The 54161-nt window shown below is 51.3% G+C and carries 70 protein-coding genes and 2 pseudogenes (1 of these 72 running past the window's edge); 11 read left to right on the top strand and 61 right to left on the bottom strand.

Annotated features, from left to right (window positions below; genetic code table 11):
• The 23 genes from traG to ACHHZ7_RS20285 form a co-directional block, all read right to left on the bottom strand.
• Positions 1–2629 carry the 5' portion of a conjugal transfer mating-pair stabilization protein TraG gene (gene traG, locus ACHHZ7_RS20395; protein WP_395149199.1) on the bottom strand. It extends 656 nt beyond the left edge of the window, so only the first 2629 of its 3285 coding nucleotides appear in the window; the start codon lies at positions 2627–2629; its stop codon lies off the left edge, out of view.
• Complete coding sequence (traH, locus tag ACHHZ7_RS20390) at positions 2629–3993, bottom strand: conjugal transfer pilus assembly protein TraH (RefSeq protein ID WP_079939572.1); 1365 nt, start codon at positions 3991–3993, stop codon at positions 2629–2631. The genes traG and traH overlap by 1 nt, the downstream gene beginning before the upstream one ends.
• A gap of 279 nt (positions 3994–4272) precedes the next feature.
• The gene (gene trbB, locus ACHHZ7_RS20385; protein ID WP_395149198.1) at positions 4273–4872 is read right to left on the bottom strand and encodes an F-type conjugal transfer protein TrbB; all 600 of its coding nucleotides are present in this window, start codon (positions 4870–4872) and stop codon (positions 4273–4275) included.
• Positions 4873–5076: 204 nt separating this feature from the next.
• Entirely contained in the window at positions 5077–5547 is a 471-nt protein-coding gene (locus tag ACHHZ7_RS20380) for a hypothetical protein (protein WP_395149197.1), read from the bottom strand.
• Positions 5548–5557: 10 nt separating this feature from the next.
• The gene (gene traF, locus ACHHZ7_RS20375; protein WP_061548431.1) at positions 5558–6340 is read right to left on the bottom strand and encodes a type-F conjugative transfer system pilin assembly protein TraF; all 783 of its coding nucleotides are present in this window, start codon (positions 6338–6340) and stop codon (positions 5558–5560) included.
• Positions 6337–8202 (bottom strand): type-F conjugative transfer system mating-pair stabilization protein TraN, encoded by a 1866-nt coding sequence (gene traN, locus ACHHZ7_RS20370; RefSeq protein WP_395149196.1) that lies wholly within the window; start codon positions 8200–8202, stop codon positions 6337–6339. Before traN ends, traF begins: the two co-directional genes overlap by 4 nt.
• Entirely contained in the window at positions 8199–8810 is a 612-nt protein-coding gene (trbC, locus tag ACHHZ7_RS20365) for a type-F conjugative transfer system pilin assembly protein TrbC (RefSeq protein WP_395149195.1), read from the bottom strand. Before trbC ends, traN begins: the two co-directional genes overlap by 4 nt.
• 10 nt (positions 8811–8820) lie before the next feature.
• A complete protein-coding gene (gene traU / locus ACHHZ7_RS20360; protein ID WP_395149194.1) occupies positions 8821–9816 on the bottom strand; it encodes a conjugal transfer pilus assembly protein TraU in 996 nt (331 codons plus the stop codon).
• Positions 9813–10136 carry a hypothetical protein gene (locus tag ACHHZ7_RS20355; RefSeq protein ID WP_395149193.1) on the bottom strand — a complete coding sequence of 108 codons (324 nt, stop codon included), beginning with the start codon at positions 10134–10136 and terminating at the stop codon, positions 9813–9815. Before ACHHZ7_RS20355 ends, traU begins: the two co-directional genes overlap by 4 nt.
• A 48-nt stretch (positions 10137–10184) precedes the next feature.
• On the bottom strand, positions 10185–10406 hold the full coding sequence (locus ACHHZ7_RS20350) for a hypothetical protein (RefSeq protein WP_395149192.1): 222 nt from the start codon (positions 10404–10406) through the stop codon (positions 10185–10187).
• Between the two features lie 97 nt (positions 10407–10503).
• Positions 10504–10950: a hypothetical protein gene (locus tag ACHHZ7_RS20345; protein ID WP_395149191.1), complete on the bottom strand. Its 447-nt coding sequence runs from the start codon at positions 10948–10950 to the stop codon at positions 10504–10506.
• A 191-nt stretch (positions 10951–11141) separates the two neighbouring features.
• Positions 11142–11462 (bottom strand): hypothetical protein, encoded by a 321-nt coding sequence (locus ACHHZ7_RS20340; protein ID WP_395149190.1) that lies wholly within the window; start codon positions 11460–11462, stop codon positions 11142–11144.
• Complete coding sequence (traW, locus tag ACHHZ7_RS20335) at positions 11459–12094, bottom strand: type-F conjugative transfer system protein TraW (RefSeq protein WP_395149189.1); 636 nt, start codon at positions 12092–12094, stop codon at positions 11459–11461. The genes ACHHZ7_RS20340 and traW overlap by 4 nt, the downstream gene beginning before the upstream one ends.
• A complete protein-coding gene (trbI, locus tag ACHHZ7_RS20330) occupies positions 12091–12507 on the bottom strand; it encodes a type-F conjugative transfer system protein TrbI (protein ID WP_395149188.1) in 417 nt (138 codons plus the stop codon). Before trbI ends, traW begins: the two co-directional genes overlap by 4 nt.
• On the bottom strand, positions 12504–15107 hold the full coding sequence (gene traC, locus ACHHZ7_RS20325; protein WP_061548353.1) for a type IV secretion system protein TraC: 2604 nt from the start codon (positions 15105–15107) through the stop codon (positions 12504–12506). Before traC ends, trbI begins: the two co-directional genes overlap by 4 nt.
• The gene (locus ACHHZ7_RS20320) at positions 15104–15289 is read right to left on the bottom strand and encodes a hypothetical protein (protein WP_061548352.1); all 186 of its coding nucleotides are present in this window, start codon (positions 15287–15289) and stop codon (positions 15104–15106) included. Before ACHHZ7_RS20320 ends, traC begins: the two co-directional genes overlap by 4 nt.
• Positions 15286–15843 (bottom strand): type IV conjugative transfer system lipoprotein TraV, encoded by a 558-nt coding sequence (gene traV / locus ACHHZ7_RS20315; RefSeq protein WP_395149187.1) that lies wholly within the window; start codon positions 15841–15843, stop codon positions 15286–15288. The genes ACHHZ7_RS20320 and traV overlap by 4 nt, the downstream gene beginning before the upstream one ends.
• An 81-nt stretch (positions 15844–15924) precedes the next feature.
• Positions 15925–16425: a hypothetical protein gene (locus ACHHZ7_RS20310; RefSeq protein WP_395149186.1), complete on the bottom strand. Its 501-nt coding sequence runs from the start codon at positions 16423–16425 to the stop codon at positions 15925–15927.
• A gap of 8 nt (positions 16426–16433) precedes the next feature.
• Positions 16434–17843 carry an F-type conjugal transfer pilus assembly protein TraB gene (traB, locus tag ACHHZ7_RS20305; protein ID WP_115285461.1) on the bottom strand — a complete coding sequence of 470 codons (1410 nt, stop codon included), beginning with the start codon at positions 17841–17843 and terminating at the stop codon, positions 16434–16436.
• Positions 17840–18580, bottom strand: coding sequence for a type-F conjugative transfer system secretin TraK (gene traK / locus ACHHZ7_RS20300; RefSeq protein ID WP_115285462.1), 741 nt, complete (start codon positions 18578–18580; stop codon positions 17840–17842). The genes traB and traK overlap by 4 nt, the downstream gene beginning before the upstream one ends.
• 11 nt (positions 18581–18591) lie before the next feature.
• A complete protein-coding gene (locus ACHHZ7_RS20295; protein ID WP_395149185.1) occupies positions 18592–19173 on the bottom strand; it encodes a TraE/TraK family type IV conjugative transfer system protein in 582 nt (193 codons plus the stop codon).
• Positions 19174–19178: 5 nt separating this feature from the next.
• On the bottom strand, positions 19179–19481 hold the full coding sequence (gene traL / locus ACHHZ7_RS20290; RefSeq protein ID WP_115285464.1) for a type IV conjugative transfer system protein TraL: 303 nt from the start codon (positions 19479–19481) through the stop codon (positions 19179–19181).
• A 2-nt stretch (positions 19482–19483) separates the two neighbouring features.
• Positions 19484–19837 carry a type IV conjugative transfer system pilin TraA gene (locus tag ACHHZ7_RS20285; RefSeq protein WP_395149184.1) on the bottom strand — a complete coding sequence of 118 codons (354 nt, stop codon included), beginning with the start codon at positions 19835–19837 and terminating at the stop codon, positions 19484–19486.
• Positions 19838–20035: 198 nt separating this feature from the next.
• On the opposite strand from ACHHZ7_RS20285, the gene ACHHZ7_RS20280 reads away from it, so the two are divergent.
• Positions 20036–20677, top strand: a complete 642-nt coding sequence (locus ACHHZ7_RS20280; protein ID WP_115285466.1) for an Arc family DNA-binding protein — start codon at positions 20036–20038, stop codon at positions 20675–20677.
• A 31-nt stretch (positions 20678–20708) separates the two neighbouring features.
• Here ACHHZ7_RS20280 and ACHHZ7_RS20275 read toward each other — a convergent pair whose 3' ends face one another.
• Positions 20709–21101, bottom strand: coding sequence for a relaxosome protein TraM (locus ACHHZ7_RS20275; protein ID WP_395149183.1), 393 nt, complete (start codon positions 21099–21101; stop codon positions 20709–20711).
• A gap of 654 nt (positions 21102–21755) precedes the next feature.
• On the opposite strand from ACHHZ7_RS20275, the gene ACHHZ7_RS20270 reads away from it, so the two are divergent.
• On the top strand, positions 21756–22286 hold the full coding sequence (locus ACHHZ7_RS20270; RefSeq protein WP_103771729.1) for a lytic transglycosylase domain-containing protein: 531 nt from the start codon (positions 21756–21758) through the stop codon (positions 22284–22286).
• Between the two features lie 33 nt (positions 22287–22319).
• Here the strand turns inward: ACHHZ7_RS20270 and ACHHZ7_RS20265 are convergent, their stop codons facing one another.
• From ACHHZ7_RS20265 to ssb, 12 genes are all read right to left on the bottom strand, one after another.
• A complete protein-coding gene (locus ACHHZ7_RS20265; protein ID WP_395149182.1) occupies positions 22320–23141 on the bottom strand; it encodes a DUF932 domain-containing protein in 822 nt (273 codons plus the stop codon).
• A gap of 11 nt (positions 23142–23152) precedes the next feature.
• Positions 23153–23446: a hypothetical protein gene (locus ACHHZ7_RS20260; RefSeq protein ID WP_395149181.1), complete on the bottom strand. Its 294-nt coding sequence runs from the start codon at positions 23444–23446 to the stop codon at positions 23153–23155.
• A gap of 699 nt (positions 23447–24145) precedes the next feature.
• On the bottom strand, positions 24146–24454 hold the full coding sequence (locus ACHHZ7_RS20255) for a hypothetical protein (RefSeq protein ID WP_103771727.1): 309 nt from the start codon (positions 24452–24454) through the stop codon (positions 24146–24148).
• Between the two features lie 74 nt (positions 24455–24528).
• Positions 24529–24852 (bottom strand): hypothetical protein, encoded by a 324-nt coding sequence (locus ACHHZ7_RS20250; RefSeq protein WP_395149180.1) that lies wholly within the window; start codon positions 24850–24852, stop codon positions 24529–24531.
• 18 nt (positions 24853–24870) lie between these two features.
• Positions 24871–25023 carry a hypothetical protein gene (locus tag ACHHZ7_RS20245; RefSeq protein WP_395149179.1) on the bottom strand — a complete coding sequence of 51 codons (153 nt, stop codon included), beginning with the start codon at positions 25021–25023 and terminating at the stop codon, positions 24871–24873.
• Between the two features lie 751 nt (positions 25024–25774).
• Complete coding sequence (locus ACHHZ7_RS20240; RefSeq protein ID WP_103771720.1) at positions 25775–26149, bottom strand: hypothetical protein; 375 nt, start codon at positions 26147–26149, stop codon at positions 25775–25777.
• A 41-nt stretch (positions 26150–26190) separates the two neighbouring features.
• A complete protein-coding gene (locus tag ACHHZ7_RS20235) occupies positions 26191–26544 on the bottom strand; it encodes a theronine dehydrogenase (RefSeq protein ID WP_395149178.1) in 354 nt (117 codons plus the stop codon).
• A complete protein-coding gene (locus ACHHZ7_RS20230; RefSeq protein WP_109170700.1) occupies positions 26541–27269 on the bottom strand; it encodes a plasmid SOS inhibition protein A in 729 nt (242 codons plus the stop codon). Before ACHHZ7_RS20230 ends, ACHHZ7_RS20235 begins: the two co-directional genes overlap by 4 nt.
• Positions 27266–27700: a conjugation system SOS inhibitor PsiB gene (gene psiB, locus ACHHZ7_RS20225; RefSeq protein WP_094134668.1), complete on the bottom strand. Its 435-nt coding sequence runs from the start codon at positions 27698–27700 to the stop codon at positions 27266–27268. The genes ACHHZ7_RS20230 and psiB overlap by 4 nt, the downstream gene beginning before the upstream one ends.
• A gap of 38 nt (positions 27701–27738) precedes the next feature.
• Positions 27739–29784 (bottom strand): ParB/RepB/Spo0J family partition protein, encoded by a 2046-nt coding sequence (locus ACHHZ7_RS20220; protein WP_395149177.1) that lies wholly within the window; start codon positions 29782–29784, stop codon positions 27739–27741.
• A 71-nt stretch (positions 29785–29855) separates the two neighbouring features.
• Positions 29856–30098, bottom strand: coding sequence for a DUF905 domain-containing protein (locus tag ACHHZ7_RS20215; protein ID WP_395149176.1), 243 nt, complete (start codon positions 30096–30098; stop codon positions 29856–29858).
• 54 nt (positions 30099–30152) lie between these two features.
• Complete coding sequence (gene ssb, locus ACHHZ7_RS20210) at positions 30153–30719, bottom strand: single-stranded DNA-binding protein (RefSeq protein ID WP_137349591.1); 567 nt, start codon at positions 30717–30719, stop codon at positions 30153–30155.
• Positions 30720–31055: 336 nt separating this feature from the next.
• Between ssb and ACHHZ7_RS20205 the strand changes: the two are divergent.
• Positions 31056–31197 (top strand): annotated as a pseudogene (locus ACHHZ7_RS20205) (hypothetical protein); the annotation flags it as partial.
• A gap of 391 nt (positions 31198–31588) precedes the next feature.
• On the opposite strand, the gene ACHHZ7_RS20200 reads toward ACHHZ7_RS20205, so the two are convergent.
• The 4 genes from ACHHZ7_RS20200 to ACHHZ7_RS20185 all read right to left on the bottom strand — a co-directional run bounded on the left by ACHHZ7_RS20200 (position 31589) and on the right by ACHHZ7_RS20185 (position 34182).
• Complete coding sequence (locus ACHHZ7_RS20200; protein WP_024153760.1) at positions 31589–32152, bottom strand: class I SAM-dependent methyltransferase; 564 nt, start codon at positions 32150–32152, stop codon at positions 31589–31591.
• Between the two features lie 46 nt (positions 32153–32198).
• A complete protein-coding gene (locus ACHHZ7_RS20195; RefSeq protein ID WP_395149205.1) occupies positions 32199–33545 on the bottom strand; it encodes a DUF3560 domain-containing protein in 1347 nt (448 codons plus the stop codon).
• Between the two features lie 87 nt (positions 33546–33632).
• On the bottom strand, positions 33633–33863 hold the full coding sequence (locus ACHHZ7_RS20190; RefSeq protein ID WP_024153758.1) for a hypothetical protein: 231 nt from the start codon (positions 33861–33863) through the stop codon (positions 33633–33635).
• 91 nt (positions 33864–33954) lie between these two features.
• On the bottom strand, positions 33955–34182 hold the full coding sequence (locus ACHHZ7_RS20185) for a hypothetical protein (protein WP_024153757.1): 228 nt from the start codon (positions 34180–34182) through the stop codon (positions 33955–33957).
• Positions 34183–34485: 303 nt separating this feature from the next.
• Here ACHHZ7_RS20185 and ACHHZ7_RS20180 point away from each other — a divergent pair, with 303 nt between their 5' ends.
• The gene (locus ACHHZ7_RS20180) at positions 34486–34758 is read left to right on the top strand and encodes a hypothetical protein (protein ID WP_395149175.1); all 273 of its coding nucleotides are present in this window, start codon (positions 34486–34488) and stop codon (positions 34756–34758) included.
• 164 nt (positions 34759–34922) lie between these two features.
• On the opposite strand, the pseudogene ACHHZ7_RS20175 reads toward ACHHZ7_RS20180, so the two are convergent.
• The 15 genes and pseudogenes from ACHHZ7_RS20175 to ACHHZ7_RS20105 form a co-directional block, all read right to left on the bottom strand.
• Positions 34923–35214 (bottom strand): annotated as a pseudogene (locus ACHHZ7_RS20175) (DNA polymerase III subunit theta).
• A gap of 171 nt (positions 35215–35385) precedes the next feature.
• The gene (locus ACHHZ7_RS20170; protein WP_001022400.1) at positions 35386–35577 is read right to left on the bottom strand and encodes a hypothetical protein; all 192 of its coding nucleotides are present in this window, start codon (positions 35575–35577) and stop codon (positions 35386–35388) included.
• 14 nt (positions 35578–35591) lie between these two features.
• Positions 35592–36002 (bottom strand): hypothetical protein, encoded by a 411-nt coding sequence (locus ACHHZ7_RS20165; RefSeq protein WP_109272587.1) that lies wholly within the window; start codon positions 36000–36002, stop codon positions 35592–35594.
• A 44-nt stretch (positions 36003–36046) separates the two neighbouring features.
• Complete coding sequence (locus ACHHZ7_RS20160) at positions 36047–36469, bottom strand: DUF1380 family protein (protein ID WP_001658277.1); 423 nt, start codon at positions 36467–36469, stop codon at positions 36047–36049.
• A 67-nt stretch (positions 36470–36536) separates the two neighbouring features.
• Positions 36537–36965, bottom strand: a complete 429-nt coding sequence (locus tag ACHHZ7_RS20155) for an antirestriction protein (protein ID WP_024153629.1) — start codon at positions 36963–36965, stop codon at positions 36537–36539.
• A gap of 420 nt (positions 36966–37385) precedes the next feature.
• Positions 37386–38153 carry a hypothetical protein gene (locus tag ACHHZ7_RS20150; RefSeq protein WP_395149174.1) on the bottom strand — a complete coding sequence of 256 codons (768 nt, stop codon included), beginning with the start codon at positions 38151–38153 and terminating at the stop codon, positions 37386–37388.
• Between the two features lie 67 nt (positions 38154–38220).
• Positions 38221–38625 carry a DUF1380 family protein gene (locus ACHHZ7_RS20145; protein WP_000990109.1) on the bottom strand — a complete coding sequence of 135 codons (405 nt, stop codon included), beginning with the start codon at positions 38623–38625 and terminating at the stop codon, positions 38221–38223.
• A gap of 56 nt (positions 38626–38681) precedes the next feature.
• Complete coding sequence (locus ACHHZ7_RS20140) at positions 38682–39101, bottom strand: DUF1380 family protein (protein ID WP_000274512.1); 420 nt, start codon at positions 39099–39101, stop codon at positions 38682–38684.
• An 11-nt stretch (positions 39102–39112) separates the two neighbouring features.
• Positions 39113–39334, bottom strand: coding sequence for a hypothetical protein (locus ACHHZ7_RS20135; protein ID WP_395149173.1), 222 nt, complete (start codon positions 39332–39334; stop codon positions 39113–39115).
• Positions 39334–40014, bottom strand: a complete 681-nt coding sequence (locus ACHHZ7_RS20130; RefSeq protein WP_001627847.1) for a DNA methylase — start codon at positions 40012–40014, stop codon at positions 39334–39336. Before ACHHZ7_RS20130 ends, ACHHZ7_RS20135 begins: the two co-directional genes overlap by 1 nt.
• A gap of 376 nt (positions 40015–40390) precedes the next feature.
• On the bottom strand, positions 40391–40738 hold the full coding sequence (locus tag ACHHZ7_RS20125; RefSeq protein WP_395149172.1) for a hypothetical protein: 348 nt from the start codon (positions 40736–40738) through the stop codon (positions 40391–40393).
• Between the two features lie 32 nt (positions 40739–40770).
• Positions 40771–41706, bottom strand: a complete 936-nt coding sequence (locus ACHHZ7_RS20120; protein WP_395149171.1) for a DUF1281 domain-containing protein — start codon at positions 41704–41706, stop codon at positions 40771–40773.
• 466 nt (positions 41707–42172) lie between these two features.
• The gene (locus ACHHZ7_RS20115; protein ID WP_049271119.1) at positions 42173–42502 is read right to left on the bottom strand and encodes a hypothetical protein; all 330 of its coding nucleotides are present in this window, start codon (positions 42500–42502) and stop codon (positions 42173–42175) included.
• Position 42503: 1 nt separating this feature from the next.
• Positions 42504–42878, bottom strand: a complete 375-nt coding sequence (locus tag ACHHZ7_RS20110; protein ID WP_049271121.1) for a plasmid partitioning/stability family protein — start codon at positions 42876–42878, stop codon at positions 42504–42506.
• A 5-nt stretch (positions 42879–42883) separates the two neighbouring features.
• Positions 42884–43837, bottom strand: coding sequence for a plasmid segregation protein ParM (locus ACHHZ7_RS20105; protein WP_049271123.1), 954 nt, complete (start codon positions 43835–43837; stop codon positions 42884–42886).
• Positions 43838–44129: 292 nt separating this feature from the next.
• On the opposite strand from ACHHZ7_RS20105, the gene umuD reads away from it, so the two are divergent.
• The 3 genes from umuD to repE all read left to right on the top strand — a co-directional run bounded on the left by umuD (position 44130) and on the right by repE (position 47024).
• On the top strand, positions 44130–44552 hold the full coding sequence (umuD, locus tag ACHHZ7_RS20100) for a translesion error-prone DNA polymerase V autoproteolytic subunit (protein WP_049271126.1): 423 nt from the start codon (positions 44130–44132) through the stop codon (positions 44550–44552).
• Positions 44552–45826 (top strand): Y-family DNA polymerase, encoded by a 1275-nt coding sequence (locus ACHHZ7_RS20095; protein ID WP_253076442.1) that lies wholly within the window; start codon positions 44552–44554, stop codon positions 45824–45826. Before umuD ends, ACHHZ7_RS20095 begins: the two co-directional genes overlap by 1 nt.
• Positions 45827–46271: 445 nt before the next feature.
• The gene (repE, locus tag ACHHZ7_RS20090) at positions 46272–47024 is read left to right on the top strand and encodes a replication initiation protein RepE (RefSeq protein WP_049271132.1); all 753 of its coding nucleotides are present in this window, start codon (positions 46272–46274) and stop codon (positions 47022–47024) included.
• A gap of 506 nt (positions 47025–47530) precedes the next feature.
• Here repE and ACHHZ7_RS20085 read toward each other — a convergent pair.
• Both ACHHZ7_RS20085 and ACHHZ7_RS20080 read right to left on the bottom strand, forming a co-directional pair.
• Positions 47531–47758 carry a hypothetical protein gene (locus ACHHZ7_RS20085; RefSeq protein ID WP_049271135.1) on the bottom strand — a complete coding sequence of 76 codons (228 nt, stop codon included), beginning with the start codon at positions 47756–47758 and terminating at the stop codon, positions 47531–47533.
• A gap of 41 nt (positions 47759–47799) precedes the next feature.
• Complete coding sequence (locus ACHHZ7_RS20080; RefSeq protein ID WP_395149170.1) at positions 47800–48426, bottom strand: ParA family protein; 627 nt, start codon at positions 48424–48426, stop codon at positions 47800–47802.
• Positions 48427–48630: 204 nt separating this feature from the next.
• Here ACHHZ7_RS20080 and ACHHZ7_RS20075 point away from each other — a divergent pair, with 204 nt between their 5' ends.
• Positions 48631–49917 carry a DUF1173 family protein gene (locus ACHHZ7_RS20075; protein ID WP_395149169.1) on the top strand — a complete coding sequence of 429 codons (1287 nt, stop codon included), beginning with the start codon at positions 48631–48633 and terminating at the stop codon, positions 49915–49917.
• A 414-nt stretch (positions 49918–50331) separates the two neighbouring features.
• Here the strand turns inward: ACHHZ7_RS20075 and ACHHZ7_RS20070 are convergent, their stop codons facing one another.
• Positions 50332–50670: a hypothetical protein gene (locus ACHHZ7_RS20070; protein ID WP_023197027.1), complete on the bottom strand. Its 339-nt coding sequence runs from the start codon at positions 50668–50670 to the stop codon at positions 50332–50334.
• Between the two features lie 430 nt (positions 50671–51100).
• Here ACHHZ7_RS20070 and ACHHZ7_RS20065 point away from each other — a divergent pair, with 430 nt between their 5' ends.
• The 3 genes from ACHHZ7_RS20065 (at position 51101) to ACHHZ7_RS20055 (ending at position 53072) form a co-directional block, all read left to right on the top strand.
• On the top strand, positions 51101–51733 hold the full coding sequence (locus ACHHZ7_RS20065) for a recombinase family protein (protein ID WP_395149168.1): 633 nt from the start codon (positions 51101–51103) through the stop codon (positions 51731–51733).
• 53 nt (positions 51734–51786) lie between these two features.
• Positions 51787–51987: a hypothetical protein gene (locus ACHHZ7_RS20060; protein WP_395149167.1), complete on the top strand. Its 201-nt coding sequence runs from the start codon at positions 51787–51789 to the stop codon at positions 51985–51987.
• 146 nt (positions 51988–52133) lie between these two features.
• The gene (locus tag ACHHZ7_RS20055) at positions 52134–53072 is read left to right on the top strand and encodes an Rpn family recombination-promoting nuclease/putative transposase (RefSeq protein ID WP_201483760.1); all 939 of its coding nucleotides are present in this window, start codon (positions 52134–52136) and stop codon (positions 53070–53072) included.
• On the opposite strand, the gene ACHHZ7_RS20050 is transcribed toward ACHHZ7_RS20055, so the two are convergent.
• The 3 genes from ACHHZ7_RS20050 to ACHHZ7_RS20040 form a co-directional block, all read right to left on the bottom strand.
• On the bottom strand, positions 53069–53680 hold the full coding sequence (locus tag ACHHZ7_RS20050; protein WP_395149166.1) for a DUF2913 family protein: 612 nt from the start codon (positions 53678–53680) through the stop codon (positions 53069–53071). The genes ACHHZ7_RS20055 and ACHHZ7_RS20050 overlap by 4 nt on opposite strands.
• On the bottom strand, positions 53677–54033 hold the full coding sequence (locus ACHHZ7_RS20045; protein ID WP_395149165.1) for a hypothetical protein: 357 nt from the start codon (positions 54031–54033) through the stop codon (positions 53677–53679). The genes ACHHZ7_RS20050 and ACHHZ7_RS20045 overlap by 4 nt, the downstream gene beginning before the upstream one ends.
• Before the next feature lie 57 nt (positions 54034–54090).
• Positions 54091–54161: hypothetical protein (locus ACHHZ7_RS20040; protein ID WP_223349232.1), on the bottom strand; the 71-nt coding region annotated here is incomplete at its 5' end.

The following is a 54161-nucleotide window of genomic DNA, read 5'->3' as shown; positions in this document are numbered from 1 at the left end:
CGCCTGAAGATACACCGATTGCCCCACCTGAACTTTCAGACGTCGTATTTACATTACTGTAACGTACTCCATCTTGTGCATCTGTAGTCCCCTCCATCTGCTGATTAGTCTGAGCAGGATGCACAATATGTTTACCACTGAACGGGGCATGCTCGGAACCGGTTATAAGGTCTGAGCGACCCTGCTGATAATCTCCGGTAATCTCAGGTTTCAGACGTTCATTCACAAACTCCATTGCAGCTTCGCGCGCACTTGGGGCACTTGTCAGCATACTCTGTGCTTTGTCGCCATACTTATTAGCCGCCCAATCCACAAACTCCTGAGTGTAGTTGGTATCCAGGCTTGCACTCTGATTCTGTGCAATAGTGGCCATACGGCTGAACTCATCGCTCTGTGTCGAACTGGTTGTGTACTGATGATACTTACTCTCCGCATCATTAAGCGTGGCTGCAAATTGTTGAACATTGCTGGTTGCCGCATTCTCCGTATGATTTGAGCCATCACTCACTCGGCTACTGGTAACCATATCCATACCCTGACGGAAGTCATTAACAGACTGACTATTTTTATCGTGGCGCATATCTTGAGTATTTGAGTTTGTCTCCTGAGTACCATGAGAACTTCCACTACTTCCCTTCGCCTCAACCCCTCCATGCCCCTCAACTGAGACTCCTGTTACCCATTTACCTATCTTACCGAAAGCCTGATCACCCGACTTGAATTTAACACTTCCTCCCGCATTAGCGCTCATCTCACTCGATTTGGACATAAGCTCATTGTAGGCTTCCTGAGTTGAAATATTATTTGCTTTGGCGTAGCTCTCGGCGGCGGACATCATCATGCTTGCACCGCGAGTAGCATTTGTTGCCTGGCTGTTTTCACTGCCTGAACTCAGGCTGTCACTGGTACCACTCTGGCGAGATAACTGCGACAGTTGAGACCAACCACTGGTCACGCTATGGTTATAGCCATCCAGTGCTGTTTGTGCCTGAACCTGCGACTGACGCGCTGATTCCTGAAATCCACTGCTGGCCAGCTGGCTGAGTTTCATATTCACCGGGAGATTAGACATAGCACCAGAGCCATCAATAACGGTATGACCACCGGCAGTCATTGTCTGCGTAGAACCATTATCAGCCTGCCATGTCTGTTGGCCCTGACGCTGTACCAGGTTTGTATCCATTTTGTTCTGGTTTACGTTGTCCATCGACATATTGTTAAACGACCAGTTTCCATCGGCAGTCGTGGAAGATACACCTGCAGCCGTGAAGGCCGCCGAACTAAGCATGCCTCCTGCTACCTGTGATCCAATTGCCGCCGCTCCCCGGGTAAGGTAGAACGAAAGAACAGGAATCGAGAGTGAAAGGTATCCGGCCAGGTTCGCCACATCCGAATGCTGTAACGCCACAATATCTTTGTTAGAGAGGACGAGTGCCGTCCCTCCAGTTTTCGACTGCAACCAGTAATTTGAGGCGTAGTTAAGGATCGCGAACATGATTGGCCATAGCTGGAAATAGATAAAACCACTCACGTATATTTTCAGTGTATTCAGGCCGAATACACCGTGGTTAGTGGCCGCTAAAGCAATCATTAACGGGAAAAGACACACCAGGATCAACATAAGCAATGATTGAGCAAATGGCAGTGTGCGTGTTGCCAGTTCGTTCCCTGATGCCCAACTGAGCCGTTGCTTAGTGGCCGCATTCTCTGTCGCCAGATTCAGCAGGTTTGCGGTATCTGACGAACGGGCTGCGAACCCTTTAATTCCCTGTCGTATCGCGCTGTTGGTAATATTGTTCTTCATAATCTGCGAAGCAGTCATTCCGCCGGCATAAAAGAAACCATAGCTGTCACCCATCGCGCTGGAAAGCAGTGTTGCTCCATTAATCTTATTGCCGAATATCTTCTGCGTCAGCCAGGTAAACGTGGCGCTGCCAGGATTAGCTTCAACGTTGGCCAGCGTTTTAATTTCCGCAGCTGCCTGTTGGCAGGTTATAAACTGCCTCGTCGTGGAGGATGTTTTAAATATTCCACGCAACGGGCTTGGGTTACTGGTGATTAGCGCCAGCGGATCGGACGAGTTAAGCAGCTGATTCACGGTGTATTTCCCGTTCAGCAAAATATCACCAATTACGCAGTTTTCCACATAATCCGGCAGCATCTGTGCCAGTTCCGGGTTCTGTGTCGTGAAGTCACTTGTTTCGGCCACTATCTGTGAACCAAAAAGCATCCCCGTTTTGCTGTAGGTTACTGAGTCCGGGCGAGCCATCAGAGAATCGTATAACGAAGTCATCTTATAGCCGACACTTGTAGTCAGAGAGGCAATACCAGCCAGTCCAACCGGAACATTATCGGTTTTCCAGACAGCTGCAGGATCAGATATATCGATCACCTGAACGGAACGCTTCGGAACTAACAAAATCGTGGTAATAATCATGAAAACAGCCAGCCACTGCACAAACAACATCGGGTTACGTTGTTTAATAAACATGATCAACGCAGCCAGTACCCCGAAGGTTCCCGCCATACGCAGCAGCGTACTGAATGTACTGGAGCCGATGAGGGTAACAACGGCGTCCAGCGCCGTTTTCCACATACCCCCACCGTAAATGGTGTAAATCTCAAGCATCAGCGATCACCCCAATGGTAGTTGCTCTGGTATGAGCCGGAAACGATGGTGGATACCTGCTGTTGCAGGTACTGCATATTGCGGTCGATACCATCCAGCGCATTCTGATCTGCAGCTGACTGCAGTTTCATGTCAGCCAGAAGCCCCTGCGCGTGAATAACGTTGTCACGCAGCTTCGCGGCGGCTTCTTCCGGGAAATTTTTACCCGCCAGGGACATACTGGCCTGTTTAACCAGCTCCTGGAGATACTGAATCATCAGATCCTGCGCGATAAAATCCGACACCTGCAGCAGATAGGTCGCGCTCATTCCCATGCTCTGAGCGTTGGTCAGATATTTCAGTACCGGGACCGACGTGGTGTTCACAAACCCTTTTTCCTGGTCGGTCAACGGTCTGTCATCTACCAGTTTGTTCTGCATGGAGATCATCAGGTTTTTAACCAGGGTAACAAGAGCGCTTGATTCAGAAATACTGAGGTTGGTGACGACCGGATTAAGACAGAGTGAGGCTTCATCACATCCGTATACTTTCGCTGTACCACCGCGCATCAGTACTTTTATCAGGTCACGGTTATCAACCAGCGGCGTAAGGATAGTGACATCACCATTCCTGTTGAAAATGATTGAGCCGACGGTACTCATCACCAGTTCTTTCAGGGCGCGGTCACCACTCAGTAATCCATTTTTGCTAAGTGAATCCCAGATGAGGTTCTTGTTTTTCAACACCTGATCTTTCTGTTTATCTCCGGCCCGGGACGTCACACTGTCGCTCTGCCCGCCGACCGTACACCCCTGACGCGATGCAGCCCAGTCAGCAAACATATTGGTTTCACCGGCAATGTCCTGGCAGATCTTTTGCTGTGATACCTGTGTCACTGGCCATAACCCTCCTATGATGCCCTGTGCTGCCTGACACGAACTCATATTCATCGAGTTCACATCGCTGGCCAGTTTTTGCAGGAAGTCCTTAGCCTGTTTCAGTTCCGGGACCATCGTCTGCAAAGCAAGGTCGAAGGCATACCCCAGCGCGTTGCTCATGATCTGTTTAACGAAGCGCTGAATTTCTTCACCGCTGATCATGCTGAATGAACCAAGATACGCATCAATGCCACCGCAGCCGGCATTGAGGGAGGGTAACTGCATCGAAATCAGTTGTACGTTTTTAACCGGATTTCGCAGATACACCGAACCACCTGAAAAGTAGCCCGCAGCCTGTCCCTGCCATGCCTGCGCCTGTGAGACGTTTCCGCTGTACCCCAGGCTGCCAAAAAATCCGTTCAGATCACCATTTACATCGGCCCGGACAGGGGATACTGACAGGCCCATAAAAAAAATACCTGTGGCTACTGCCAGCGACTTAATCATGCCCATGCCTCCTGAAAGCTGGTTTCTGAAGCGAAATCCGCAACGCATAATGTCCGGCAGTACAAGCCATAAAACCTGTGTTCAGTGAGATTAAGAACAGTACCGGTATGTCCTGCAGAAAGGTACTCAGCTCAGATTTTGAAAGCCCCCCTGCAAGTCGGGCAACCAGGAAGCCATAAATTGTCGCGGATACCAGCAACGTCACGCTGAAAAGAAGCCAGACGCGCTCGGTACGCGAGAACGCATACGAATGTGTAGTCATTTTGTAGTCCGGTTTTATTACTGAGGAGTGACCTGCGCACTTGCCGGCATGGGCGGCAGCGTTTTCGGATCGACATCGTCGAGGTCAGCTTGTATGAGGCTGGCCATCCGACTTTCAAGAACAGGAATATCCATCACACCCTGCGTTAGTGGATAAGCCCTGAGCGTGTTGACGTTCACCATGAAGGCCGTCGGTGTGGCAATCGGCAGACCGTTACCAAAGAAGGTGACAATCTCATCTGCTATAGGGGAAGCAGGGTCTGTCTTGCGTGGTATCATTGGCGAGGGGTATGACGGATCACCGCCTCCATCGAGCGTATAAGGATAAACTTTGATATCGTGCTGATCGGCCCATTCTTTGATTTGAGGGTCGAATTTTGCGCTGTACTGACAGTGTGCTTGCATAAACAATACAACCGCATAGTCCTTCATATTAACCTGACGACCGTCAGGTAATGTCATCAGACTGGGTGTCGTCACGGGAGATTGTTTTGTCAGGGCAACAACTTCCGGAGAATTTATTTTAGCCTCATCCATTGCGGCAAGTTCATCCCGAACACCGGCGCTGGCTATCAGGGGAAACACCATCAACAGGCTGGCGGCGACTTTACCGATCATGCAGTACCTCCCTTATTTGAAAGTCAGTTTGCCATTCATGTACGCATGCGATTGTCATGAGTGTCACTGCAAGTGCCCACATCAGGTAACAGGTCCAAATCAACAGGTTTTGGGTGAATGTCACCGGCGCTGCAACCAGATAATCCAGGCACTTTGCTACCACACCCCACCACAGGAGATGAACCAGCCTCACAAGGCATGATTTCATGATTTCATTCTCCTGAAGATAGAACGAGCAGGGATGAGCGCGCCACTGAATAACCACGAGACAAATAACCCCATAACCACAGACAGCAGATACAGTTGTCGTATGGTGCTATCTGTTTCCTTTTGCCATTCGGAGGCGGGTTTCCGTCCTGTCAGGCATGTTGCTAAATACACCGGAGAAGACTGTTGCAGAGCGTTATCCTCTGCGGACAGGGATGGAATGGCACGTTCATCAGGTAAGTCATCGTGAGATATCTTCGGTTTGTCGCATACAGAGATATTGACCATCCCATCCGGAGCGCCAGCGATAAGGGTCCTGGCAGTCGAGAGGAAGCTACCGGCAATCGAGTTGTTAAATGACAGCGTGATGAACAGGAAAAACAGCACCAGAGAGGGCGCCGTCACCAAAGAAAAAAAAGCAACACGCCGCAACGTGCGCGCGGCACGTATATATGCAAATTTATTCACGGAAAAATCCTTAAGAGGCAGGTCTGAACCCGTTGGATACATTAAGAAAACGTTTGGCAAGTTCGTCCTGCGTCATGAAGCCGTAGGACAATGCCCGATAGTTTTTCTTCTTTGGATCAACCAGAAACAGTGCAGGGAAATGCGTAATGTTCATAGAACGGACCTGACCTGAATCAGGGCGGCTTTGTGGTAAGGAGGCCGCAACCTGTCCATCCACCGATACCGGGATCAGTGATATTCCGTTGGATTTAGCAAAATCAGCAACAACACCGGCCATCTGTACATCAATGGGGTCGCTGCCACGGTAAAAATAGAAGAGGCCATACTGTTGTGACATCTCTGCTACCGCGTGCTGCCGTGCCTGCTGATCTCGCGTCTGAACAAACGGAGCCATACTGTTGTAATGCGGATACTCAAGATTGTAATCGAGGTCCGGATGACTCAACTGGGCAGCTGCAAAAGACTGGCTGAACATTGATCCTCTGTCAGTCCAGAATTTCTGCCAACGCAGGAATGTGGCTGTATTTTCCCTTGTCGGATACAGGATGGCGCGATTAAGCGCCTCCATTGTGTATCCTCTGAGTACCTTTGCCTGTTCCTGGGCAGTCATTTTGCTGAGGTCAGGAATGACTGGCGGCGCGGGTTGTTGTTGTTTTTGTGGCTTTTCAGGCGGGGTTTTCGGTTCGTTGTACCAGAACCAGCCGGTAAAGGGAGCTGCCGGTTTCACAATCTCATCTGCTGTTGCAGGCAAACTGACCGTCAGCACCAGGAGAGCTGTTATGAGTTGCCTCATTTTTTCCCTCCCTGACTTTGCTGCTGCGGTACCTGCGCTGCAATACGATCCTTTATCTGTTTCACCATCACCGCGGTATCAGGTATTTTCTGGTTATCCATCATTTCACTGTAGAAATCAGAGAAATTAATTAAATCAAAATCAATACTCTGTAACTCAGGTACCGTTATACCGCGACAGTTAGGGCTGTCTCCGCTACCAAAATTCACTCCCAGTTGATCGCGACGTCCCTGTTCCTGAATAATTCGGGATAATTTGCCGTCAAAGACACAGTAAACCTGGCTTTTTTGGATGCAGGCACCGAGAACTTTCTTATCGCAGCGTTCCCCTACTTTAACTGTGATTTTTTTAGCTTTTGCCTTACCAATAGCTTTTTCATCATCATCGCAAGCCGAAAGTCCGACATCCTGCCCCCACCCCGAATCTTTACAGCAGTTAGAGAAACCAGCGAAAGCTTTTCGGCATCGCATCACCTTACCGGTAAACGCTTTGACTTCAATATCACTTCCCCCGGCTTTTACATCCTCTGCCGCAGAAGCCAGCCCGGCCAGTTTAGCGACGGCTTCATCAAAACCGTTATAACCAGCATCGTTCGTATCACCACAATCACCATTCTGGCAGATAAACTCCCCGCCACAGACCAGCCCTCCTGACTGATAAGTCTTCTGACACTGCCATGTTTCAGTCTGATGGATACAGACACCATTATCGGTCTCTGTGCATTTTTTGTCGGACCGCGTACAGTTCTTGTCCGCAATCAGGGGCCCACAATTCCCTACTGAATCGGTATCTTTGGCGTAAGATTCTTGATACTCCCAGCAGTCACTGTGCACAGTGTATTCCTTCCCTTCCACCACCACAGTCCTGTCACCTCCTGGAGCAGTACAGATGCTTTCAATAGGTGATACACTCCTGGTTTTGGCAAACCCACAGTGATCTGCCCATTCAACGCGGGGAATCCATTCCTTCTCACCAACTTTAATATACAGAGTGAGCGTAAATGTTGAGGCCCCCTTGGCCAGTTCCTGGTAGATTCTAAAGTCGCCGTTACCGCCATAGATACAGTTGCCATTTGCTGTACAACCGGTTCCTGTCAATTCCTGTCCTTCAGTTATTTTCATACCGGTTGCACCATTTAATGCGTGCGTACTGGTATTACCCGTTATCGTTTCGACATTAAACACGGTGTTCATAAAGGTATAACGGGAATTAAGGAAATAAAAACTGGCGTATACCTTCAGTTGCGCATGCTGGATAACGCCTGTTACTGGAGATGTCACGCTGAAAACAAGTTTATGATCGTTCATACTGTAACGGAACTGATTCGGCGCAATAGTGACATACCGGAATTCTTCCGTATTTTTCCAGTCTCCTGTGATACTGGCAGTACGTTTACATGACTCGATCGAAGCGACATCACGATCACAAGTAAAATTTTCAAACGTTGTTTTTGAAACCGTAGATTCCTGACATTGCTGACCTGTACCATCGATGATGCTTCCCGCTGAATTTTCAGCATCTTTTCCGACAGTAATAAACGGGGCGTCGGGATTAATAACGGGTGGAGGGTTTTTATTACCACTGTCAATAACAGCCTGCCCAGCATTGCTCCCCTGGAGAGATCCCAATCCTGCACCGTTAAGTCCTCCATCGCCACCACTTACTCCGTTGTAATAACCTGATTCAGGTGGTTTATCTGTATAACCGGGTATTGCACTGGTCACCACAGAGGGATTTTTCAGACTGTTGCTGCCTGCAGCAGCATTGTCTTTCCCAAAACTCGCCCCGGCTTCAAAGCCTGGGTCTGCGGCCATGACCAACAGAGGCGTCAGCATTAGCGCGATAAGAAATATCTTCTTCATCTGGCAGCCTCCAGAAGTTTCCTGGCCGTTGCCGCACAATCACCACTCTCAGCGACTTTCTTCAGCGCCTGCCTGAGCGGCAAACTTCCACGTATAACGTCATAATGCCCCGGGCAGGTGACTACCAGGGCGGGTACGACACTGATGTTGTATTCAGAGAAAAGTGTGGGATCAATTTGTACGCCGACATCGTTACTTTCCTTGTTAAGCTCAAACATCATTGCGGCTGTCTGACGCATATCGTTATTCACAAGCCCACGAATTGTGGGAGGGATATTATAACGACACGCATCATTCAACATGAGCAGCAAACCTTCACGAGGAATACCAAGACTGATGAAATAGACTGCAGGGAAGGTATTTTTATCCTTCACAGCAGCCTTCTTCGAGGTAATATCTTTCTGCAGCCGGTTAATCAAATCCTGTTGAGGCAGATTGCCTGATAAACGGCCTGGATGGCTATTCAGAGTATCTTCCCGTAAGTCTTGCTGTGCCTTAATCCAGTCCCGATCATTGGCAGAAATATCTGTCTGTACGCTCGCCATAGCAGGAAAAATACAACAACACAGAGCACTGAAAATAAGTGTATGGAAATAAGCGATGTTCATTGTTGAATCCTTAAAGAAAAACGCAGTTGCGTTTGCGCCAGAAGAGATAGCCAAAGTTCTTTTTGGAATTGGGAGTGTTGTGTTTTATCCCCCAGGTCTGAGTAGTGGCACCAAATGGGTGGCAGTTTGTACTCTCTGGAAACATATTCACCATCTGGTAACGCCAGCGATCTTTAGGAATGATTGGGGACGGATACTGATTGCATACGGCGTTGTCTGCGCCAATAGAATTCCAGACAAGCCCTTCCCGATGCATCTTGAACGCCATACGTTCGCCAACAAGAAGAGATGATTCCAGTGGGGAAAACTCTCCACTGGTAAAACCCGTCATTGGATACATAGAGCCCTGACTTCCTGCACACCAGAACAATGGAGCCAGGGGCAGACCTGCAGAACTGGCCACCGCATCAGCTGCACATGCTGCCTGCGCAATGAGGTTACCGAACAGAACCGCTTCCGGGTTAATAAGCATAGAGAGGGTGCTGTCATTCCACATTGGATCTATTTCAGAAAGGTAGGCAATATCCAAATCCCCTGTCTGCAAACAACCAAGACTGGTAATAATATTGAGCCAGAAAATCAGAGGATATTTGTACCAGTGAACATGATAGAACGCGCCCGCAGCTGGGCGGTCACTCTGACCTGCAGTTCCAGTCCCTGTCCGGCCAAGATCAATTTTAAATCCCCCCATATTCACCATGACACCCGGTTCCCGGGTTACATCCACCATAGCCATCGGCTCCCAGAAACCAATAGCAAGTCCAATGCGATAAAGTATGCCTACTGGACAAATCTGGATGGGTGATGACGGGTTTGCTGTATCTTTTTGAGGGCCAGATGCCAGTTTTATATTGCCCAGCGTCATGGGAAAAAGGCATTTCCAGCAGACATCCGAAATGGGGTTCACCCACCTCCCATCTCCGGCATTACTGGCTGCTGACGACTGAGCAGGAGTTAAGACAGCCAACGTAAGAAGTAGTGTTGTGAACCAGACCAATCGTTTCATGGCACCCCCCTGAGCCACACACAAACCGGACCGTCTTCAGTGTCATGTATTGAACCAATAAACCAGCCATCTTCTGAAGGAACAGAAGGCTGCCATTCACTGATATCAGATGCTCCGTTTTCCCAGGCTTCAATAACCTGAGGAGGTGCATCGTTCTCAAGCCAGCGAAGTGCACAGACAAGTTGATTCGTGCGTAACCATTCATTGAAATCGGCCTGGGAGGCCTCATCACATGAAGGCTTAAAGTAGTGTGGGTGAGTCCAGAATCCGTTTTGGTCACGGATTACTACAACCGCCTTTACAGGTTCAGAGTGGGTCATGGGGATCTCCGGATGTGCCACCATCAGAGTTGCGGTGGCTGGAAAATATCAGTGGTTTTTAGAACTGGCGGCCGCTTTCATAATGATGGCCAGTCGCTGTTCCTGCGTCATTTCATACAGGGCAAGAATGCCACCACGCATTACGGCAGAAGGTTTGTAGAGCGGATTCTCATTGAGGATCTCATCCAGCCATCTGGCTGAACCTTCATCATGACGTAGTGACGAGATAGTAATATTCCGGCCCTTTTCACATTCAGGGTCTTTTTTCATGGAGTTACCTTGTCTGGGTTAAACGAAAACGGGGAGCTGGCTGAGCGCAGAGCGACGTCCAGATGCCAGACATGTTGATATCAAATGGGGTAAATCGTCAGAGTGGTGTTGGCTGAACGACAATAAATGCGTAGCCGTAATCATCGTCAGACTCAGCGCCCTCGGTCGCGCCGGTGGCGATTGCGTTCGCAGCCTTAGTGAGATACCGGGAAAGTGATTTACGAGAAGTTTGCCGCGTTCCCTGGACAATAACGACGATATGGCGGGCCAGACTCCCTTCAGCAAGATAGCCAGCCATTTTGATCCAGGGGGGTAACGCAGAACCCGCTGCATCCGGGAAAAAACCGGGGGGGTCAAAGCACAAACGAACGTGCACATGCCAGTGAGCAGAGTATTCAGGAAACGTTAAACCGGTATTTCCATAATCACCACGATAATGGCATCCTTCAGCATCCACTGGCAGTTCGTTGTTCGTGATACTGTCGGCAGCGCGTTCAAGACAAAACACCAGGTCGCGAGTTATCGTGTGTGGTTGTGCATTCACACTGACTATCACCTGAGTAAGAGGATAAGCACATTTTTCCCACTCCCCCATCACAGGAGGTGCATCCTCGGAAAATGGCTGTGAAACAGTGACATTTCTTTCCTGACTATCTTTTTTCATTACCGAAAAGAAAAAAAGGCAGCCGTTCAGTATTATGATCAAAATAATCAAAAACAGAAATTTTGGCCACTCTATGTCCATGACTCAGTCTCCTTCATATGCGACAGCATCAGAGCAACCAGGTATTCAGGAAAACGCTCATCTCTGTTTTCCGGTTCGACCAGCTCCATCTGATTTGCTCTTAGCCAGTTAAACCATGCCTTCGTCACCAGTACCGGACTCCAGGAGGCAATCTCCGGATATATAGCCTTAAGTTTGTCTGCCGTTCCCTGACGGTTGTGCTTATTTACAGATTTGCCGGGGAGTTTACGGGGGAAATTACGCTTTCTTTCGCGTGAGGTAACGACAGTGCGCATTTCGGGAAACAAATCACCTAACGTTGTTGCGGTCATTTTTTTACTCCTGATACCGGAATTTCTTCCACTTTCAGTACACGGCCATCGGGCGAAATTCGAACAGGGATGCTTGAGAAGCCAAATTTCCGCGTGAGGGTTCCTGACTGGTCGAAGTAAATACGTTCATTCAGGCTATCGCTGGTATTCTTAATATTGCCTTTAACCAGAATTACCTTCGCGTTCGTCTTACCGGCAATCTCCTTTCTGGCCCATTCCATCTGGTCTTTATTATCGCCATCGATAAAATACAGAACCTGATTGAAAGGAACTTTGTCCAGTGGATTCACCTGCTCCCCTTTGCGCGCAATAACATTTCCCTGCATATCCGTAACGGTTTCCTGGACGGTAAACGTGGGATCAAATGCAAAGCTGCGGTATTTTTCAGCATTGGTTAGCCCACTGACAGCAGGTGGCCGGACGGCATTCTTCTTCACCCGGTCAACGGCTTCTGCACGCAATTTGTCCAGTTCACCGCTCTGCTCCATCCCCTTCAGACGGTTCTGGATAAAATCCAGCATGTCCTGTTCGGCAGGTTCAAACACATTTCCCCAGGTACCGAGATCTTTCGCACCGCTACTGGCTGACAGAGCCAGTAGTACAAGGGCTGTCAGTGCCAATCGTTTATTCACTGTCTCTCCTGAGTACGGCGGGCGATATCGCTACGGATTTCGGTCGTGATATCCGGTAACGGGCTGACAGCAGCAGGTTTCACCAGGATGATAGCGTTATGCGAGGTTTGCCACTCATTCAGGCTATCGGACATCGCCGTGTTGAAACGGCTTGTCAGTGCTTTCGCCTTGTCCTCATCGAGCTGCAGTTGTGCTGACTGCTGCATGAAAAGGTCGATCGTGCCTTTCATGTCGAAAACCACAATTTCCGGGGCTGTGAGTTTTATGTAAGCCCCTGTTATTCCTGTCAGCACCATCTGAGAGGCCAGCACACAGGCAGCAAGTTTTACACTCCTGGAACTAAGCCAGCCCGACATTGTTACGCCGTGTCGCACTGTGCCGCCGCTGAACGGTTTTTCGTTACTGTCACTCATGCCGCTTCCACCCATTCTTCAAGTTCATGAAGTTCGTCTCCAAACTTCCTCTCTGCCAGCAAATAGGCAGCCTCCTCTGATGTGGCCCCTGCTTTCTGAGCGTTCTGCATATATGCGAAGTCCTCACCACGGGAACTGAACATGGCGCGAGTAACAGGATCAACAAACAGCCGATGGAAGGAGCTGTATTCGCCGGCACTGATAAGCAATGAACTGTAATCGGTCTGAATTGCCGGCTGGAAACCACGGATAACTTCCTTTTCCATGTCCGAGAATTGATCCGGATTTTCGGAAAGGTATTGTTTGAATGCCTTCGTATCCTGCAGCAGCGTGATTTTGGTCGAACTGTTGTTCCATGCTGCTTCAGCTTCCTTACCGGCACTGAAGTCTTTGATGCCCTGAGTAATCGTAATGAATGCACCACGATGTCGACGAACAGTACGGTAACCAGTTTCGATAAAGCGGGCAGCATGAGGATTAGAACCACCGAGCAGTCGCCAGGCTTCGTCGATAATGCAGACTTTTTTGAGATCTCGCGGGCTGTGGTACATCTTTTCCTGAATCGCGAGGATGAGAGAAAACAGGATAGAGGAAAGTAACTTCGGCTTGTTTTCCAGACTCAGAAGCTCCAGCACAGCAAAACGGGTTTCGTCATCAAGTGTAGGTTTGTCGGCATTAAAGTATTCGCCATCAGCCCCCCAGGTACAGTAGGTTTCCAGCAACATAGCCAGTTCAGCCATTCGGGCAATGATGGTCGGTTTGTCTGCAAACGCGGTGTTAACATCCTCACTGGTCAGATAGTTATAAACATCATCTATACGTGCCCGGTTTTGCTTTTGTTCCCAGGCATGCATGACCGCTTTTTTCAGTATTGCTTCACAAACGACATCCAGTGGTTCGGTCGGGCTTGCCAGTACCGCAAGAAGTCGAACAATCCCTTCTGCTGAAAGCTTGATGTCTCTGACGTTGGCAAACGGATTAAAACGAAGTTGAGCACCATCCAGATACACACCACCGGCCTGCAGGCAGTAGTTCTTGTAGCTGTCACCCATATCAATAACCCAGCCAAATCCACCTGCGTTCAGCACATCGCGGAGAATACTTTGTGTCAGGAATGATTTACCAGCACCAGATGTTCCCGTGACAGCAATGTTGAAGTTGGTACTGCCATTTTCTTCGTCGAACATATCGAAGAAGGCTACCTGGTTGCGATAGGTCGGCAGCGGCATTCCTCCACGTGACAACTGACGTTCGGCTACCACAGGCATCAGGCTTACCGCATTCCATGATTTTCCACGTAATGTGGCACCCGTCGTTTTAAGATCCTCCCACATTCCCTCCTGCATAACGAACGGGAAACTGGCCAGCCAGTTACGCATCTGCTGGTACTGAATCGTGACCATTTCCAGTTCGTTTTTACGAAAGACGTTCACGGCAGCAAGTTCACATTTCTGTGCTTCTGTATTGTTATCTGGTGTAAACAACGTCACGTTGAAATACGTGCGGCAAAGTGCAATTTCATTGGTGGACAGCTGCTCACGGGTTTTACGCCATTCATCTGCTGCTTTTTTGGTTCCTGGGAACAAAGCACCATAGGCTGAGTTTGCTTTTTTGGACAGATCCGTATCCTTGCGGAAGGCCTCACTCTGACTTGCTGTCTGCTCCTCGAGCTCGGTTGTCCAGGTAATCATAAACGGGCAAGGAATGCCGAGGTCCGGGAAGCGGATATTCTGCAGGTTATCCGCCCCCTGCCAGAGCGCAAAGCGACGTGGATTCTTGCTCAGCTGCATGTTTACGATACGACAAGCTGATGCCGGAAGCCGTGTACCGTCCGTTTCAATTTTTTCAGGTAATTCAATACGTAAATGCGAAGGATGAACTTCAAAGTCAATGGAAGGGTCAACCACCTGACGATTGAGCAATTCATCCTCGTTATAGTCGCCCGGAGACGTCATAACCTGCTCATGACGGTAGTTCACCATTTCACGCATAACTGACAGGAAACCGTTCACGTCAGTATTGATGGAATCAATACGAGCCGCCCCCAGAGAAACACGAATGGTGTTGCGCAACTGAACCAGCTCATCCATCACCTGCTGAGAAAATCGTTTAACGGCTTTACCATAGACAATAAAGATCCGGTAATTACGCAGGTAAAGCGGGTATTCACGCTTGTTTGCCAGACCGTGTAAAGCTGATTTCTCCCAGAAGGCACGGGTGATTTTATTCAGGTGATCGGCCATCTGGCCTTTCCACATGTCGGTACTGACGCCAGCCGCAATGCGCTCACCCACACATTTACTTGCAGTCAAAATAACGGTGACAGGTGTTTTACGAGGCAGTTTCTTACGCAGCATGTCATCAAGAGCCGCCATCACCTGCTCATTAGCCCCCGGTAGCGGGGCCAGTTCAAGAACAAATCCGGCCGTACCCGTATTAATGAACAGATCATTTTTATCATCGTAATAACGGTATGGCAGGCTGGCAACGAGGGAGGGGTAATCCCATGTTTGCTCAAGATTAGCGCGAGCAGTCGCTGCTCCATCCTTGTGCTGTCCTCTTTCAATCAAACCCATCAGAGTATCCAGAACACTGCTCATTTTCGCCCCTCCACAACAGAACGGATCAGCTCAAGACGGCGCAGTCGGGCCTCTTCAGTGAGGTTGAAACACACAGGCCCATCGACACTCATCTCCATTCGATATCCGGAATTGTTTAACACTCTCCCTTCGGCCAGCAGTGTCATATCTGGCGAAGTGGGATCATCTTTTAAACTGATCATTCGCCCCCCTCCCCGATAACACGGTAGCTTTCATCCCAGTGCGATTTGTTTTTCACAAACTCGACCACGGACGGTTGATGGAAGTTGTCATCGGTATCCACCCACGGTGCAATCCACAGACGCTGGGTCGCGTCCGGTATACGCTGCGCCTGAACCCGTCCTGCCGTATTGACAGGTACTGACTGTCCAACGGCTGAAGAAGTAATACGCGGAGTCACTCCGGTCTGCATCGTTCCTGCTGGTAAAGCAGCAAGAGGACGTGGCGCGATTAACTTAGAACCAGGAGATCCGGTTGCTGCGACTGAAACAGGACGTGACGTATTAACGACAGGAGCCACATTGCGCAGTGCCGGCAGGGTTTCACCCGCAGGCTTTTTTGCAGCTTTATCCGCAGTGAGGTCGTCAAGGCTTTTGCCCTGGGCGGCCAGTTTATTTGCCTCCCCGGTTGTGAGGCACTGGTCGGTCGCGGTTTTATTACAGTCAAAATCAGAATTCATACCGGCGCAGCCGGTCAGTACGCTACACAGCAGTGCAGCGCCCATCAGTTTTTTCATGGGGTAACTCCGATAAATTATTAGGTACTAATGGAAGTAATTGAGGATGAAAATCAGTGTGGCTGGAGTCCACAGAGTATATTAACGTTCACGCCCTCCGCTCCCCTCGCCGTTGCTGTCCGGGATGTTCTGAATGAACCGGAAGTGACATGTTTTCGTGGATTTTCCTGATGTTATTTCATACCGGTATTTTTTTTCTGCCTCATACCACTGCTGAATAACATCCAGAGAAAGCTCCTTTCTTTCGGTAACCGTGGATTGTAGCCACTGCCACGCACCGATGTTCAGTGGCTTATATATGGCCAGTTTACTGTCCAGTACTTCAGGCCAGGAACCAGGAAGAGTGCCAAAAATTTTCATAAACAGAAAAGGGAAAAGGCACATGCCAACAAAGATGGCAGTACACTGAAACCACCAGGATGACCACCAGTATGTATATACATAAATCCATACACCTGCGTTGAGGAGACTGAACGTAATTGACAGTATCCAAATCAACGTGATGCGTGGAGGATGAGCATTGTCGCGCCACATCCGTATATCCACGCCAATCTTGTTAAACAACCTGTCGTTATCATTCATCATCCACCTCAGTTAATCGTGTCGCCGAGACGCAACTGGCTGGCCTGTCGTAACACGTCATCCGGGTTAATATTCCCCACTGAAGCCGTGCTGTTTGAGGTGGTCTGGCTGACGGACTGAGGCGCGGCTTCACTCTGTGTTGAATTTGCAGCATTCTGCAGGGCTTCCTTCGCTTTTTGCTCTTCCGCATCCTCCAGCGTTTCCAGGCGGAAACCTTTCTGGAACACCACTGTGACCTGGTTACCTGCACCGATATCAATGATCGGATGGTATTGTTCGGCTCGCTTAATCCAGTACTGACTCAGCGTATCAGCAGCCTTGCTTGCCCCACCACCGAACCCTTGTTTAAACACATCACCGGCACCAACATCGGCAGTAGCTCCAAGCCCCACAGACGGCGTGGCAGCAGATTTAATCCCCTCACCGAAACCGGAAAGCAGACCAGCCGCACCTGCATAACCCACAATCATACCGTTACGCATAACCGGTTTTCCCCGGATACCTCCTTTGCCCTGATAGCTGACATGACCGTCAAACTCCATATCGATATGCTTTCCATTCTTCAGTACACAACTGATCGATTTAGTCCGTACCTCACCACGCTCACTGGAAATATCGCCCCAGATTTCACCCACAACAAAACAGCCATCGGCGCTGTATTCTTTATTGTTGGGCATCTGGATATTGCCAAGTAACCGGAAGGTGACTGGACGGGTATTCTGCTGGCCAGTCACGCTGGCGTTAGCATCAGCACCTTCAATCATAATGGCTTCAGAAAAAGAACCTGACGGGATCCAGGGTAGTTTTGTTGGTTTCTTTTTCAGACTTTCATAAGTGAATTTTGAGGTGGTAAGTCCCCCCATAACCCGCTGGCCTGAACCTCCTGGATAAAACCCTGCCCCCTGACCAGCATGAACAGCGCCATTGGCGGACGGCGTGCCTGTTGGGGTGACAGAATATTCTGGCGGTCGGGCCTGACCGGCAGCAACAGGACCAGGAAGTGGTGTTCCGTTCTGGTCAGCAGGTGGTGTCTGCTGGCCACTGGTCGAATTGCTGCCGGAGGCTTTCTGGTTTAACAGGTCAGTCAGACGCTGTATTTCAGCATCCTTTTCAGCCAGCTTCTGGCCTGTATTAAGTATGTTCTGGTCAAGCTTTTGTGACAGCATGTTGACATTCTGCTCAAGCGCAGACGTTTTTGCCTGTTGCTGTGCCAGTGCGGCATCATTGACCTTTTCATTGAATGAGGCTGTAACCACGCCCGTCATATTTGGCACGGCAGCGGGTGGCGGTGCTTTCTGTTTTTCCTGATATTGCCCATACCAGTAAACCCCTCCAGCCAGAGCAGCCCCGGAGGCAATGACGGCCGCCAGAACAGTAATCTGTCTGCGTCGGGTTTTGAGATTTTCATTCAGACTCATGAGCGCGGTTCTCCGTCATCTGAAAAAATAACCCAGGCATATCCTTCTCCACCGGCGTACAGCTGATGCCGGGAGAGCATCACAGCCCTGACCCCTTTACGCCAGAAGTCACGTTCACGCAGATTCTGAGTAATACTGCCGGGATTGGACATACGGAAGCGCACTATTCGCAGATGGTTTCCCACAAACTGGCGTTCAGGAACAAGGTGTACCGATGTGCCTGGGTTATATGCTGGCATACGGCTTATCGGATATTCCTGGTAGTCATCAGGAACGTCGCCGTTAACAATAATACGTGACAGGGAAACGAGCGTTTTTTCATAGCTCTGCCCTTCCTCCCACGCTTTCGCATCATTGTTTTTACGCAGCGGTGGAGATATGGGGGTAAATCGCAGTGTTTTACCGTTTCCTGGCTGGGGCCGGACATTGAGGCTCAGAGATGAACCCCGGTCAGTCTGAATGAAGACAGTGAAGTTTTGCCCGACTAGTGGTGAAAGAATAAGGGCGCCGTCATCTGTCTGGCTCTGGTCATAGGCACCGGATGGTCCGCTGATGCTGGTAATCAGTTCTCCGTTAATAACAACCTTACTGGGATTGGTATTGCTGAGAGTGACATTAAAGGCGGCGTCGTTCTCAAACGGAATGGCTGCGGGGGCGGAAGCGGCCCGAAGGCCGCTGGTAAAAAGTCCCGTTGCCAGTAACACAGCAGCAGCTGCCGGTGAAATACGGATTTTCATTGGCAGTCCTGTCAGTTAGTGGTGGCCGGCTGAAGTTCTTCGAACAGGTGAAGATTTACCAGTCCTTCGATATAACTCAATTTCAGTCGGTAGGTTTTTTCCTGGTCCTTTAACGGTGTGGTGATAGCGCCATTGGTTGTGGAGGACTTCAGCGTTCCGCTGAACTCAACCACGCCAGGTTCATTCATTACCCGAATTTCTTTTGTATCAAAGCGGGTGGTGATTCCGCCTTTCTTCATACGTTCAGCCTCAATATCCAGTGCTTTCTTCAGTTCATCCCGTTCGGCGGATGGGACAAAACCGAGAAGCATTTTCTGGTTGTTATCAACGTTTTCAGGACTGACATTCAGTCGCCAGTAAATAAAGGCTGCGGCGAACATGGTCATTCCAGTGGCGTCAGCACCAGAGGCATCAGAAGTAAATGGTTGGTTGAATGACATGGGTGTGGTGATGGTTTTCTGTTTTGTGGCGAAATACCACGCAAGAGACCCCGTCAGAACATTTCCCACGGCGCTGAGAAGAAGCAATAAAGCCAGAGCAATAAACGCATAACGGAGTTGTTTATCGCGCTCGCCTTTAATTTTAAGCTTCATATTAGTTAAGCTCTCCAGTGTCGGAAACTAGAATCAGGTATTTGTTGAAAAGTAATTTTGAATAGCAAGGAAGGTAGATGCCAGTAGCAAAAATTGAGCAACCAGTACGACCCCTGCCCTTTTTTCAGATGCCTGATTAGCGCCCACAGCAGACCCGCTACAACGGAAAGTTCCAGAGACATATCATTAAGAACCCCCAGAATAATTAAAGGGGCAACAATAAGAACCTCATCAAGTGGAAGACCGAAATAACGTTCCTGCTGATTGAGAGTTTCCGGGAAGTGGTATTTATCTTCTTCCCCATTCATTGTTAACTCGCAATACCGAAAGCGATGCGAGTAAAAATGATACACAACACGATACCGACAAATACCAGTGGTGAGCGCACTTTAATGTAAATAAAAAGGCCCATGATAATTTCGGCTATGTAAAACCATTTTACAAGAGATGAGCCGGAACCGAAGGTTGAATTGACGGTAGCGTTTTGGGGAGCCAGTAAGTCAGTGCCGCCTGCCAAAACCGGATGTGCGACCATAAGTGAAATTAAAATTACCCCTCCATTTTTAATGAATTTTCTAATCTGGTGATTCTCACGCGCTTTACGAAATAAAGACGCTACCGCCCATCCCTTCACGACTTTAAGGGCATTACCTTGTGTGGACATGCTTGTTTTCTCCGGAAGTAAACAATGTGTTTGTGCATAAGTGTTTGTTTACGCACGCGATATTGTCCCATGACCCTAAAAAAAAAAAACCGTGACGCATGTCACATTGTTAAAAGTTTTTGGGAATATTCCTAATGTGTAAGTTCGGTAGGCTTTGTCTCTCAGACTGACGATGTATCGCTTGCGAGATCTATAGCAATGAAAGTAAAAGAGAAAATGTGGGAGGGGCGCGGAAGACCACGTAAATTCCAGCCTGGTGAGGCTGTTGAATGGAGGCTGCGCGCTCCCGATAACTTACTCATGGAGCTTAGGGTGTGTGCCCGCTTAGGCAAAAGAAGTGTGAATGATGAAATTATTGCAAGGTTATTACTATCACTAAATTATCAGCCAAATAGTCCTGTGATTAAAACGGCGGAGGGAGAGCGTTTGATTGCACTGGCTGTAAAATTTGAAAACTGGCTTAGTAAGCTGCTTGATGCTGAGAGTGGTAATGCGGATGAAAATACAGAGTCCAGTGCTTATGCAGAACGGTTATGGATGTGGCGTGAGGGTGAGCGTATTTTACTGCCGGGTAAAACCACGGGGTATAGTATGCGAATTCCTGAGAATCTGGCGGAAGAGATTCGAACTATGGCGAGGGTTCATAAACGCAGCCTTAATGATGAAATGCTGACAAGGTTGATGAATACTTTTGGATATTTCACAGAGAGGATTCTTGAACAGAATGAAGATGCGCAGGCATTGAAAGTTCTATGTCTTGAATTTGAAGTGTTTTTAAAAGAAAAAATCGCCGAGGCTGAAAAGAGTGTACTGCCCGGAGATAAAGACGGTACACAGTGATCGATGAAGCCGGTTCTGCCCGGCTTCTGAATTACTTCTCATCGATGATAAAGTGCTTTCGGTCAGCTTCATCTTCGGCATCGTTAATGGCGCTAATGTTATTATTTATGAGGTCATCCAGTGATACACCCGACTGTGCCCCTTTGAGGTTTACATAAATTTCTGATACAAGCGCCGTTAAAATCATAATACCTTCTCTGGAGCCGGATACTTTTCTTATCAGGTCACGCCTGAATCCATCGAGGTCGAATATTGAACCTTCTTCCTTTGATTTATGAACCATAAGTCCGAGGCGAACAAGTTCGTTAACGGTTGATGAGTAGTTGGTTTCAGACCCGGTTGCGCCCTTCTGTATCTCTATATCGACAATATCCTGAATCTCTCTGTCAATTTTATCTTTGAAGTAGATGTTCTTGCGCGGCATAATATTTTCCTGAAAATTTCATGCAGTGCCGTATGCGGCACTGTGCTATCCCGATGAGACAGATTTAATACATCAGAAAGCTGCTGTTTTAAAGTCCTTGTCGGGTATTAGAATCATAATCAAGCTTTTATGTGTGTGGTAATCCAGCACTATGATGTGTGTGCATGCGGCACCATCAGGTGTGTTAATTAGGCACCATTATGTGTGTTGATCAAGCACCACTGCCTTTTAAGTTACTCTATTATTTATATACACACAATCCCCACACATCACAGTGCTTAATCAGGCACTGCAAGGTGTGTTAATCCGGCACTGTTAAGTGTGGGGTAACGGCACTGCAAAGTGTGTTAATCCACACACCTTTTATCACTATATGCTCGCATTCCGCATTACGGCTTAAAGTAGCATGATGAAATTAAAGAAAAAATCTGCAAGATGAAATCTTGCGTGGGGTGTGATGTTTAAATGGGTTAGCAAAGAGCGGCAAGTAAATAACTGCGAACAGGTTGATTCTGGTATTTGAGGTTGTAGCTAAATGCATGATTTGGAGCGCTTACGCGCGTTTGTAGTAAATTATCTTGATTCAAATGATCTGGCGGGGTATTTTTTATTGCATTGCATGTCAGTGCTTATGAGAGACATAAGGCTTATTGAATGAAAATATCAAACACCCCTGTCCTATTGCTGGCGTTTTCACTATCAGCAACGGCCACTCCACAGATGTGTTTTGACCAGGCAGGGAAAGACTATCAAATAGATCCGCTGCTTCTTATGGCAATTTCAATTAAAGAGAGTCGTCTTAAACCAGCAGCTGTTAATGGGTCAAACAGAGACGGATCAGAAGATGTCTGCGGAATGCAGGTGAACAGTTATCATTACAATAAACTTAAAAAGTTTAATATTACCCGCGAGCGACTATTAAAAGATCCATGCATATGTGTTTACTCGGGAGCATGGGTTCTGGCACACAACTTCCAGTCCTACGGAAAAAACTGGGACAGCGTTGGAATGTATAATACGGGGCCGCGGGATACGATGATAAAAAAACGTCGTGCCTATGCTTCAGAAATAAAAAATATCTATCGTATTTTGCTTGCAAGAAAAATGATCATCGATGGTACATCAGGCGTAGTCGCCCTACCTCCGATGGACAGAATAAATGAAACAAACGTAAGCAAAAATTAATCAAAAAAAACCGCTCTTGCGAGCGGATTTATATCAGGCTTTCAACCTTGCAAATTCTTCTGCCATTTTCCAGAGCGCCTGATTAAGTTTCACATCACCATCTATGCCAGTAACCTCCCGTGTTTTTGTTCTTTTCCCTTTTGCTGTCTTTCCTGAAATTCCGCCTTTGATGACGTTCTCCTGAATACGGTTAAATGTACTCCACAAATCCAAGCCTCTGTCTTCCCAACGGCGAGCCTGTAATAACTGGTCAGGTGTCACAGGTGAATGAGCACCATCATATTTATACTCAAGTGCTGCAACGCTTAACAAACGTTGCTCCGGCTCAGTCAACTGAATACCTTTCATGATATCAATATTTTCAATCACGATATCGAACGTATCCATCACAGTGTATGCACCTTCAATAACCTGTCCGACAATATCACCTTTATGCGGCACTCTAATTTCGCCGAAATCTTTCCATGCTACCAGACCATTGGTACAAATCTGGCGGAACATACCTGGAATCATTTTATAGCTACTGGAACCATCGTGACTGTTAAGCAAAATAATCTCTGGGACTTCTTTCCCCGCGATCTGATCATGGCGACGTAAACGTAATAAATGTTTTGTGAACTCACGCTTTTCAATATCTCGTGTACGGGATTGGGTTGCATAAAAAGGTTGAAAGCCTTCTTCGCGCAGACGGTCCAGTATTTCAATAGTTGGAATATAGGTATAGCGTTCTGAACGTGAATCATGTTTTTCAGAAGAAAATGCACTGGGTACAATGCGCTGTAATTCATCATTAGTCAGCGGACGATTCTGACGAATAGAGGACGGTGCGCGATAACGATTAGCAAAACTGATCATAATATTCCCCTTTATTTAATACTTACTGGCGTAATTGTGCGAAAAAAATTATCTACTGGTGCAGCAGCAGCTACCGGATAGCCGTCCAGGATCCAGACAGAGAGATAATCAATGCAGTTCTCATTGATTAATGACAACTCATAACTCCCGACTGGCGGTTCAAAAATCAGCGGTTGTAATTCACCTTCTGTCGCAGCCATAACCCAGCAAAACAGATCAACGATTTGTTCAGCTGTGATTTCTGAATCACATCTTCCGGAAGATTCTTGAGCGGCGGTTTTGACGTTGACGTTTCGTGTGTGCATCCTGGTTTTCTCCTGTGGTGATGGTTTTCCATCTCCCTGGTGAGTTCTCTCGCGGCAAAGGGCAAAGGAGCAACGGCTGACGAATGAACGCAGGGGCGTCACCGCAGGCCGCAGCGCAAGCGAGCCGACAGGCGAGTGCGAACGGGCGAGGAACGGCGAAGCGTACCCTTGCGGGCAGGCGGATGACGGTGCTACAAGCAGCCCTCCGCGTGAGGACACACAGGGCGATGGCCTCACCGGATGAACAGGATGCACACACCCGACACGTCGGAACGGCGTGGCGGCATCAGAGCGACGGCCCTGCCGGCGCGGTGGAGGCGGCGCGACCGGCACGGGCGCAGCAAGCCGCAGGGGTTGACCTTCGCCATCAGACCCTAGCCGTATGGCCCGAAACCCGCAGGGGTTCGGCGGAGACTGGCAGGTGCGCAGCAGCTGCCCTGGCGGAGTGGGGCTCGACGACTGGACAGCGCCAGCTGGTCAGGAGCCGAAGGGGGCCAGTGCCCGGAGTTTTTTGCTTTCAGAGAAAAGCTGACCAGCAGTTATGCTGCTGCCAGAAATAAAAGGGGAAATCAATTTCATATTTAACAACATTAAGTTACATAAGGCGGGGAGTGTGAGCATGAGGGAACCGTAAGGTTCCCTCACTTCATACAGGCTCCCGAAGGAGCCTTATTTTTAGGGGGACTGATTGTCAGACAATCAATCTTTCGCAACGTATCCTTTTTCCCACAGGCTTAACGCAGTCTGCCGTATCCATCCGAGGAAATCCGGGCCATAAAAGGCCAGTCGGTCAGCCCGAAGAGGAAAAGCCTTTATACTGACAAGACGCCTTAATTCTGTCTTATAATCGTAATCGCAAATCCAGACAAACTGGCGTTCGGATACGATTCGATCAATTTCAGCATTCACCTGCAGCGCAATGATGTGCCCCTCTTCTGCCGGGGACTTTTGATTTGAATTAACGCACCATTGACCTGCTGTTTCATCGTGCATAGTGTTTTCTGTCATTGTTGTACTCCCTGGCAGCGGCGGGATTTATTGCCGCTGCGATATCAGGATATGGTCATTCTGGCCATCAGGGATTAGTAATCGGCTGCCAGCTCGTTCATCAGCGCCCCACACTCACTATCCGCCCGCTCCGCTTCTGCAATCGTCAACATGTAGCCTCTTTTCATTGCAGCCCCCATGAATACTGGACGATCTTTCAGTGGCAGTTCTGCAAGGTAATTCATGGCCATACTTAACAAACGGGATTCGTAAATCTCATAGTGCAGACCGCAACCCCGATTAGCCTGTTTTTCCATACGGGCTAGCACCACATCTGAGCGAATAACGTCAAACGGGTTACGAGATTGCAGATTCCGCACAAAACCATCGGTACGCAGAGTTACATTTTTACGGTTCATAACTGTTCACCTTATCGTTCAGGATTTATGAAAAATTGCCGACAGTGCGCCACGAATGAAGTACATACAGGCATCGGTGCGGGTAAATTTGTCGCCATAATGAGCATGAACTTCCTGAGCAAAGGCTACGTTGTAGTGCGCTCTGCCGATGATCCACGCAATTTTTTTCATCCATCTTCCGGAAGATTCTTGAGCGGCGGTTTTGACGTTGACGTTTCGTGTGTGCATCCTGGTTTTCTCCTGTGGTGATGGTTTTCCATCTCCCTGGTGAGTTCTCTCGCGGCAAAGGGCAAAGGAGCAACGACGTCCAAGGAAGGAAAGGGGCGGAGACAAAAGTTTTTTCGGCCCCACGCAAAAAGTTTTGGCGGAGTTTATATACCCCTTGGATGACGACACGGCGGTGCTACGAACAGCCCTCCGCGTGAGGACGCACAGGGTGATGGCCTCACCGGGCGAACAGGATGCACACACCCGACACGTCGGAACGGCGTGGCGACATCAGAGCGACGGCTCCGCCGGCGCGGTGGAGGCGGTGCGACCGGAACGGTCGCAGCAAGCCGCTGCCCCTGACCTTCGCCATCAGACCCTAGCCGTATGGCCCGAAACCCGCAGGGGTTCGGCGGAGACTGGCAGGTGCGCAGCAGCTGCCCTGGCGGAGTGGGGCTCGACGACTGGACAGCGTCAGCTGGTCAGGAGCCGAAGGGGGCCATCAGTCTGTTATTACTGAGTACAGAAAGGCAATAGCCTGCTATCAACAGAAGGAAAACGTGCAAACTCAATAACCGGCATATCAGAACATCAGGCAGCAGATATTGGCAGAGACAGAGCAGTAAGGACGGGACAGGAATATAGAAAAAAAGCGGTCGTGCCGCAGGCACCACCGCTCTTTTAATTCTTCACCATGAAACAGGCAAAATATGAGCTATTTACGCGGATACCATATGTAGGCACCGAACAGAATCATGAGCCCTGTCAGTATCGCCAGATTAGGCATGATGGTATCGAAAGCACTGCTAAAAACGGCATCAGATTCACTATTTCCCCAGAATTCGAGTTTGTATCCAATGCCCCAGACCGAAAAAGCCATACCGCCAACCAGCGCTCCCCATTTAAAGGCAAAGAATATTATCTCATCGAGCAGTGCAGACGGATCGTTCCAAGTAATTATCAATGCAATCAGCGAGCAGATGCCCAATCCTATATAATACGGGATCGTTCCGTACGTTTGTGGAGCAGCAAAATGCATGACGAGCGTAAACAAAACATTAAACAGTGCAACCAGTATCCAGTATCTCATTTTTAGCCCCCCAACCAGCTACTGAATTATCGTCAAAATCTTCAGCATAAATCCTCATCTTTCGCTGAAAAATTCATACTTTTGCCCTGAAAATATTCAGGCCGTGTCTCCATTTCCCGTTCGATTAACTCATCAGCAAATAACGGCGCAATCCGGTTCACTCGGCGTTCCAGATTTCGTCTGCGGGTAGCCGCTTTCCGCTCATCGCTCCAGCGCCTTATCTGCCTCTCATCCAGGAAATCCACACATACAGCATACCCGGCACCTGCCACCCAGCGGGCCATCACTGATTCAGGCGCGGGCTGCCCGGCCTCCACCACTTCCGATACCAGTTCATGCGGACCCGGACACGGTCTGTGCGGCAGCTTCCAGCGAAGCGAATAGCGCCACTTCATCCCCGGCTCCGGTCCGTCAGCTTGTTGGGTACCTGCCAGCGTTCGGCCTCGCGCACATGTGCCGGGGTTTCCCGGACAATGAACCGGATTTCATACATCACGTTGTACAGCGGCTCATCACTGTCGCGCAGCCAGTCCAGCGGCTTCAGCGAGGCAAACCGCGTCCGCCACTGCCAGAACCCCTGCGCCAGCTCCCGCGCGTCAAACTCGTCAGCCCAGCGCGTATACCAGGCACTGATGGTTTCCGGCGACTGAAAGTTAAGCTCCGTCATGGCCTGCCCCAGCAGGTTCTGGCGAAGCAGCCAGGTATGCTCCAGCGCTTTTTCCTCACGGCGCATTTTGCGGTTGAAGGCGATTTTCTCACGCTGCATCCGGCGATCTGTGCGCGTGTGCATCACCTCCGGGAACAGTTCGGCCTGCACATCCACGGAGAGCGGCAGCGGGCAATGTTCCCCTTTGCTGGCAATCAGTCGATCCAGCGCTTCCTCCACCTGTTTCAGACTGGTCAGACGGTTCTTCGGCTCCCAGTTCAGGCCGGGAATACGCTGTGCCACCGCCGTGTTAATCCGGCTGCTGCCGGTCAGCACGCGTAAAAAAGTACGCGCATGTGGCAGCGCGGGCAGACGTGCGCCCCGGCTGCGGGATTCTTCCACGGTCAGAATGGCCTGTAATGCCGCCTGACGGGCTGGCTTCAGGGTGACGAGGGCGCGTGAAGAGTGGATCATGCTGCACCCTCCATCGCCAGAACGCTGATGATGCTGGCCTGACTGTAACCATCGGCATCGAGGTGAGCCACCAGGCTGAGTGTATGCGTGATAACCTCCGGCGACCAGGCTGGCAGCGTGCGGATAACAGAGAACGGGCGACCGCTGACCGGAATTAAGACCACCATCCAGGACGGGCTGATATCGCCGGGGCTGCATACCGCCAGGCTGAAATTACCGTGGGCTGGAGTGAAACGGATCTGCACCGGGAAAAAACCACCAAACTCACTGCGGTATTCGCCGTTCAGGTCCCAGCCTGTGGGACATGTCAGGTCACGCATCACGGCGTGGGTCAGTTCGCGGCGCAGGTCTTCGCCGCCGTCGCGCCAGTCTTCGAATTCCTGGGGGATCATGGTATTCAGTACAGCGGGGGTAATAATGTTACGCATCATTTTCTCCTTACTGCCGCCCCCGAAGGGGCGGCCTCTTATCAGGCTGCATCAGGCAGGGTGTGGTGGCTGTCTGCATCAAAAGCCGCATCGGGTGCATCAGCACTGCCGTTTTCGGTATCAGATACGTCGTTTTCTGCATCAGACGGGGATTTTTCTGCATCAGGGGCGCGCATCCAGACAGGCACCCAGCGGGTATCCCGCATTTTGTCCTCTGCCAGTTCAGCCGCATCGCCTTTCTTCATCTTCTCCGCATCCCGCGCCGCGCCTGTCAGTCCGGCCTCGTTCAGTGCGGCGATGATTTGTGGTTTTCTGAGGCCAGTGAAGAAATCGGCCTTCGTCGGTTGCCACCAGTCGCGCAGATGGAAAGTAAGAGCGGTTTCCAGCGCATCCAGCGGGCTGCGGGTGGTGCCTCCGGTGCCACGCGTCTGCATGCCATCGAGACTGCATGCCGTGCAGAAACTGAGCAGGGCCAGAAGATCGGCGGTACTGAGGGTAAAAAAGGTGGTGAAATCCTGTTTCCACCCTTCCGGCAGCAGTTTTTCAAGGCGTTGCCCTTCCTGCATCAGCGTCAGAAATGCCATGCCCTCTTTACCGGACGGGGCGGTATTCGTCAGGGAGTAATGCTTACAGTCCAGGGAAATTTGCGCGGGTCGGTTATACGCGCCGCTGCCGAACACGTTCAGACACAGCGTCCATGCCAGCAGGGCCACGGATTTTTCCGGCTGCTGCATCAGTGCCGCCTGGACTGCCAGCGTCCGTTCCGCACACATTCTGGTCAGCAGGGGAACGCTGATTTCATCCACAGGCTCTGGCTGGCGTTCATATGTTTTAACCTGGGCAGGTTCATCTTCCGTTTCAGACTGCTCACGCAGGATCACTCCGCGCTGGACATAAACGTCACCCTGACGCCATGACACCACCACGCCGGACTGTGCGCGCATTTCCGGCGTCCATGCCCGGAGTTGGGCCGCACAGTCGATGGCCTCCATCTCCGATTCCAGCGCGTCGGTTTCATCGCTGGCGGTCTGGTTCTCGTCATACTGGTCCTGCAACTCGTCCATGCGCTGCTGCTCCTGCTCTGTGTAAACCGCGTCAGGTTCATCCTGAATCCGGTACACCGCGCTGTCCTCGCCGTGAGAACTGACCAGCTCCATGCGTCCGGTAGCCCACGCCCAGCCCTCGGCCTCTTTCAGGCACTCTGCCACCACCTGGAGTTTTTCCAGCAGGGCCGTATCCAGCGCCAGTTTATCCACAAAACCGCCCTGTTCGTCGCTGAACAGGTCTGCGCGGATTTCATCGCCGGAGAAGGCTTTTTCACCGACAAACGCATATTTGCTGTTGTTGAGGGTGGAGACCTGACTTTCAGTGATCAGGTTACGAATGACGCGCACTTCCGGTTTATTGTTCCAGCTCTCGCGACACGCCGCCTCGTACACCTGCACCTGACGATCAGGGTTGTCTTCCAGCGCCAGCGCCTGACAGTGCTCGGTGGTGATCCTGTCCTCAGCCAGTGCCTGAAGAATCACCGGAGCCAGCCCTGCCAGCTTCAGCATGCGCTGGACGTGTTTCACGCCGTAGCCCAATAGATCCCCGATTTGCGCTGGCGTTTTCCCTTCTTCAGCCAGGGCGCGGAATCCGGCGATTTGTTCGGCGGGGTGCATGGTCTTGTGTCTGCCGTTTTCCGTGAGGGAGACAGCCCTTGCCAGCTCACGCGGCACCGCTTTATAAGAAATCCATTCGTGATCCGGGTTTACTTTCCCTTCTTCAACCAGCAGACCGATCGCTTTTGTCCGTCCCCCGCCGCAAACCACTTCCAGCCGACCATCATCACATTCCACCACCACGATGTTATGGATCTGCCCGACTGCATGGATACTGTCGGCATACCCCCTGATTTCTTCCGGCGTGTGCGGGATAACGCGGCAGTTCAGTTCGCCAATAAACAGGCGGGACCATGCGGTGTAGCGCACAGGGGAATTGTCCAGCGCGGCAACCAGGACGTCTGACTGTGCGTCCGCTTTACGCGCTGCCGCTTTTGGGCTGGCTTTTTTTGCCTTTTTTGCTTTAGACTCGGTGACTGACATTATTGATACCTCTCTGATATTGATGATTGTCTGCCGGACAGGTCCTAATCCTGTCCGGCACCTCTTACTGCTTACTGCGTTTTACGGATGCCGTAGCGCTGGATATAACTGTTCATCCAGTACTCGCCGCCCGGTTCAAAATTCCAGACCCGCCAGACCATTTCGCCATCCTTGCGAACGACCAGGCGAAAGTGCGTCCCCTGATCGTCCTCGATGGCCACATTCTGATACTGTGCCGCCACCGCTTCGGCCTGTTCGCGGGTGAAAGACCCGTCAGGCAGGGATTTCAGTGGGGGCATGGTGTTGTCTGTCATGATGTGCTCCTGTGTAAGCCCCGTCAGACGGGGCTTTAGTGAAAATCAGCCGCGTCAAAAGGGAATGTCGTCATCCATCGGAGGCCACTCATTCTGCGGAGGCTGAGGTTGCGCTGGCGGTTGCTGCGGTGCTGCATTTTTTCCTTTGGCAGACTTCCCCGCCCCTTTGGGCGCTTTGCCCTCACCTTTTGCCGCCGGAGATGGGGTCTGTGGCTCCGGTTGTGGTTGTGGCTGACCGCTGAACTGCTGACCGCCCTGCTGCGGCTGGCTGTCACGGCGACCGAGCATCTGCATCGTTCCGCCCACGTTAACCACGACTTCGGTGGTGTATTTGTCCTGACCGGACTGATCGGTCCATTTGCGGGTGCGTAACTGGCCCTCGATGTAGACCTGAGCGCCTTTACGCAGATATTCACTGGCAATTTCAGCGAGCTTGCCAAAGACGACAACACGGTGCCATTCGGTGTTTTCGCGCATCTCTCCGGTCTGCTTATCGCGCCATGCTTCTGACGTGGCGAGGGTAAGATTTGCCACCGCGCCTCCGTTGGGCATATAACGCACTTCCGGATCCTGCCCGAGATGACCAACCAGAATGACTTTGTTTACGCCTCGTGCTGTCATGATGAATCTCCTTAATCTGTTGTTTTTCTTTTAAAAACCATCACCCGTTGAGTTTCGGGAGCCGCGGTGTTGACGTTTGCGGGAACCTGCTGTTTTGTTCCCTCTGGTACTGACCTTCACCCGTTTGAGAACCTTCGCCGCAGGGGCGTAAACTGGCACGGCCCGCTGCAGCTGTCCGGGGGGAGCGGTCAATTTTTTACGGTCTAATGAAGCCTGCGGAATGGCCGAAAAAAATTTATCGCGAAAGGTTTACCGTCCCTGGACAGCCAGGCGGGTTGTGGCTGTCTCAGCCCGGGCGAAAGGGACTTAAACGGGGGAACGGCACCAGATGCAACAGTGAGCAGGGACCCGCCGCAACGTCGGAGCGCGGCACGCGAAACGGCGTTGCGCCTTACAGCCCGGCGTCAGTTTGCCGGGATGCGAAAAGCGCAGGCCACGGCGCGCCAGGGGCGGCGTGACCGGAACGGTCGCAGCAAGCCTGCCGTTGACCTTCGCCATCAGACCCTAGCCGTATGGCACGAAACCCGCAGGGGTTCGGCGGAGACTGGCAGGTGCGCAGCAGCTGCCCTGGCGGAGTGGGGCTCGACGACTGGACAGCGCCAGCTGGTCAGGAGCCGAAGGGGGCCATTGTCCCACGCCAGCCAGAACAGACAGGGAACAGCAACAGGACAGACAGGAACAGAAAACAGCGCCATACAGAACGAAAGAGAAAGAATGTTCCCGACAGGCAGCCCGGTAATGGAAACAATAAAGAGACGCGGATGGAGGGAAGCGGCGCGAAGCGCGGCCCCCTTCAGCGCCGCAGGCGCGCGGCCTTTTCCGGCGAGGGCAGGCGGGGGCATGATCCCCCGCCCGGCTCACAGCGCCCGTCAGCTCTGAATTCTGAGCAGGACGGTTGAAACATCGGTATACGTGAATGTGCCACGCGGCAACGGCTCCCAGACATCAGCCAGGGGTTTCAGGATCTTCTGTTGCCGTGGCCCGTTGAGGCAGACCGCCGTCAGTATTCCGCCGGATTCGAGCAGCGTTAAGGCGTGCTGTATGTGGCGGATATCCTGCGCATGCTGAAACGGCGGATTCATCAGGATTTTGTTCCAGAAGTTTCCCGGCTGGTATTCCAGAAAATCCCCGCACCGGACGTTAACGCCCGGAAACACTGCCCGCAGATGCGCGGCTAACGCGGCGTTAAGCTCCACGGCGTCACACCGTGCCAGCGGGGCCACCTCCCGGATGGCCCGCAAAATGGCCCCCGTTCCGGCCTCCGGTTCCAGTATCCGGTCAGAATCGTTAAGCTCTGCCAGGTCAACCATCTGACGACAGACCGGATCGGGCGTAACGAAAAGCTGCGAGCTGGCCCGGATTTCTGCCACGGGAGTGCGCCCGTCCAGTCTGGCCTGCATCGCCTGAATGCGGTTTTTGAGTTCACTGTGCATATGAATGGCCCTTATCTCCCCGGCGCAACGCCGGGGAGTCTGTCGGTTATTTTTTCGGGATTTCCACGGTTTTCATGTCGGTGATGTACACGTTATCGAGCGTGTAACCGCTGGTCATGATGCGGCGGAAGCGGTACGCGCCATGCTCATCATTTTCAGCGACACCCCGGACCGACTTATAATCAGCCGGGGTTTTCGACCATTCGGCTTTTGTCATTTCGCGGAAACCCTCCCCCGGCCAGTTAACGATCGGCGGGCGTTTCGCGGCCTTTTTTGCGGCGCGGGCTTCTTCCGCAGACGGGGCTTTATAGTCCGTGATACGGTCGGGGGTCAGTGTCATCGTCCCGTTGCAGCGCATAAAGCTGTAATGCGGGGTGACCACCGAACTGACCGCACCGCCGCTTTTATTGATGCGGATGATGGTCAGCCATTCGCCCCGGCTCTGGACCTGCCCGCCCGGCTCAAAATCCTGAGTACGGGTGACCACACCGCCGCTTTCGTCCAGCATGGCGCGTTCATAGGCCAGGCGGTTCTGATAATGATTCAGCCAGCGCTGCTGATGGCGGATCGTGCGTTCATGATATGGGGCGGCAATGTCGCGGGCCTGTTCAAAAGTAATAATCTCATTCTCAAGCGCCGAATGCAGGGACATCTGGCCTTCGTACTGGCTTTTCTCCGGCGGGCGCGGGTATTTTTCCAGCGTGAAACAGGTGTAAATATGATCGTAATTGCTGATAAGCCGCGCCATGTTCAGATCCAGCGTCTGCGCCCGCCACATCGTCAGATATTTCTGCGCCTGTGCAATATTCCGCTCCGCCTTGCGCTTGTCCGCCTCGATCTTTCTGATACGGCGATAACGCACATCCGGGCGCTCCTTGTATTTCGCCAGACGCAGGGAGGCATGCGCCCGTTCCTCCCAGTATTCCGCACGTTCAAAGAGCATCACGGCGCGTTTCATGCCGTTTTCAATACGCTGCGCATCCCGTCGCGCGCGGCGCTCGCTGTGATGGCCTACCAGGATCGGCTGTCCGAACGGGACAGCAGACGCCAGCGCGTCCACCTGCGCCAGCGTCTGCTCTGACTCTCCGGCACGTTTTTCACTGTAGCCGCTGAAACGGTCGGCGCGTTGCTCCTGCCGGTCAAACAGGGTGTTGTCATCGTCCTCAATATCTCCGGCAAGGGACAGAAGCACGTCCTCACGGGCTGGCGTCCAGGCTGGCGCGACAAACAGTTTCTGTTTCGGCGCCCAGCGAAAACCCACGGCGTGGATCTTCTGATACGTTTCATCATCGAGGCGTAACGCGGCATAAAGGCGTAATTTGTTGTCGTCCGGGGAGTACGTCGCCCGGTACGCCTGCGCGGGGCTGTCTTCAGACGCTGGCGGCGGGGTCATGTCGGCAGTCAGTGCCAGTGCGGTGGATTGTGTCATGGTTTTTTCTCCTTCCGGTGGTTGCCGCCCCTCGCGGGGCGGCTCACCTCATCAGTTAAATGCGCGTTTCAGTTCAAGAGTGCGAAGTACCTGCCCGTAGGCGGTATTTGTCATCGCGGGAATATGCACCCCGCGCCCCTTGCGGATACGTCTGGCGATATGTCGCCCGAATGCCTTTAACGCGGGGTTAATCTCAGATGCGGGAAGGTCGGCGCGAATGATGCGCGTATGACGACGGGGCTTTACAGCCTCTGCGGAAGGTGAAACAATGGTTACAAGCATTTGATTAACTCCTTATGCTGGTTAATAAAGCTGTAAAAACCGTTCGAGCGATTTTTACAGCGTGGATAAAGCAGGGTTTACCCTGCTTTTTTCATGTCTGCGGGTTGCTGCCCGCCCCTTCTGCCTCCTTCTGTACTTTGTCGGTAATGTCTTCGGGGTCGCCTAAAAGCCAGCCGCTGACGGGTTTATAACGTTCGATAAATGCCCTGACAGCCCGCTTTCCGGTGGTGGCGCTGATACGGGTAAACATCGGTAAAACGCCCTGTGCATCGCGTCCGCTGAATGCAATCTGATAAACACGCATCGCCTGAGCCTGCATTTTTCTTCCTCCTGGTTTTTAAAGAACATCACCCGTTGAGTTTCGGGAGCCGCGGTGTTGACGTTTGCGGGAACCTGCTGCGATGTTCCCTCTGGTATTTAACTTCACCCGTTTGAGAACCTTCGCCGCGAGGGCATAGACGCCACGGCCTGACGCATCTGTCCAGGGCAGAACGCAAAAGTTTTTGCGGCTTCATGCAAAAAGTTTTGTGGGCTGTTCATTACACCCTGGACAGCGAATGCGACAGGTTGTGGCTCTATAAGCCCCGGCGAAAGGGGCTTAAACGGTGAAAAGGCACCAGAAGTGGATGAGAGCAGGGGCCCGCCGCAACGTCGGGGCGCGGCACGCGAAACGGCGTTGCGCCTTACAGCCCGGCGTCAGTTTGCCGGGATGCGAAAAGCGCAGGCCACGGCGCGCCAGGGGCGGCGTGACCGGAACGGTCGCAGCAAGCCTGCTTTTGACGTTGCGACAGCTGGGATGGAAACCCGCTGCCCCGAAGGGGCCGGGCAGAGACAGCGCAGCTGGCTCGGTGCGAAGCATGACAGCCCCGGTTCCCGTCAGGGAAGTCGCCCGTAGTCAGCGAAATCAGAAGGGGAATGGCAGAAGCAAAAGCAGAATGCGAAGGCACAGGCACAGGCACAGGCACAGGCACAGGCACAGGCACAGGCAGCGTATTATTACCGGCAGGAAAAAAACCACACACACTGGCCAGAAAAAACCATCACCCGGCATGAGAAAAATCAGGCCGGCGACAGGCAGAATGCATCAGGAATGGCGCTATTTTTTAACCTCATCCTCTTTTCTGGCATATTCCGGGGCATTTTTATCCGGGAGCTGCTCACTGAACTGGCGGTAATAGTGCAATCTCCCCCAAAAATACGCTCTGAGATGTTCAGGTACATCTCTGGCCACCAGTTCAGCGACCACCGGCATTGCCAGTCTTTCTTTATACGCCACACCTGAAGCGACCAGGTCAATGGCCACCTTATCCTGGTCTTCTTTTGATTTTGCCGCGAGATTAAATCCGGACATGACATCCTCCGTTGAAATGGAAACCCGCTGTAAGTGTACGCCATCAGAGACTGAGAGGGGAAAGGACGGGGAGCGGCGCGAAGCGCGGCCCGGGTCCTCCCCCCGCAGGCGTGAGCCTGCAAGGGTTTTACGCGCGGACTGACAGGCGGCCTCCCCCGCCTGCCATCATGCTTACCTGCCTTTTCCGCCCTGTAAAATGAAGTGACCGCCGATGTACACGGCACACTGGCACGTCATGTACTCGCAGATTTCATCCACCACCTGTGCGGTTGTCAGTTCCCGCTGACCGGCATCACGGCGGCGGGCATTAATCAGTGCTTTGTACTGGCGAAGGATTTCGCGGGTTTCCGGTTTAATATTCACGGGATTATTCCTTCTCAGGCGTCGATCGCAGTCTGTAACTGGCGCATGGCGTCCAGTTCTTCAGCCAGGAATGCATCAGCATCCCCGCCCCCGTCTTCTGCCACGGCGTGCAGCCGCTGCATTTCACTGCCTGCCAGTAACATTATTTTTTGCAGCGCGCTGGCCGGAACGCTGACATCACGTAGCGCGCGGCGCTCGTCCATCAGTTCTTCAGTGATGCGACGGATCATGCTCACATCGGCCCCCTGATCATACGTCACATCCAGCCGCTGCATGACGCACGTAATATCCTCATCGGACAAACACCATTCACTGGTTAACAGGCGGATATCCTCACGGGTAATACAGAGAACCAGCAATGCTTCATCAGATGACAGGTTATATTTCAGGAGATCGGTCATGATTTCTTTCACGGGTGCGTACATGGTTTTATCCTTTTTAAAAGGGGGCGGCATAGCCGCCCCGTCTGTTATTCAGCCGGACGCGGCGTAAATGGCACTGCCAGCAGGGTTTTGAGCGTATCCAGCGCGGCCAATTCTCCGGCGACCGTGTCCGGCGTCTGATAACGCGGGATGTTCATTCCGGCTTCCATCAGGGGTAAAAGGACACGCAGTGCATCTTCGGGTACAGCAATCTGGCGAGATGTCCGCGCAGCAGCAATTTTGCTGAGTTCATCGGCAACAAATTCCAGTCCTAACCCGTACCGCCACACGCCGGCACTGCCCGCTTTACCGATGACGCGGAGCACGTAAGACACATCGTCGTCGGTAGGGCTGTACTCAGCGCCCGCTTCCCGCACGTCCTCCGGCGTCCAGGTAATGACGGCGATTTTTTTGTTGCTTTCATGCTGTTTCAGCAAGGCAATACAGATTTCACTGACGGTTCCGTACATGGCATGTTTCTCTTTAAATTGATGAATGGCGGTTACAGCGGGGCGGCATCGCCGCCCCGTCGGTTAATCAGTCGAGCGCGGCGTAAATGGCGTTGCATTCAGGGTGAAACGTAATGTGATTCCAGAGCTGGGTATCACGCAGCATATACAGGTGTGTGAGCGCGGCGTTGCCGCAGTCGTGATGCGTCCAGCAACGGCGATTAATGGCGAGGGACGTCAGAATAATTCCGGCGGCGTCGGCGCTGACGGTACGATCAAACCAGTTTTCACCGTTGATCATGTGTACCCGACCGCAGTCGGGCATCATGTACCCGCCGCCCTCCGGCAGACGGATGAAATGCCAGAACCCGCCGTCATATTCGGGCATCCATTTTTTGGCCAGCGCATACACCTGTAATTCAGCCAGCATAAAATCGGTGCCGAACATATACGGCAGGAAAGACAGGCGGTCTGATTCTTCGACGCTGAGGGTGTGCTGACGTGCTGCATATTGCATGGTAAACCTCCGTAATCACATATTCCGCGACACCGGGCGGTGCCGTGCATCCAGACCAGTCGGGCGATCGGTCGGAGATACAAGGGCGCAAGGGAAGCCGCAGCCTGACGCGCACGGCAGACGGGAGCTGGAGGGTGAGACCGTGAAACCTGAGCGGGCGAACGACCGGAAGATCGCGGCTGACGTGAAGGAAGGACCGGGTGACCGCAGCGGCGCCAGCGAACCCTTGTATCGACGACAGCCCGACTACGATGGATGCACGGCACAGCCCGCACACGACACCGGACTGACAGAGTGGAAAACCACCAGGCCCCGTCACGCCGGGACGGGGCCGCCATAAAAGGGGAGCCGGCGACATCCTTTTCAGCATCTGCGTCACCGGCGGTTAAAAAGAAGGGGTTTCCCCCTTCCCTCCCTGACTTAATCCCCGATCGGGTCAGTGTTGCGGACCTCGTTCAGCACATCCCGCAGCACGCGGCGGTCAAACCAGCGTCGGACCGGTTCCCCCGGGAAACGCAGAAGATCGGTCATCACCCCGGCTGCTTCGATTTCTTCCCGGGACTCATTCACCAGGGTGAGCAGGACCGGACAAAACCGCGCATCCCTGACCAGTACCCCGTCCAGCACCTGATCCAGCAGTGCCCCGTCCTCACTGTCCAGCCAGTTTTCGTGGTCATATTCGTCCGCAACCAGTCGCCAGTCTCCGAAACGTTTTTCCATCAGTCGCGGCCTGGCAAACGGCACCATAGCCGCTGCAAGGCGGTGCGCATCCTGGCGAACGATTTCGCATACCCGGTCAGTGAAATCTTTCAGGAAAGCCAGCAGGTCGTCGCATTCGGTTTTTGTCAGCCATTCCCGGGCATACGGCAGACTGATACACGTACAGTCAGGCAGGGCTTCGGGCCGGGGATAAGACTGTGCCGGGTACAGATGCAGCCGGGCGGGTGTCCCTGCCAGCCGTTGCGCACTGGCCGTCAGCAGGTGTGCCCGTCCCCCCATCTCGGTCTGGCAAAGACGGGTTGTCAGCGTCAGGATCTCGTCTGCACTGAGCACACCGCAGACGGACAGCCAGCCGGGAACCTCGTCCGGAGCAACCTGTGTCACACCCACGGTTTCAGGCCAGCCGGAACGGTGCAGCAGATTTTCACCGTGGCGCACGATGAGGGCGTTAAGCGTATCGTTCTTCATGGTTATTCTCTCTGTGTGTTGTACGGGAAGTGTCGCCCCGTCAGAACGGGCGGGGCGGTCAGTCACATCAGGCGGCCAGGAGTTGCCTGAGCCACGTAATATCGGCCTGGGCATCAGCCACGGACGGGTAATGCTGGCAAACAAGCGGCCAGGCCCGGGCGTCTTCTGTGTCCAGCGCCAGCCCCGCGACGTCCGTCAGACGGGCCAGCAGGTCGGCGGGAACAATGACGGTCGGGATTTCGGCCCGTAATCCGGCATACATCTCCTGGACTGTGCGGTATGAAATGCCCTCTTCGGTATGTCCGGCAACACTGCCGATTTCCTGCAAAATCGCCCCGGCCTCGCTTTCCGTCATGTTTTCCACCTGGGCCATCACGTCCTGCTTCGTCCAGACCAGCAGGGCAAAGTGTTCATCGTTGTCAAACATGCGTTTCAGCTTTTTATTCAGTTCCTTACGGGTGCCATACATCATGATTTTATGTTCCTCTGAGTCGGTTCAGGCCACGCCGCCGGGGCGGCGTGGGGATGTCAGTTTTTCAGTAACGCGCGGACTTTCGCCGCATCAGCCAGTCGGCGGGCAACGCTTTCCGGCACCGGATGGTTGTCATCCCGGGCGGTCCATTCCCGACGCCACAACGCCTGTTCGGCGGTCGTCAGCAGGGTTTCAAGCAGGTCAGCCGGCACCATCACCGCCCGGGTGGCTTCTTTCACCTGTCCAATCAGATCCATCACCGCACTGGCTGATACGCCCGACTCAAGCCGTTGTTCTTCCGGGATGGCATCCAGACGCGCCAGTACCGCCTTTATGTCCTGGTCAGAAACGGCACATTCCATTCCGTCGGCCAGCGCTTCGATATCCGCCGGGGACCAGATAATCAGGTTCAGCGGGGTTTCTGCGGGATACTGCTCACTCAACAACCGGCAGAGGGTTTCACAGGTTCCGTACATGTTTTTTCTCCTTAGTCCTTAAAGCAGGCATCCAGCTCAAGAATTTCGTTGTACGCCGCCATAAACAGGGCATTGACGCGGAAAAGCGTCTGGCGGGCCAGACGTTCAGTCAGCACATCGGAGTCAAAGCGATAGCGGTGCTCCATGTCGTTCAGCGCGTCCCGCAGGTCACTCATGCTGTTGGCCAGTTCCGCCACGTCTGCGCGGAGTTTTTCGTGTCCGGCATAGTTCATTACGCGGCCTCCGGATAAAAGACGTCGTTGGCGGCCGGGCGCTGCATGGCGCGCTGCACGGCTGTCAGGCGCTCAATCCCGGCTTTGTGGTACTGCTCCATCAGTTCAATGCCGATATAACGGCGCCCTGCCTGGACTGCGGCGACACAGGTGGAGCCTGAACCGGCAAACGGATCGAGAACAATGGCGTTCGGGTGTGTGAAGCTCTCGATCAACGGTTGCAGGCTGGTAACAGGCTTTTCGGTCGGGTGGTGGCGGTTGCCTGAATATTTCCACGCAATCACGTCATTCAACGGGTTTTGCGGCAGGGGCGGACGGCCTTTCGCCAGGATGTAGGCGCATTCATGGCGGTAGCCCACATAAGCGGCTTTCGATGTGTAGGTTTTCGGGAAAACCAGATGCCCGACCACGCTGAACCCGGCACTTTTCCATGCGGCCATAAAGCGGTCGATGCGGTTCCAGCCGTAGAAGCTCACCATCAGTGCGTCTTTTTTGAGGACGCGGTACATCTCATTGCAGGCGGGTTGCAGCCATTCGTCGGTTTTGTCACCGGCAATACTACGGCCGGAACGGTCACGGAACCCGACCAGATACGGGGGATCGGTAAGAATGAAATCAACGGCGCGCTCCGGAAAGCCGGACATAATATCGACGCAGTTACCCAGGATAAAACGGGACATAGGGACACCTCGTGGTTACAGGGGGCACCCAGGAGAACGTCGGTACGACGTCCGTTCCCTGCTGCCCGGAGCCTGTACGCCGCGACCGGTAACGGGTCAAGCTGACCGTGGAATAACGAGCCGACAGTCCCCATCGTCGGCGAGCTTATGCCGCGAAAGCGGCTTGAAGGGCGCTCCTTAAAGTGCGAGTGGATGGCGTAAAATAACAGCGACGCCGGACAGGAGCGGAAACGCCGCCCGTCCCGTGTCCGTCCGGGCGCGGCACACTGGCTCCGGGCAGTGGATATCCCCGCGCCACGCGCGGCATGGATGAGGAGCAGCGCGACATCATTATTCCGCCCTGAAGTACCGGGCAGTCGCCCTGCCCGGCATCACGTCAGCGGGTAATATCCCGCCAGTCATTTCCCCACTCGTCGCGCAGTACCGGCGCATCCGGCGCGCCGGTCACTGTCCACGCATCGAGGAACTTCAGGCCGCGCAGGATACTGTTCTCCACATCGTCGAGCAGAACGATGCTGTTAAACCAGACCACACCGCCGGGATACTCCCACCGATGCCGGTCATCCTCGCGCTTCAGCGCTGGCCACCAGGTGCGCCCCATTTCCAGAACGCCCGCTTCGGCCTGCGCCAGGTCAGTCGCGGAAACCAGGTAATACACCATCATTTCAGTGCCATCGACGTCGACACTCAGGCCAGCAAGCCAGGTATTCAGAAATGTTTCCATATCAGTCCGGGCGGTTTCCCGCCCGCCTCCGGTCAGCCGCCAAAGTGCGCCACGTTGTTGATAATCCATTCCGGGCCGGTCACATCCGGGAAGCTGTCCTCATCGTCCGGGTCAGCCTCGCCCCACTCCAGCTCGTCAGTGATGTACACGTCCGTTTCACCGTTTACGTACCGGGCATAGCCGCAGTAATCACAGCCCTGCTCCGCAAACCAGTGCTCCACCTCACCGCCATACTGCTTACTGAGTACAGCCACAACGTCCTCACCGACCGGACTCCAGGGGGTGTCAAAATCCACCGTCAGTGTGTTCTCTCCGGCAAAACAGATATTTGCCTCATAACCAACCGGCCACTTGCAACCGTACTGCTTCAGATAGTGGTCATATGACGACGGGATACCCGTCAGCAGGCCACCGTTGAAGGCGTTCACCTCAATATCCAGACGCGTCGGCAGCACGTCGCGGAAATCCATCGGTTCGGCAGCAGGTATGATGCTATCCCCGTCGCACAGACTGTCCCACCACGCCTCCACCGTCGCAGGCCGGAAACTGTCCCCCCAGTCGAAAGATTTTTGCTGGTACAGCTGACGGATGACCTGCTGTTCCGGCTCACTGAGGGTCGCCCAGCGGGCATGGCAGATGTGGCTGTTCTGCCAGCACTGGTGCAGTTTCTGGCAGGTTTCCACATCCAGCACAGTTCCGGCCATAAACATCGCCAGCCAGTCGCTGTACGCCTGCACTGACGGCCGGTTGTCTGCGGCCATCCCGTGAGCAACCAGTTGTGGGTATGGCGGGTAGCATTGCTCAGTCAGGGGACGCAGTATTCCGGCACAGCCCGCCAGAAACAGCTGTATCCCCTCTTTTCTGGCACGACGATGCAGGGACGGCTGGCCTCCGGCAATCCACGTTTTGAGGGCGTCATTGTTTTGAATACCGCTGAACATCAGCCTGTTACAACACCAGTTCGGCATGGGAAGCTCCTTATGCAGTCAGCATGGGCAGGAGGCATCACCGCGATACCGTTCCCTGCCGCACGCTGCCTGTTCGTCGCGTCCGGTAACGGGTCAACGCCGACCGTGGAATAACGAGCCGACAGTCCCCATCGTCGGCGAGCTTATGCCGCGAAAGCGGCTTGAAGGGCGCCCTTAAACTGGCGAGGGCATGGCGTAAAATCACAACGACGCCGGGCCTGAGCGATAAAGACGCCCGTCCCGTGTCCGGCCGGACGCGGCACACTGGCAGCGTGCGGCAGACTTATTCCGGTCTGAAGCACATCAGAGAGAGGAAGGAAGGCAGGTGTGATGAAACGAGCGCTGTCCACAGTTCAGGGAGGAAAAGTCTGTGGATAAGCTGGACACAGCACGCTGTATTACAGGTACAGTGCCCATATGTGAGAATTGTGTTTTTTTTGACCAAAACGAGAGTGAGGAATACTGACTATTCTGTCAGCCCAAGCTTTTTCATGTATTTAATGACAGACTCAGGCCGCCGCTGGTATTCACTGGCAAACTTCCCGACATCGAAACTATCAGAACCCGCCAGTTCAATAAGGCGCTGTATTTCAGCTTCTTCCCAGGGACTACCATGTCTTGGATAGGCCTGCTTATAACCAGCACCGGGCGAAGATATCTTTATGAGCCTGGACTGAATTTCAGACAACGTCTGCTGCTCAATATCCCCAATAAGACCAAGTTCCTGTATCTCTCGGGCAGCCTTCAGGAACTGGCGGATAAGCTTTCCATGTTCTCTGGCATCAAGCACCGGCATTTTAGAATAACCCTTTTGCATTACTGCGGGTTTCATCATCAGCACTGGGGGTTTGAGAGGAGGAATTAGTATCAGCGCGTTCAGCTGGTACGTTTTCCTTTATCTTGCCCTGTAAAAGTGCTTCAACTTCACGTGGGTAAACTGCTTTAAGCAACTGCATCAGATCGTCAAACGATGTATTCCTGTTCAGTAACTCACTGAACAGGAATGGCAGACGCTCATCCTGCTTTCCAAAAGCAAACCCTGTAAGCAGCGCGGCGCGCCATAAACGTCCCCTTTCCCCCTGGGGAGTTTCATCTGTTTTCTGGCAGACAAAACGGTCCGCTTCGTTGGTTTCAGGATTCAGGTAAAACGTGATTTTGCGTCGCGTATCCATTGTTTTTATCCAATAAGGTACATGCCGTTAACGAGATCAAACTGAGATGAACGGGTTTTATAGAAGCGTTCTTCCCTGACACCACAGTGTTTCTTCACATGATCGGCGATCAATTCAGCACCTCCGCCGATAACCATCACATGAGAGTATCCCTCAAAGCGGCTAATGGCTTCAATAACCCTGTTAACAAGGCGGTGGTGAGCGTTCTCTATCGCTTCACGAACCAGTTCAATTCGTGATGTGTCATTGATACGCGATGAGAGATAAGAAGTGTCATTACGATGAATAATAATATCGTCAGCCAGGTAGCTACTCCCTTTGGTTCTGGCCACGGACAGTGCCTCTTTAACCGCACCAGTGATCAACGATACCCCGAGAGATGAATCACCATAAATACGCGAAATCCCGCGCATTTTTCCCATAACCTGAGAAATATCAAGCGTGGTTCCCCCCAAATCAACAATCAGGAGTGAATCCAGTTCGTTGAGATTTTTTACCACCTCAAAACCTGCAGGGATGGACTCGGGCATAACCTCAACATGCTTAATGGTGAAAGTCTTACCACCATTTAGTTCGACCGGCCGCAACAGATTCGCTTTTTTACGTTCGATGTTGGTCTTATTGGGCTGGTTATTTTTATCGTAATACTCAGATAAAGGCAGGCTCACTACCACATCGACTTCACAAGGTTCGATCCCGCTGTTAAGCAACGCATGGTGAACAGCAACAACATTCACATCGCTGTATTGCCAGGCGACGTTCGTGGTAACCACAGCATCAGGGCTGATAGGATCAAAAGAGTATTGCTCACCATTCAACATATAGTTAAACGCCTGTTGTCCACCAAACGCAACGGCCCATTCACGCTTAAAGCTGTTAGGGCTGATTGACTGCCTGACCTCGTCATCCTTCCACTGGAGTTTGATATTAGTTGATCCGTCATCGATATAAATTTTCATTGTATGTCACCTGGGTAGTAGAACTACGTTTCAGAGAACTAAAAGAGAATTATTTGAGAACTATTCTAGAATTATACATAAACAACAGCTCCATTCAATAAAAATACGAGCACTTAATGAGATAAATTGGAGAACAATTAAGAAAAATAAAGAGATATTGTGTATGACTTTGAGTAAAAAATTTTTATCGCGAATACAACATGATGGGGCATACAGGTACACAGAACACTTGCGGAAATGAAAAAAACATAAATAATACTGTATAAATAAACAGGCACTGAAGAGGTATGCCGTGTTAATTTTTCTTGTTCCCGACCCTGAGCCGACGAGATCTACCGCACCACTATTCACCGAACGCTGTCCGGCGGGTTTTCCGTCGCCGGCTGCGGACTACACCGAAGACGAACTGGACCTGAACACTTACTGTATCCGGCGTCCGGCCTCGACCTTCTTTGTCCGTGCTATCGGGGATTCAATGAAAGAGCTGGGCCTGCATTCCGGGGACCTTATGATTGTCGACAAATCTGAAAAGCCACTGCAGGGTGACATTGTCATCGCGGAAACTGATGGCGAATTTACGGTTAAACGCCTGCAGTTGACGCCCCGTGTTGCTCTGTTGCCGATGAACCCGGCTTATCCAACCCTTTACCCGGAAGAACTGCAGATATTCGGCGTAGTGACGGCTTTCATACACAAAACCCGGGGAACAGAGTGATGTTTGCACTCGCTGATGTGAACTCCTTTTATGCCAGCTGTGAGAAAGTTTTCCGTCCTGACCTGCGAAATAAACCCGTTGTAGTTCTCTCAAATAACGATGGCTGCGTAATTGCGAGAAGCCCTGAAGCGAAGCGGCTGGGCATAAAAATGGGGGTACCGTGGTTTCAGCTGAAGTCGGTGAAATTTCCGGAACCGGTCATAGCGTTCTCCAGTAATTACGCTCTCTATGCCTCGATGTCGAACAGAGTCATGGTTCATCTGGAAGCACTGGCGCCACGCGTTGAGCAGTACTCCATTGACGAGATGTTTTTGGATATTCGCGGTATAGACAGCTGCATCGATTTCGAGGATTTCGGCCGGCAGCTGCGTGAGCACGTTCGTTCCGGCACGGGGCTGACCATCGGCGTCGGAATGGGGTCCACGAAAACGCTGGCAAAGTCCGCACAATGGGCTTCCAAGGAGTGGTCACAATTTGGCGGCGTACTGGCGTTAACGCCGGGCAATCCCCGCCGTACAGAGAAACTGCTGTCGCTGCAGCCGGTGGAGGAAATCTGGGGCGTTGGGCGCAGGATTTCAAAGAAACTGAGTGAAATGGGGATCACCACGGCACTGCAGCTGGCCCGCGCGAATCCGACTTTTATCCGGAAAAACTTCAATGTGGTTCTGGAGAGAACAGTCCGGGAACTGAACGGAGAGCCCTGCATCTCGCTGGAAGAAGCCCCTCCGCCAAAACAGCAGATAGTCTGCAGCCGGAGCTTTGGTGAACGTGTCACGACTTATGAAGCTATGAGGCAGTCAATCTGCCAGCATGCAGAGCGGGCGGCTGAGAAACTGCGCGGAGAGAGACAGTTCTGTCGCCACATCGCTGTGTTTGTGAAAACATCCCCCTTTGCCGTTAACGAACCGTATTACGGGAATCTGGCCAGTGAGAAGCTGAATACTCCCACGCAGGATACCCGCGATATTATTGCCGCAGCCATCAGGGCACTGGACCGGATTTGGGTGGATGGCCATCGTTATGCAAAGTCAGGCTGTATGCTCAACGATTTCTCACCAACAGGGGTTTCACAGCTGAATTTGTTTGATGAAGTGCAGCCGCGTGTACAGAGCGAGCAGCTTATGAAAGTCATGGACGGCATAAACCATTCAGGACTCGGGAAAGTATGGTTTGCAGGGCGTGGGATTGCGCCTGAGTGGCAAATGAAGCGTGACATGCTTTCCCCCGCGTATACTACTCGCTGGAAAGAAATACCAGTTGCGAGGATTGGATAAACAGATTTTAGAAAGAAGGCAGTGCTCGCCGCAGCCGAGCGACCGGGCATAGCCCGCGAGTGAGCGAGGAAGCACCAGGGAAAGATACCAGTATGTTCTGCTTACGCCCAATATCTAACAAATGGCCCTCTTCTTTGAACACATATCCACTTATCCACTGTCTTATTTTTATAAGATCTTTTTAGATCTCTTTTTAGATTTACCTTTTTAGACACCCTCTGAGCCCTTATATAGCGTGGGTTTCAGAGGATCCGTTGTGACAATTTGCCCTTTCATTGTGACAAATCACCCTCAAATACCCTATTGAACTGTGACTATCTGCCCTTAACCCTGTGACAAATTGCCCTCTGTGAATCATTTGAATCACAAACTTATCCCTACCTGTTGACTCTTTTTGATTAAATGTGACAATCTTAAAATCTGTCACATTTTCAATGGAACGGTCATGACGGAAGTTGCGGTAATAAACCATAAAAAGCGCAAAAATAGCCCTCGTATAGTTCAGTCGAATGAGCTAACCGAAGCAGCTTATAGCCTCTCTCGTGATCAGAAGCGGATGCTGTATTTATTTGTCGATCAGATCCGTAAATCAGATGGCTCGCTGCAGGAGCATGACGGTATCTGTGAAATTCAGGTAGCTCATTATGCTGCAACATTTGGCTTAACTTCTGCTGAAGCCAGCAAAGATATACGTCAGGCGCTTAAAGGCTTTGCTGGTAAAGAAGTCATATTTTACCGACCTGAAGAGGATGCTAACGGTGAAAAAGGGTTAGAGTCCTTCCCCTGGTTCATTAAACGTGCGCACAGCCCTTCCCGCGGCCTGTACAGCGTTCATATAAACCCTTATTTGATCCCATTTTTTATTGGCTTACAGAACAGATTTACTCAATTCAGACTGAGCGAAACAAAGGAGATTACTAATCCCTATGCTATGCGCCTTTATGAATCACTCTGTCAGTACAGAAAACCCGATGGCTCAGGCTGTGTGTCGCTTAAAGTAGACTGGATAATGGAACGGTATCAGTTACCACAAAGTTATCAACGAATGCCTGATTTTCGACGCCGTTTCCTTCAGGCAAGTGTTGATGAAATCAATAGCAGAACGCCGATGCGGCTGAGTTATATAGAGAAAAAGAAAGGGCGACAGACAACTCATATTGTATTTTCTTTCAGTGACATAGTAGCTAACTCCCTTTAAATCATGAGGGCAGATAGTCACACTTTAGAGGGTTGAATGTCACACTTTCTCAGTGCAAATTGTCTCAGATAAGGGAAGGAATCAGGGCAATTTGTCACATTTGGATAGATTTCAGACTTCTGGAGCTAGTGAAATCAAGCCAGAATTCCTAAGTTTTCCTCAAGGCAGATTGTCACTCTTAACTTAGGGCAATTTGTCACATTTAATTCAGGGCATTTTGTCACAGAAGCAATGTTAAACTCCAAAAGCGTGTTCTTTCTGGCTACCCTGAAGATGAGTGCAATTTGTCACACTTTGCTTCCTGCGAAGCCTAAAATGCACCATTGGAATCAAATTAGAGGCATGTCTTATTAGCTAAAGAAAAGAAGGAGCAGAGTTTTGCTGATAGCGCCAGTTATCGGTCCTAGCGCTATCCATCAGCCAGTAAGATCTACAACAATGGATACCTAGCAGCAGGAGTTAATCTGTGAATTCGATTATCATTCTTTAATGAAATCATGTTTTCATTATTTCATTTTATTGCGATACATCTCATACCCTGCCATTATCATTTCAGTCATCGATATCCCTTGCTCTGCTGCATAAGCTTTCATTTCTTTGTGCTTAGACACAGGTACTTTTATCTGGATGGGTTTCACAGATGATTCAGGTACTGCACTTCTTCCTGTTACATCAAGAGTTGGCTCATCATCTTTTGGTGGATCGATTTTGATACTATTTTTGGGGCCTTTCATTGAAAACCTCACACATAAAATGAAATAATGAAATCATGTTATCATGAATTAATTATATCATGAACTTCTTCAATCATTTGCTTAGCTATCTCGTTTAGAGATTTGAATGACGTTTCATGCAATGCGCGACCTGCATCCAGGGCTTCACCATAGCTTGTCTTGAAAGGTATAACCGTATTCAACACTTTATAACCCCACGCTTTGATTGTTTCCTGTGCTTTTTCGCCCTGAGCAGGAGACGGAGATTTAGCAACAGCGAATACGATTTTGCTCTTATCAATCCCTTTTTTTATCAATTCGCGGGCCAGTTCAAGTGAAGGTTCCAGATCATCGATTGTCGTTCCTGTCGAGATAATTACCAGGTCTGATTCGTCTGCTACGTCGAGTGATGTTGTCTCTGCAGCTGGGCGGCCGTCAATAATTAGTAGATGGCAGCTGTCCTTCATTTTGACTGCTGTATCAACCCGGCGGTAAAGGGCGCAGTCAATTTGACTCAGCCCATTCTTTTCTCTTCGCTCAGTCCATTTGAATGACGTCTGCTGTTTTACATCCATATCAGCCAGATGAGTCTTCCATCCAGCCTCAGTAAAACCGACTGCCAGTGTTCTTGACTCGGTACTTTTAGAACCACCACCCTTTTGGCCAATTACTGAGATAACTTTACCCATGATATCATCCTTTCATTAAATCATGATTTCATTATGTGTGTTGTACTGAGAACACTATGACACAGGTTGGCATGATATAACAATATGAAATCATGATTTAATGATTTCAGTAAAACATGAAGTGGTTAACTATGTGAAATTGCTCACGATAACTAGTCATTAAATAATGATTTAATGATTTAATGATTAGAAGGCGAGGTGAGCATGAATATTTTCACGGTCAAACTGTACTTTGATAGCAAGTCGTCCCCACGGTTCTTTAGTCCCGATAAACAAGATTCGACTTCAGAACATAGTGATTTTCAACTGGCACTGAAGAAATCACGCGACTGTAACTCGTATGGTGCCTGTTTATGTACAGGCAGAGAACTACCGCTGGCTGTAAAGTTGAAAAATGAGAAACACCATCTGGCGCGTTTCCCGCTAACCGGCAGTAAACATAAAGAGGGGTGTCGTTTCTATAGCCGCCTCTCACCAGAAGGTGCGCAAGGAACTTACAATAATGCTGCGATCAGTGAAAGACCGGGCGGCATTATCAATGTGAAGCTGGATTATGCTCTGCAGACAAAATCAGTATCTAACGATATTCCTGCAACCCCCCTGACTGGTGATGCCTCTCGTAAAAGTAGAAGAGGTACAGTGTCTCTGTGCGGCCTGCTGCACTTACTCTGGGAAAATGCTTCATATAACAAGTGGGTTCCTAAGATGGATGGCAAGAGGTCGTTAACATTGCTTGGCTTTCATCTTAGGGAGCAAGCACGTGGAATTGAAATCGGTAGAACACTGTTGTCAGATGTATTGCTCACCCCTGCAGCGACAAATTCGAGAGACAGTGAACGGAACAGTAGTGCGGTAGAGTTTGCTGAGCTGAATAAATGCCGAATGGTGGTTGTGGCCGAACTGGCAAAATACGCTGAGAAATATCTTACAGGGATCAACCGTTTACCAGTGAAAGGTTTTGCCGGCATGCCTTTTCTTGATATTGATGTATCCAGATGGAATTCTGCTATTGAGAGGTTTCCACATGAGTTTAGCAGCTGGAAAAATGGATATAAGATTTTCATTATTGCACTGACAGATGTTCCCAGCGATAAATCAGCACAAGTACGCCAGCTTGCCTTGATGATGACGAGTGATCGCTATATACCACTAGATTCACAATATGAAGGGATGATGGAACAAAAGTTGTACGAATTACAACGTTCCTTTTTCAAACCACTAAGATATGACTCTTCCGAGATGGAATTTCATCCCGACTTTTGTCTTCTCGATGTCCAATCTCAAAATCATATGCCATTTCCGATCGAAGTGTGGGGGATGAAAACCGATGCCTATACCACTCATCGTCGCGAGAAAGAAAGGTGGTACAACAGTGAATACGGTGAGAAAGGATGGTGGTCCTGGGACGCGACCATAAACGATAAGATAGTTATTGATTCATCTTTTCCATTAAAGAAAATCTCTGGCTACACTGATTTAATGAAAGAATGAAAGAATGAAAGAATGAAAGAATGAAAGAATGAAATCATGATATAATGATGTTTTAATATCTTAAATTTAAGCCCCGCGCCCCTGGATGTTCAGGTAATTCAGTCCAGTTCTGCTGGTTGCGGGGGATCTGGCCTGGTATAATCGGTTAAAGATCATACAGAGGACTTGCTATGTCGTTACGTAACTCATTTCTAATGCTGCTGCTGGCAGCTTGGCTCGTTTGGATGATAATTCTCATGTTTCGGGATCAGAAATGTGAAAAACCGTACAGTGAAGATTCACTCCCAGCCCTGATTTGTCCCGCCCCCTCAGATAGTCTGTCACTTCGATGATAAAGGTCGCGTCAGTGGCCTTTTTTACGCCCCTCGTTTAATTCACCGCGCCGTTAGACATTCAGGTAAATCTGTCCAGAATTTAATGTCCTCGAATTGCCAGCATAATACCCGCGACGATACAAAAAACTATGACCCATAAAATAGCTGGCATTGGGTTGCCATTTTTTGCTTCAGATGCGAGATACGCATTGAACTCTTTTTTGCTTTGTCTTCGACCATAATTGGTTGAATGACTATGCTGACCTAATGGAGTGGTCCCAGACTCAACATATTGCTTCGCGGCTGCCAGTGTAGGAACAGGGCCAAAGTCATGAGAACCATTGGCATCAACAATAAGCCACCCTGAGCCTTTTTTTACAATGAAACGCCCGTCATCTACTGCGTAGTGTCCGGCCTGAATTTTTGTTACTTTAGCCAAGCTCTTACTCCAGGTAGCCTAAAACCAATCAGGTTATTCACTTTCTCTATTATGCCCGCACCGTTTTGGACATACAGGAATTTCTGTCCAGCATTATGTTTGCCACCTTGCTCCACTCGTCGCGGCCCTTCAACAACGCACAAAAAATGCTTTCCAACCTGGACATTTCGGCACTATCGGAATAAGTGTCCAGAACATATTTCTGGTGATCGTATTTAATTTTGTTGACCCACCGCGCAAACCGTGAGTCTGTTCAGATCTTGAATCTGAGCAGGCGAATGGTTGGACAAGCCCGGCGGGCGCGTCAGCCTGTCACATTGGGGTATGCTCTATATATACCATCCGAAAAAATACCGGCGAATGTTATTGTGACCACATAAGTGATACCATCATAAGCAAGACCACTTAAAAGTTACCAGAAGGACAAAATATGTTCGTTTTTGGTTACCTCCGGGCATCCACTTCAGAGCAGGATGCCAGCCGGGCAAAAAATGCACTGAAGGCATTTGCAAACCAACATGGCCACCGTATTGCTGGCTGGTATATCGATAATGTCTCCGGTACGACAATGAACCGTCCGGAACTGATCAGGCTTCTTGGTGATGCGGAACCAGGTGATGTTATTCTCATTGAACAGGTCGACAGGCTTACCCGTCTGGATGATGCAGGCTGGGAGACACTCAGAAAGCAAATCACCGACAAGCAGCTGGCCATCGTCAGTCTTGATCTACCGACCAGCCATCTGGCGCTCTCCAGCACAGTAAGTGATGACTTTACCCGAAGCATGCTGAAGGCCGTAAATGGCATGATGCTGGATATGCTCGCCGCTATTGCCCGAAAAGACTACGAAGACCGTCGACGGCGCCAGGCTGAAGGTATAAGCAAGGCAAAAGCGGAGGGCAGATATCGGGGCAGGGTAGCCAATGCACAGAAACATGAACTGATACGCACGCTGCGTCTGGCCCACGGAAAATCACTGCGTGAAACAGCCCGGCTAGCTGGCGTATCAAAGATGACAGTAATCAGGGTCTGTAACGGCAATCATAAACAGGATACTGATTGACGATACTTATTCACGTTAGGTTCAGAACAAACAATTAAACTTATGGAGCGAATATGGCTGAAAGAATATCTCAAAGAGAACAGGAGTTGTTGGAGGAATTCCTTTGTACTGTTCTGGATGATTTCAGTAAAGGCAGTATAACCCGCCATCAGGCCGTCAGCGCTATCGCGACATTGTATACAGCTGCCGCAGAAGGACGGAGAGAAGAGGCTTTAGAATATCTGAGAGAGGGAAGAAAGTTGCTCAGGCAGTAATTGATGATGAGTAAAGATGGTTCAGGAAGGGGACCGAACCACCCCGGAACGGCCCCCTGAAGGAATGGCAATTCCGTTCACCGCCAATATTAGCTTTTTCCGGTCTGTGATAACATCTTAGTGTCATTTTTCAGAGCCCTGGACCGATGAAGAAGAAACCCGGTACACCCACACCCCATGACGCGACATTTCGCCAGTTCCTGGCGAACCCCGATGTGGCCCGTGACTTCATGACATTACATCTGCCGGCAGAATTACAGGCACTGTGCGATTTGAATACGCTGAAGCTGGAGTCCGGTACCTTCGTTGAGGATGACTTACGTCAGTACGCCAGCGACATTCTCTGGAGCATGAAAACCACCACCGGCGATGACGGATACATCCATCTGCTTCTGGAGCACCAGAGTTCAGCGGATAAAAACATGGCCTTTCGCCAGCTCCGCTATGCTGTCGCCGCTATGCAGCGTCATCTTGAAGCGGGCCATAAAAAACTGCCGCTGGTCATCCCGGTACTGTTCTACCACGGCAGCCGGAGTCCATACCCGTACTCTACCAACTGGCTCGACTGCTTCAGCAATCCGGAGCAGGCCGGAAAGGTCTACACCAGAGGCTTCCCGCTGGTTGATGTCACCGTCATCGATGATGATGAGATAATGCACCACCGCCGGATGGCCGCCCTGACCCTGCTGATGAAGCATATCCGCCAGCGGGACATGATGGAACTGCTGGACAGACTGCCACGGGTGATGGTGGAATGGATTTCCCCCGAACAGGTGCGTGTTCTGATAAACTATATGGTAAATGCAGGCGAAGCGCCTGCTCCTGAATTTATGCGGGCGCTGGCACAGCGTCTGCCGCAACACGAGGATGAACTGATGACCATCGCACAACAGCTTGAACAGATTGGCATCGAGAAGGGCCTGCAGCAGGGAATCCAGTTAGGCAGGCAGGAGGGCCGTAATGAAGGCAAGCTGGAAGGCAAGCTGGAAGTTGCCCGCACCATGCTGCAGAACGGCATTGACCGCAATACCGTCATGAAAATGACCGGTCTGACCGAAGACGACCTGGCGCAGATCCGCCACTAATCACCCTTTCCTGGCACTCCCTGTCTGGCCATCAGCGAATACTGGTGGGGCAGGGAGGCACCAGACTCAGGCTCTGCCTGCCAGCCACAGCGATTAAACAGCTTCATCACCCCCGCTACGTTCCCAGTCAGACGCGCTGTCAGCGGATTTATCTGTCGGCCGCTGTCGTCAAAAGCAACATCGAGGTTGGCCCGTGAGAGATAAATGGCGTTCACGCCCGCACTGAGCGCCACGGCATTCCGGCCGGACCATTCCCGATCGCTCAGCAGACGGTAGTTCCAGTGCATATCTTTGGCTGTTTCCAGCGCATAGGTCAGCCGGAACAGATCGTTCTGTTCAGTCAACTCGCCGGTGCAGGAGCGCCAGAGGTAATTCAGCTTGCTGGCCAGCTTTGCGGTGACGCCCAGCTGGCGTCCCTGTTTCAGAAGCCATTCGATATCGGGGGCAACATCACGCGAAAAACGCCGTTGCTTCAGCGCGGTCGCCAGCCATCGGGTGAGAAAGAGATTTTCCTGAGCCGCTGACAGCACATCGCCGTTCTGTCTGGCCAGCGCAAGCGCCACCAGGGCGCACCATGCCAGATGGCCTGATTTTTCTGTCAGCGTCACTGCTTCTCCCTTGAGTCAAAAAACTGATGTAATTCATCAAGCATAATCAGCGCACGTCGACCAGTTTTACGGGGAAACATTCGCCGCATCTCACGCGTCAGCTGCTTCTTCTCCCATCCGTAAGGGAAAATAATGCTGTAGTCCCTCCTCTCAGGAAGGAGATCTGGGCCCGCGACGATGCGCGCCACCTCCTTATTCAGGCGTGCGCCTCGCCAGCCATAAGCCGCCAGTCGCTTACGGATACGTGCAATGGGAAAACGTTTATCGGAGTGACGGGGGAAGAGTAACGTCCCGTCCTCATTTCTTTTGACGCCAAACATATCCAGAGACTGTTCGATCACTACTGTTTGCATGGGCTTTGTTGAATAAATCAGATTTCGGGTAAGTCTCCCCCGTAGCGGGTTGTGTTTTCAGGCAATACGCACGCTTTCAGGCATACCTGCTTTCGTCATTTTGTTCAGCGCTCGTACCAGGGCCATAG

Origin of the sequence: Citrobacter freundii complex sp. 2024EL-00216, from assembly GCF_043945515.1 — a bacterium.
GTDB lineage: Bacteria > Pseudomonadota > Gammaproteobacteria > Enterobacterales > Enterobacteriaceae > Citrobacter > Citrobacter portucalensis.
This window is presented reverse-complemented; position numbering and strand designations above follow the sequence as displayed.

Coding starts and splice junctions, on each gene's coding strand:
- traH (WP_079939572.1), bottom strand. CDS start 3,993: ATGATTAAGTCGCTGGCAGTAGCCACAGGTATTTTTTTTATGGGCCTG.
- trbB (WP_395149198.1), bottom strand. CDS start 4,872: ATGATCGGTAAAGTCGCCGCCAGCCTGTTGATGGTGTTTCCCCTGATA.
- traF (WP_061548431.1), bottom strand. CDS start 6,340: ATGAGGCAACTCATAACAGCTCTCCTGGTGCTGACGGTCAGTTTGCCT.
- traN (WP_395149196.1), bottom strand. CDS start 8,202: ATGAAGAAGATATTTCTTATCGCGCTAATGCTGACGCCTCTGTTGGTC.
- trbC (WP_395149195.1), bottom strand. CDS start 8,810: ATGAACATCGCTTATTTCCATACACTTATTTTCAGTGCTCTGTGTTGT.
- traU (WP_395149194.1), bottom strand. CDS start 9,816: ATGAAACGATTGGTCTGGTTCACAACACTACTTCTTACGTTGGCTGTC.
- ACHHZ7_RS20355 (WP_395149193.1), bottom strand. CDS start 10,136: ATGACCCACTCTGAACCTGTAAAGGCGGTTGTAGTAATCCGTGACCAA.
- ACHHZ7_RS20350 (WP_395149192.1), bottom strand. CDS start 10,406: ATGAAAAAAGACCCTGAATGTGAAAAGGGCCGGAATATTACTATCTCG.
- ACHHZ7_RS20340 (WP_395149190.1), bottom strand. CDS start 11,462: ATGACCGCAACAACGTTAGGTGATTTGTTTCCCGAAATGCGCACTGTC.
- trbI (WP_395149188.1), bottom strand. CDS start 12,507: ATGAGTGACAGTAACGAAAAACCGTTCAGCGGCGGCACAGTGCGACAC.
- traC (WP_061548353.1), bottom strand. CDS start 15,107: ATGAGCAGTGTTCTGGATACTCTGATGGGTTTGATTGAAAGAGGACAG.
- ACHHZ7_RS20320 (WP_061548352.1), bottom strand. CDS start 15,289: ATGATCAGTTTAAAAGATGATCCCACTTCGCCAGATATGACACTGCTG.
- traV (WP_395149187.1), bottom strand. CDS start 15,843: ATGAAAAAACTGATGGGCGCTGCACTGCTGTGTAGCGTACTGACCGGC.
- ACHHZ7_RS20310 (WP_395149186.1), bottom strand. CDS start 16,425: ATGAATGATAACGACAGGTTGTTTAACAAGATTGGCGTGGATATACGG.
- traB (WP_115285461.1), bottom strand. CDS start 17,843: ATGAGTCTGAATGAAAATCTCAAAACCCGACGCAGACAGATTACTGTT.
- traK (WP_115285462.1), bottom strand. CDS start 18,580: ATGAAAATCCGTATTTCACCGGCAGCTGCTGCTGTGTTACTGGCAACG.
- ACHHZ7_RS20295 (WP_395149185.1), bottom strand. CDS start 19,173: ATGAAGCTTAAAATTAAAGGCGAGCGCGATAAACAACTCCGTTATGCG.
- traL (WP_115285464.1), bottom strand. CDS start 19,481: ATGAATGGGGAAGAAGATAAATACCACTTCCCGGAAACTCTCAATCAG.
- ACHHZ7_RS20285 (WP_395149184.1), bottom strand. CDS start 19,837: ATGTCCACACAAGGTAATGCCCTTAAAGTCGTGAAGGGATGGGCGGTA.
- ACHHZ7_RS20280 (WP_115285466.1), top strand. CDS start 20,036: ATGAAAGTAAAAGAGAAAATGTGGGAGGGGCGCGGAAGACCACGTAAA.
- ACHHZ7_RS20275 (WP_395149183.1), bottom strand. CDS start 21,101: ATGCCGCGCAAGAACATCTACTTCAAAGATAAAATTGACAGAGAGATT.
- ACHHZ7_RS20270 (WP_103771729.1), top strand. CDS start 21,756: ATGAAAATATCAAACACCCCTGTCCTATTGCTGGCGTTTTCACTATCA.
- ACHHZ7_RS20265 (WP_395149182.1), bottom strand. CDS start 23,141: ATGATCAGTTTTGCTAATCGTTATCGCGCACCGTCCTCTATTCGTCAG.
- ACHHZ7_RS20260 (WP_395149181.1), bottom strand. CDS start 23,446: ATGCACACACGAAACGTCAACGTCAAAACCGCCGCTCAAGAATCTTCC.
- ACHHZ7_RS20255 (WP_103771727.1), bottom strand. CDS start 24,454: ATGACAGAAAACACTATGCACGATGAAACAGCAGGTCAATGGTGCGTT.
- ACHHZ7_RS20250 (WP_395149180.1), bottom strand. CDS start 24,852: ATGAACCGTAAAAATGTAACTCTGCGTACCGATGGTTTTGTGCGGAAT.
- ACHHZ7_RS20245 (WP_395149179.1), bottom strand. CDS start 25,023: ATGAAAAAAATTGCGTGGATCATCGGCAGAGCGCACTACAACGTAGCC.
- ACHHZ7_RS20240 (WP_103771720.1), bottom strand. CDS start 26,149: ATGAGATACTGGATACTGGTTGCACTGTTTAATGTTTTGTTTACGCTC.
- ACHHZ7_RS20235 (WP_395149178.1), bottom strand. CDS start 26,544: ATGAAGTGGCGCTATTCGCTTCGCTGGAAGCTGCCGCACAGACCGTGT.
- ACHHZ7_RS20230 (WP_109170700.1), bottom strand. CDS start 27,269: ATGATCCACTCTTCACGCGCCCTCGTCACCCTGAAGCCAGCCCGTCAG.
- psiB (WP_094134668.1), bottom strand. CDS start 27,700: ATGATGCGTAACATTATTACCCCCGCTGTACTGAATACCATGATCCCC.
- ACHHZ7_RS20220 (WP_395149177.1), bottom strand. CDS start 29,784: ATGTCAGTCACCGAGTCTAAAGCAAAAAAGGCAAAAAAAGCCAGCCCA.
- ACHHZ7_RS20215 (WP_395149176.1), bottom strand. CDS start 30,098: ATGACAGACAACACCATGCCCCCACTGAAATCCCTGCCTGACGGGTCT.
- ssb (WP_137349591.1), bottom strand. CDS start 30,719: ATGACAGCACGAGGCGTAAACAAAGTCATTCTGGTTGGTCATCTCGGG.
- ACHHZ7_RS20200 (WP_024153760.1), bottom strand. CDS start 32,152: ATGCACAGTGAACTCAAAAACCGCATTCAGGCGATGCAGGCCAGACTG.
- ACHHZ7_RS20195 (WP_395149205.1), bottom strand. CDS start 33,545: ATGACCCCGCCGCCAGCGTCTGAAGACAGCCCCGCGCAGGCGTACCGG.
- ACHHZ7_RS20190 (WP_024153758.1), bottom strand. CDS start 33,863: ATGCTTGTAACCATTGTTTCACCTTCCGCAGAGGCTGTAAAGCCCCGT.
- ACHHZ7_RS20185 (WP_024153757.1), bottom strand. CDS start 34,182: ATGCAGGCTCAGGCGATGCGTGTTTATCAGATTGCATTCAGCGGACGC.
- ACHHZ7_RS20165 (WP_109272587.1), bottom strand. CDS start 36,002: ATGTACGCACCCGTGAAAGAAATCATGACCGATCTCCTGAAATATAAC.
- ACHHZ7_RS20160 (WP_001658277.1), bottom strand. CDS start 36,469: ATGTACGGAACCGTCAGTGAAATCTGTATTGCCTTGCTGAAACAGCAT.
- ACHHZ7_RS20155 (WP_024153629.1), bottom strand. CDS start 36,965: ATGCAATATGCAGCACGTCAGCACACCCTCAGCGTCGAAGAATCAGAC.
- ACHHZ7_RS20150 (WP_395149174.1), bottom strand. CDS start 38,153: ATGAAGAACGATACGCTTAACGCCCTCATCGTGCGCCACGGTGAAAAT.
- ACHHZ7_RS20145 (WP_000990109.1), bottom strand. CDS start 38,625: ATGATGTATGGCACCCGTAAGGAACTGAATAAAAAGCTGAAACGCATG.
- ACHHZ7_RS20140 (WP_000274512.1), bottom strand. CDS start 39,101: ATGTACGGAACCTGTGAAACCCTCTGCCGGTTGTTGAGTGAGCAGTAT.
- ACHHZ7_RS20135 (WP_395149173.1), bottom strand. CDS start 39,334: ATGAACTATGCCGGACACGAAAAACTCCGCGCAGACGTGGCGGAACTG.
- ACHHZ7_RS20130 (WP_001627847.1), bottom strand. CDS start 40,014: ATGTCCCGTTTTATCCTGGGTAACTGCGTCGATATTATGTCCGGCTTT.
- ACHHZ7_RS20125 (WP_395149172.1), bottom strand. CDS start 40,738: ATGGAAACATTTCTGAATACCTGGCTTGCTGGCCTGAGTGTCGACGTC.
- ACHHZ7_RS20120 (WP_395149171.1), bottom strand. CDS start 41,706: ATGCCGAACTGGTGTTGTAACAGGCTGATGTTCAGCGGTATTCAAAAC.
- ACHHZ7_RS20115 (WP_049271119.1), bottom strand. CDS start 42,502: ATGCCGGTGCTTGATGCCAGAGAACATGGAAAGCTTATCCGCCAGTTC.
- ACHHZ7_RS20110 (WP_049271121.1), bottom strand. CDS start 42,878: ATGGATACGCGACGCAAAATCACGTTTTACCTGAATCCTGAAACCAAC.
- ACHHZ7_RS20105 (WP_049271123.1), bottom strand. CDS start 43,837: ATGAAAATTTATATCGATGACGGATCAACTAATATCAAACTCCAGTGG.
- ACHHZ7_RS20095 (WP_253076442.1), top strand. CDS start 44,552: ATGTTTGCACTCGCTGATGTGAACTCCTTTTATGCCAGCTGTGAGAAA.
- repE (WP_049271132.1), top strand. CDS start 46,272: ATGACGGAAGTTGCGGTAATAAACCATAAAAAGCGCAAAAATAGCCCT.
- ACHHZ7_RS20085 (WP_049271135.1), bottom strand. CDS start 47,758: ATGAAAGGCCCCAAAAATAGTATCAAAATCGATCCACCAAAAGATGAT.
- ACHHZ7_RS20080 (WP_395149170.1), bottom strand. CDS start 48,426: ATGGGTAAAGTTATCTCAGTAATTGGCCAAAAGGGTGGTGGTTCTAAA.
- ACHHZ7_RS20075 (WP_395149169.1), top strand. CDS start 48,631: ATGAATATTTTCACGGTCAAACTGTACTTTGATAGCAAGTCGTCCCCA.
- ACHHZ7_RS20065 (WP_395149168.1), top strand. CDS start 51,101: ATGTTCGTTTTTGGTTACCTCCGGGCATCCACTTCAGAGCAGGATGCC.
- ACHHZ7_RS20060 (WP_395149167.1), top strand. CDS start 51,787: ATGGCTGAAAGAATATCTCAAAGAGAACAGGAGTTGTTGGAGGAATTC.
- ACHHZ7_RS20055 (WP_201483760.1), top strand. CDS start 52,134: ATGAAGAAGAAACCCGGTACACCCACACCCCATGACGCGACATTTCGC.
- ACHHZ7_RS20045 (WP_395149165.1), bottom strand. CDS start 54,033: ATGCAAACAGTAGTGATCGAACAGTCTCTGGATATGTTTGGCGTCAAA.